Origin of the sequence: Marinobacter sp. SBS5, from assembly GCF_048285575.1 — a bacterium.
Taxonomy (GTDB): Bacteria; Pseudomonadota; Gammaproteobacteria; order Pseudomonadales; family Oleiphilaceae; genus Marinobacter.
Map to the genome: position 1 here is coordinate 115,344 of NZ_JBLWAZ010000003.1, position 57,671 is coordinate 173,014.

At 53.1% G+C, this 57,671-nt stretch carries 46 protein-coding genes and 1 other RNA gene (1 of these 47 only partly in view); 12 read left to right on the plus strand and 35 right to left on the minus strand.

From position 1 onward, the window contains the following. Positions 1–114: 114 nt before the first annotated feature. Both ACNQ6O_RS07640 and ACNQ6O_RS07645 read right to left on the minus strand, forming a co-directional pair. Positions 115–912, minus strand: a complete 798-nt coding sequence (locus tag ACNQ6O_RS07640) for a DUF6160 family protein (protein WP_418052645.1) — start codon at positions 910–912, stop codon at positions 115–117. A 176-nt stretch (positions 913–1,088) separates the two neighbouring features. Beyond that, positions 1,089–1,667: a hypothetical protein gene (locus ACNQ6O_RS07645; RefSeq protein WP_418052646.1), complete on the minus strand. Its 579-nt coding sequence runs from the start codon at positions 1,665–1,667 to the stop codon at positions 1,089–1,091. Positions 1,668–1,997: 330 nt separating this feature from the next. On the opposite strand from ACNQ6O_RS07645, the gene pabB reads away from it, so the two are divergent. Then, the gene (gene pabB, locus ACNQ6O_RS07650; RefSeq protein WP_418052647.1) at positions 1,998–3,227 is read left to right on the plus strand and encodes an aminodeoxychorismate synthase component I; all 1,230 of its coding nucleotides are present in this window, start codon (positions 1,998–2,000) and stop codon (positions 3,225–3,227) included. Between the two features lie 42 nt (positions 3,228–3,269). On the opposite strand, the gene thrH is transcribed toward pabB, so the two are convergent. After that, positions 3,270–3,884: a bifunctional phosphoserine phosphatase/homoserine phosphotransferase ThrH gene (thrH, locus tag ACNQ6O_RS07655; protein ID WP_418052648.1), complete on the minus strand. Its 615-nt coding sequence runs from the start codon at positions 3,882–3,884 to the stop codon at positions 3,270–3,272. Between the two features lie 210 nt (positions 3,885–4,094). On the opposite strand from thrH, the gene ACNQ6O_RS07660 reads away from it, so the two are divergent. Continuing rightward, complete coding sequence (locus ACNQ6O_RS07660; protein ID WP_418052649.1) at positions 4,095–4,820, plus strand: phosphoadenylyl-sulfate reductase; 726 nt, start codon at positions 4,095–4,097, stop codon at positions 4,818–4,820. A 61-nt stretch (positions 4,821–4,881) separates the two neighbouring features. On the opposite strand, the gene cysB is transcribed toward ACNQ6O_RS07660, so the two are convergent. Further along, positions 4,882–5,859 carry an HTH-type transcriptional regulator CysB gene (cysB, locus tag ACNQ6O_RS07665; protein WP_418052650.1) on the minus strand — a complete coding sequence of 326 codons (978 nt, stop codon included), beginning with the start codon at positions 5,857–5,859 and terminating at the stop codon, positions 4,882–4,884. Positions 5,860–6,138: 279 nt separating this feature from the next. Between cysB and ACNQ6O_RS07670 the strand changes: the two genes are divergently transcribed. Beyond that, positions 6,139–8,814, plus strand: coding sequence for a LuxR C-terminal-related transcriptional regulator (locus ACNQ6O_RS07670; RefSeq protein ID WP_418052651.1), 2,676 nt, complete (start codon positions 6,139–6,141; stop codon positions 8,812–8,814). Between the two features lie 253 nt (positions 8,815–9,067). Here the strand turns inward: ACNQ6O_RS07670 and dinG are convergent, their stop codons facing one another. Genes dinG through ACNQ6O_RS07695 form a run of 5 tightly spaced genes read right to left on the minus strand, consistent with a single transcriptional unit; the run spans position 9,068 to position 15,892 of the window. Beyond that, a complete protein-coding gene (gene dinG / locus ACNQ6O_RS07675; RefSeq protein ID WP_418052652.1) occupies positions 9,068–11,245 on the minus strand; it encodes an ATP-dependent DNA helicase DinG in 2,178 nt (725 codons plus the stop codon). Beyond that, complete coding sequence (locus ACNQ6O_RS07680; RefSeq protein WP_418052653.1) at positions 11,245–11,949, minus strand: general secretion pathway protein GspB; 705 nt, start codon at positions 11,947–11,949, stop codon at positions 11,245–11,247. The genes dinG and ACNQ6O_RS07680 overlap by 1 nt, the downstream gene beginning before the upstream one ends. Positions 11,950–11,952: 3 nt before the next feature. Continuing rightward, the gene (locus ACNQ6O_RS07685; RefSeq protein WP_418052654.1) at positions 11,953–13,656 is read right to left on the minus strand and encodes an ExeA family protein; all 1,704 of its coding nucleotides are present in this window, start codon (positions 13,654–13,656) and stop codon (positions 11,953–11,955) included. Positions 13,657–13,661: 5 nt separating this feature from the next. After that, positions 13,662–15,149 (minus strand): DUF3336 domain-containing protein, encoded by a 1,488-nt coding sequence (locus ACNQ6O_RS07690; RefSeq protein WP_418052655.1) that lies wholly within the window; start codon positions 15,147–15,149, stop codon positions 13,662–13,664. 20 nt (positions 15,150–15,169) lie between these two features. After that, on the minus strand, positions 15,170–15,892 hold the full coding sequence (locus tag ACNQ6O_RS07695) for a VacJ family lipoprotein (protein WP_418053362.1): 723 nt from the start codon (positions 15,890–15,892) through the stop codon (positions 15,170–15,172). A 152-nt stretch (positions 15,893–16,044) separates the two neighbouring features. Between ACNQ6O_RS07695 and ACNQ6O_RS07700 the strand changes: the two genes are divergently transcribed. After that, positions 16,045–16,452: an acyl-CoA thioesterase gene (locus ACNQ6O_RS07700; RefSeq protein WP_418052656.1), complete on the plus strand. Its 408-nt coding sequence runs from the start codon at positions 16,045–16,047 to the stop codon at positions 16,450–16,452. 6 nt (positions 16,453–16,458) lie between these two features. On the opposite strand, the gene ACNQ6O_RS07705 is transcribed toward ACNQ6O_RS07700, so the two are convergent. The 3 genes from ACNQ6O_RS07705 to ACNQ6O_RS07715 form a co-directional block, all read right to left on the minus strand. Continuing rightward, entirely contained in the window at positions 16,459–17,580 is a 1,122-nt protein-coding gene (locus ACNQ6O_RS07705) for a beta-ketoacyl-ACP synthase III (protein ID WP_418052657.1), read from the minus strand. A gap of 128 nt (positions 17,581–17,708) precedes the next feature. Further along, on the minus strand, positions 17,709–21,641 hold the full coding sequence (gene hrpA / locus ACNQ6O_RS07710) for an ATP-dependent RNA helicase HrpA (protein WP_418052658.1): 3,933 nt from the start codon (positions 21,639–21,641) through the stop codon (positions 17,709–17,711). Positions 21,642–21,780: 139 nt separating this feature from the next. Beyond that, positions 21,781–23,457, minus strand: coding sequence for an AMP-binding protein (locus ACNQ6O_RS07715; RefSeq protein ID WP_418052659.1), 1,677 nt, complete (start codon positions 23,455–23,457; stop codon positions 21,781–21,783). A gap of 166 nt (positions 23,458–23,623) precedes the next feature. Between ACNQ6O_RS07715 and ACNQ6O_RS07720 the strand changes: the two genes are divergently transcribed. Continuing rightward, a complete protein-coding gene (locus ACNQ6O_RS07720) occupies positions 23,624–24,109 on the plus strand; it encodes a MaoC/PaaZ C-terminal domain-containing protein (RefSeq protein WP_418052660.1) in 486 nt (161 codons plus the stop codon). A 4-nt stretch (positions 24,110–24,113) separates the two neighbouring features. Here ACNQ6O_RS07720 and ACNQ6O_RS07725 read toward each other — a convergent pair whose 3' ends face one another. The 22 genes from ACNQ6O_RS07725 to ACNQ6O_RS07830 all read right to left on the minus strand — a co-directional run bounded on the left by ACNQ6O_RS07725 (position 24,114) and on the right by ACNQ6O_RS07830 (position 44,866). Beyond that, entirely contained in the window at positions 24,114–25,076 is a 963-nt protein-coding gene (locus ACNQ6O_RS07725) for an AgmX/PglI C-terminal domain-containing protein (protein WP_418052661.1), read from the minus strand. After that, entirely contained in the window at positions 25,069–25,557 is a 489-nt protein-coding gene (locus tag ACNQ6O_RS07730; protein ID WP_418052662.1) for an ExbD/TolR family protein, read from the minus strand. The genes ACNQ6O_RS07725 and ACNQ6O_RS07730 overlap by 8 nt, the downstream gene beginning before the upstream one ends. Further along, positions 25,554–26,084: an ExbD/TolR family protein gene (locus ACNQ6O_RS07735; protein WP_418052663.1), complete on the minus strand. Its 531-nt coding sequence runs from the start codon at positions 26,082–26,084 to the stop codon at positions 25,554–25,556. The genes ACNQ6O_RS07730 and ACNQ6O_RS07735 overlap by 4 nt, the downstream gene beginning before the upstream one ends. Positions 26,085–26,126: 42 nt before the next feature. Beyond that, positions 26,127–26,774, minus strand: a complete 648-nt coding sequence (locus ACNQ6O_RS07740; protein ID WP_418052664.1) for a MotA/TolQ/ExbB proton channel family protein — start codon at positions 26,772–26,774, stop codon at positions 26,127–26,129. A gap of 28 nt (positions 26,775–26,802) precedes the next feature. Then, entirely contained in the window at positions 26,803–27,153 is a 351-nt protein-coding gene (locus ACNQ6O_RS07745; protein ID WP_418052665.1) for a hypothetical protein, read from the minus strand. Continuing rightward, the gene (locus ACNQ6O_RS07750) at positions 27,150–27,644 is read right to left on the minus strand and encodes a tetratricopeptide repeat protein (protein ID WP_418052666.1); all 495 of its coding nucleotides are present in this window, start codon (positions 27,642–27,644) and stop codon (positions 27,150–27,152) included. Before ACNQ6O_RS07750 ends, ACNQ6O_RS07745 begins: the two co-directional genes overlap by 4 nt. Next, positions 27,637–30,468: an outer membrane protein assembly factor BamD gene (bamD, locus tag ACNQ6O_RS07755; RefSeq protein ID WP_418052667.1), complete on the minus strand. Its 2,832-nt coding sequence runs from the start codon at positions 30,466–30,468 to the stop codon at positions 27,637–27,639. Before bamD ends, ACNQ6O_RS07750 begins: the two co-directional genes overlap by 8 nt. Next, positions 30,465–32,177, minus strand: a complete 1,713-nt coding sequence (locus ACNQ6O_RS07760) for a hypothetical protein (protein ID WP_418052668.1) — start codon at positions 32,175–32,177, stop codon at positions 30,465–30,467. Before ACNQ6O_RS07760 ends, bamD begins: the two co-directional genes overlap by 4 nt. A gap of 359 nt (positions 32,178–32,536) precedes the next feature. Then, a complete protein-coding gene (locus tag ACNQ6O_RS07765) occupies positions 32,537–33,715 on the minus strand; it encodes a vWA domain-containing protein (protein WP_418052669.1) in 1,179 nt (392 codons plus the stop codon). Positions 33,716–33,737: 22 nt separating this feature from the next. Further along, complete coding sequence (locus ACNQ6O_RS07770; protein ID WP_418052670.1) at positions 33,738–34,580, minus strand: AAA family ATPase; 843 nt, start codon at positions 34,578–34,580, stop codon at positions 33,738–33,740. 30 nt (positions 34,581–34,610) lie between these two features. Further along, positions 34,611–36,440 (minus strand): vWA domain-containing protein, encoded by a 1,830-nt coding sequence (locus ACNQ6O_RS07775; RefSeq protein WP_418052671.1) that lies wholly within the window; start codon positions 36,438–36,440, stop codon positions 34,611–34,613. A gap of 89 nt (positions 36,441–36,529) precedes the next feature. After that, positions 36,530–36,874 (minus strand): hypothetical protein, encoded by a 345-nt coding sequence (locus ACNQ6O_RS07780; protein WP_418052672.1) that lies wholly within the window; start codon positions 36,872–36,874, stop codon positions 36,530–36,532. Beyond that, entirely contained in the window at positions 36,874–37,320 is a 447-nt protein-coding gene (locus ACNQ6O_RS07785) for a YcgN family cysteine cluster protein (RefSeq protein WP_418052673.1), read from the minus strand. The genes ACNQ6O_RS07780 and ACNQ6O_RS07785 overlap by 1 nt, the downstream gene beginning before the upstream one ends. After that, positions 37,317–37,610, minus strand: coding sequence for a YcgL domain-containing protein (locus ACNQ6O_RS07790; RefSeq protein ID WP_418052674.1), 294 nt, complete (start codon positions 37,608–37,610; stop codon positions 37,317–37,319). The genes ACNQ6O_RS07785 and ACNQ6O_RS07790 overlap by 4 nt, the downstream gene beginning before the upstream one ends. After that, complete coding sequence (locus ACNQ6O_RS07795; protein ID WP_418052675.1) at positions 37,607–38,758, minus strand: ribonuclease D; 1,152 nt, start codon at positions 38,756–38,758, stop codon at positions 37,607–37,609. The genes ACNQ6O_RS07790 and ACNQ6O_RS07795 overlap by 4 nt, the downstream gene beginning before the upstream one ends. 14 nt (positions 38,759–38,772) lie before the next feature. Continuing rightward, entirely contained in the window at positions 38,773–39,375 is a 603-nt protein-coding gene (recR, locus tag ACNQ6O_RS07800; RefSeq protein WP_418052676.1) for a recombination mediator RecR, read from the minus strand. A gap of 35 nt (positions 39,376–39,410) precedes the next feature. After that, complete coding sequence (locus ACNQ6O_RS07805; RefSeq protein WP_418052677.1) at positions 39,411–39,734, minus strand: YbaB/EbfC family nucleoid-associated protein; 324 nt, start codon at positions 39,732–39,734, stop codon at positions 39,411–39,413. 4 nt (positions 39,735–39,738) lie between these two features. After that, on the minus strand, positions 39,739–41,637 hold the full coding sequence (gene dnaX, locus ACNQ6O_RS07810; RefSeq protein WP_418052678.1) for a DNA polymerase III subunit gamma/tau: 1,899 nt from the start codon (positions 41,635–41,637) through the stop codon (positions 39,739–39,741). Positions 41,638–41,708: 71 nt separating this feature from the next. Beyond that, positions 41,709–42,755: a lipase secretion chaperone gene (locus tag ACNQ6O_RS07815; RefSeq protein ID WP_418052679.1), complete on the minus strand. Its 1,047-nt coding sequence runs from the start codon at positions 42,753–42,755 to the stop codon at positions 41,709–41,711. A gap of 51 nt (positions 42,756–42,806) precedes the next feature. Beyond that, complete coding sequence (locus ACNQ6O_RS07820) at positions 42,807–43,751, minus strand: esterase/lipase family protein (protein ID WP_418052680.1); 945 nt, start codon at positions 43,749–43,751, stop codon at positions 42,807–42,809. Between the two features lie 176 nt (positions 43,752–43,927). Then, positions 43,928–44,024, minus strand: an RNA gene (gene ffs, locus ACNQ6O_RS07825) — signal recognition particle sRNA small type. A gap of 80 nt (positions 44,025–44,104) precedes the next feature. Beyond that, complete coding sequence (locus tag ACNQ6O_RS07830; protein ID WP_418052681.1) at positions 44,105–44,866, minus strand: 2OG-Fe(II) oxygenase; 762 nt, start codon at positions 44,864–44,866, stop codon at positions 44,105–44,107. Between the two features lie 108 nt (positions 44,867–44,974). Here ACNQ6O_RS07830 and ACNQ6O_RS07835 point away from each other — a divergent pair, with 108 nt between their 5' ends. The 7 genes from ACNQ6O_RS07835 (at position 44,975) to ACNQ6O_RS07865 (ending at position 56,288) form a co-directional block, all read left to right on the plus strand. Further along, positions 44,975–45,895: a D-hexose-6-phosphate mutarotase gene (locus ACNQ6O_RS07835; RefSeq protein WP_418052682.1), complete on the plus strand. Its 921-nt coding sequence runs from the start codon at positions 44,975–44,977 to the stop codon at positions 45,893–45,895. A gap of 53 nt (positions 45,896–45,948) precedes the next feature. Next, positions 45,949–46,764, plus strand: coding sequence for a lysophospholipid acyltransferase family protein (locus tag ACNQ6O_RS07840; RefSeq protein WP_418052683.1), 816 nt, complete (start codon positions 45,949–45,951; stop codon positions 46,762–46,764). Next, positions 46,764–47,702, plus strand: coding sequence for an SDR family oxidoreductase (locus tag ACNQ6O_RS07845; protein ID WP_418052684.1), 939 nt, complete (start codon positions 46,764–46,766; stop codon positions 47,700–47,702). The genes ACNQ6O_RS07840 and ACNQ6O_RS07845 overlap by 1 nt, the downstream gene beginning before the upstream one ends. 106 nt (positions 47,703–47,808) lie before the next feature. After that, on the plus strand, positions 47,809–49,932 hold the full coding sequence (gene prsK / locus ACNQ6O_RS07850; RefSeq protein ID WP_418052685.1) for an XrtA/PEP-CTERM system histidine kinase PrsK: 2,124 nt from the start codon (positions 47,809–47,811) through the stop codon (positions 49,930–49,932). Between the two features lie 122 nt (positions 49,933–50,054). Further along, on the plus strand, positions 50,055–51,440 hold the full coding sequence (gene prsR / locus ACNQ6O_RS07855) for a PEP-CTERM-box response regulator transcription factor (protein WP_418052686.1): 1,386 nt from the start codon (positions 50,055–50,057) through the stop codon (positions 51,438–51,440). A 47-nt stretch (positions 51,441–51,487) separates the two neighbouring features. After that, on the plus strand, positions 51,488–54,175 hold the full coding sequence (locus ACNQ6O_RS07860; RefSeq protein WP_418052687.1) for a tetratricopeptide repeat protein: 2,688 nt from the start codon (positions 51,488–51,490) through the stop codon (positions 54,173–54,175). A gap of 244 nt (positions 54,176–54,419) precedes the next feature. After that, a complete protein-coding gene (locus tag ACNQ6O_RS07865; RefSeq protein ID WP_418052688.1) occupies positions 54,420–56,288 on the plus strand; it encodes a PA14 domain-containing protein in 1,869 nt (622 codons plus the stop codon). Between the two features lie 50 nt (positions 56,289–56,338). Here the strand turns inward: ACNQ6O_RS07865 and xrt are convergent, their stop codons facing one another. Then, positions 56,339–57,671, minus strand: partial view of an exosortase gene (gene xrt / locus ACNQ6O_RS07870; RefSeq protein ID WP_418052689.1) — the 3' portion only. The gene runs 212 nt beyond the window's last position; the window shows 1,333 of its 1,545 coding nt (coding positions 213–1,545); its start codon lies off the right edge, out of view; its stop codon occupies positions 56,339–56,341.

Here is a 57,671-nt window from a genome sequence, read left to right on the forward strand (position 1 = left end):
CAAAAACGGCAATCCTCGGGTTGCCGTTTGTTCGTTATGACAATTCTTCTTTGTGCATAAAAAAACGCCCCGCAGAACGGGGCGTTTCTTCACCAATTAAGCGATCAGGTCAGATTAGTGACCGTATACTGCCAGCTTGGTGTTAGAGATGGTCAGGTTATCAAGGGCAACCGAACCAATAGACGTACCGCCAATCTCGATAGCACCAATGTTCATATCCATGGTGATGTCGTTGATGTCGATACGCAGAACGTCAGTCGCGGTGGAAGCACCCAGACCAGCACCCTTGTAAACATCTACGTCAGCCACAGCGAACAGCCCGGTAAATGTGGTACCACCATCCTCAAAGAACGTGCCACCCATGATCGCCATGTCACGGATACCAACGCCCAAGAACTCAACGTCGAAGTCCATGTCTACAACGTTGAACGCTACGTCTAGTTGCAGCTGATCGGTCGCGGTATCAACACGGATATCCAGCTGTGCCAAGTTACCGTGGCCGGCCAGGTTAGAAACCAGAGTCGTGCTTTGGCTTCCGTCAGCGGCAACCAAAGACATGTTGGCAGCAGTCATACCCCAGTCAATCGGAGCGCCGGAGATTGAGTGCACCGAAATGAACGCATCGCCGTCTGCTTCAACGTCGATATCGATGTACAGATCATCCAACAGGTTGGTGCCAGCGCCGCCCGCCAAACCAGAACCACCAATCTGAATACCGCTAACAGCAAAAGAACCTTCATCCGTATACACAAAGGAACCAATGCTTACCTGGGTTTCCAGTTCGATGGTCACACCGGCCTGACCGGTGATGTCACCCATCATGGTGTCGTCCATAGCTTTCAAATCAGCGTTCGCTGCGAAAGGTGCAGCAGCGATAGCGGTTACCAGAGCAATTTTTTTCAGGCCTTTCATTTTATTCTCCTTATGAAACTCATCTTATTATTATCTGAGTTTTTTTTATTGGCGTAGGGTTCGATGCCCTACAACTCCATTTAAGATTGTTTTACATTCTGAATCTGTGACCGCATTCACAAACCATTACCTTTCGCTTACATTCAGAAACAAATAACGATTAGCTCACATTTTAATCAAGAGGCGTCATCTTTAGCGTCATAAAACCACTGAAACGGCTTCTGCTGAGTGACAGGTTTAGCCCAGGCTATATCACCGCCTTCAACTTCGTAACCAATGACTTTATTCCCGGAGACCCCGAGCCTGTGTTCGTGCTCGATCACCAATACTTCGGTGTCGCTACCTTCATTGAGGCGTCCTGTATAAAGAATCGCAGCAGCGTTAATTTCTCCCTTCCGCGCTACTGATTTGAAAGCAGCCCGATACACCGCAATTTTCGCAGTCGCTGGCATGCCTTCAACCTGACGATCCAAATTGAGCCGTTTTACGGTTTCGCCATCTTTCATGAGCATCCACGCGGCGGGCATGTTTGGCTCAGCATTCAGAATGACCGACTGATAGTCACTGGTTGCTGCATCAGACAAGCGAATTAACTGGTTCTGCGCCGTTACGAGAATACCGGCCAGCTCTTCCTCAGAAATTTTACCATCAGCCAATGGGCCGCTTTCGGGAAGCCCTTGGGCCAACGAAACCGAAGCCCCAAGCGCAAAAAGACTGAAGGTTGCTGCCAGTGCGTGCTTTCTAATTCCGAACATAGTGATCCTTCCATTATTGTTATACAGATTTCGGGTTCGGGGGCGTAAAAACGGGTAAAATACCGAACAGCCCGAACACTAATGTCACCTATTAGATCAGCGCGCAGCCTTAGCGGACAACGCAGATTATGTGCAGCATGTATCATTCTTCCAATTTTTAACGGAGGTAACTTGGCCTTTTCCCTTTGTCAGCCCCTCTCCCGAAAACAGTACGAAACACTTTGCAACCACGCCTCGTGCCAGCACGATTTCGTATTTCTGGGTAGTCGGTCCCTAGCTGGGGAGCGCGGCGCTGCCCAGGGGTTTTCTAGCAATGCGGCTGAACAGGTCGTGTTAAACGCTACAAAGGGCGACGGGATCGATACTCGGGCACTGGCTGAACAAATGGCTGCCTTTGAGGCCCCTTACACGCGGCAATACATCGAAGATTCACCACACACAAGCCCATTTACAGCCGGCTGGGTTGGCCATATAGCCTATGAATTCGGCTACGCGCGTGAACCACGCCTTAACCAACTACTAACAGAGCAAACGTTCCCCCTGCTCTTTGCCGGCCTTTATCTATGGTTTGCCAGTGAGGACTTGGAGTCAGGCAACTGTTACCTCTGGGTTCACCCCAAACTTTGCGAAGAACAGCAAGAAAGATTAGCTAACTGGCTAAGGGACGAGGATACTCCGGCCTTGAATGGCTGGACCATTACCCAGCCATTCAAGGCCACTCAAAGCGCGCAATCATTTCGGAACAGGGTTCAACGGGTTCGGGATTACATTGAGGCCGGAGACTGTTATCAGGCCAACCTGTCCCAGTCATTTGAAGGTAAATTCAAAGGCAACCCATGGTCGGGGTTCAGCGCCTTAAGCCAAGCCAACCCCACACCCTATGCAGCCTTTCTCAAACATCAGAACTGCACAGTGGTTTCCGTGTCTCCTGAACGTTTTTTGGACATTCGAGACGGAGAAGTTAGCACCAGCCCCATCAAAGGCACTCGCCCCCGAGGAACTACACCTGAACAAGATGCTGTATTGGCGGAAGAGCTGCTCGCATCCGAAAAAGATCGCGCTGAGAATCTAATGATTGTCGATTTGCTAAGGAACGATCTCAGCCTCAATGCCCAGCCCGGCTCAGTTAAGGTCGATGAACTGTTTGCGCTGGAAAGCTATGAAAACGTGCACCACTTAGTGAGTCACATTCGTGCTCGCTTAAAGGATAACGTTAGCCCCCTGCAAGCGTTTTTCGACGCCTTCCCCGGTGGCTCAATTACCGGTGCACCCAAAATTCGAGCGATGGAAATCATTCGTGAACTCGAACCCCATTGGCGCGGCCCCTATTGCGGCTCGGTGTTTTATTACGGGTTAGACGGCAAGCTCGACAGTAACATCGCTATTCGCACCCTACTCTGCGAAAACGAACACACAGATGAAGCAGGCCTAGAGCATGGCACCATTCGGTGCTGGGGAGGCGGTGGAATCGTCGCGGATTCGGAACCGGAAGCGGAGTATCAGGAAACGCTGACGAAAGTTCAGCCCCTGATGAAGTTTCTTGAGGATTTGAAACTCTGACCTGCACCACCTTCTGGCGGCACAGGTCAGCCGTTTAAGCGATTAGGCGCTGTGTACGGCGCTTGCCTTCAGGAACTCTTGCTTGAGATCCTCAAAGGTCTGTACCGCCGGGAACTGCGGGAATTCTTCAATGACGTTCTGCGGTGCGTGGAACAGAATGCCTGCTTCAGCCTGCCCCAACATGGTGGTGTCGTTGTAGGAATCACCGGCTGCAATCACGCGATAGTTCAGCAACTGGAAAGCACGAACCGACTGGCGCTTTGGATCACGCTGGCGCAGAAGGTAGTCTGTGATCTGGCCATTCTCGGCCACTTCCAGCTTATGGCAAAGCAACGCCGGGTAGCCCAGCTTCTTCATCAGCGGCATGGCGAATTCGTAGAAGGTATCCGACAGGATCACCACTTGGAAACGCTCGCGCAACCAGTCCAGAAATTCACGGGCACCCGGCAGCGGGTCCAGCGTACCGATGACTTCCTGAATGGCCGGCAAACCGTAGCCGTGCTCGTCCAGAATGCGCAGGCGCTGCTTCATCAGCACATCGTAATCAGGAATATCCCGGGTGGTTGCCTTGAGCTCTTCAATACCGGTTTTTTCTGCAAATGCGATCCAGATTTCCGGGATCAATACGCCCTCAAGGTCAAGACATGCGAGTTCCACGACGGTCTCCTGAACAAATAGTGTTTGAGAGAGCACCACCTGTGCTCATCTTTCGTGCGGGTATAATATGAAAAACGGGCCAGGAATGCATCGTGTATCGGGCCAGCCAACCTATCGACAAAGAATAAACATATAGATTGTCATTCCTTCAGGTTATGAGTTGATTGGTGGTAGCCTTGTTATATTCTGGACTAGCAATGCTGGAGCAACATGACTGATATCGATTCCCTCCGCACGGAACTTGATGGCCAAAGCCCCCGAGCGATTCTGAAGGCAGCCTTGGCACGTTACGACAACATCGCGATTTCCTTCAGCGGCGCTGAAGATGTGGTGCTCATCGAAATGGCCCACAAGCTGACCGACAACCTGAAAGTCTTCACGTTGGATACCGGCCGCCTGCACCCCGAGACTTACGAGTTCATCGAAAAAGTCCGACAGCATTACGGTATCGAGATTGAGGTCTTGTTCCCGGAGGCCGAGGCCGTAACGAACCTCGTCAGTAAAAAAGGCATGTTCAGCTTCTACGAAGACGGGCACTCCGAGTGCTGCGGCATTCGCAAAGTAGCACCGCTGCGAAAGAAACTGGCAACCGTGGATGCTTGGATCACCGGGCAGCGTCGTGACCAAAGCCCGGGTACCCGCAATGATGTGCCAGTGGTACAAATCGATGGAGCCTTCTCCACCGATGACAAGCCTCTGGTGAAGTTCAACCCACTGGCGAATTGGACTTCCAAGGAAGTGTGGGACTACATCCGGATGTCGGAAGCCCCTTACAACAGCCTTCACGCAAAAGGCTTTATCAGTATTGGCTGCCAGCCCTGCACCCGCCCTGTTCTACCAGGGCAGCATGAACGCGAAGGCCGCTGGTGGTGGGAAGAAGCCACCCATAAAGAATGCGGGCTACACGCTGGGAACCTGATCGGTAAATCCGGCTAACCCCCAGTCATAAAAAAGCCCGCCTGTGATCGCACAGGCGGGCTTTTTATAGCTCGCGTAATTAATACGTGGGCAGTTCGATATCTTCAAAGAGCGCAGCAATTTCCGTACGACTGCCCTGATGCGCCACCACGCGATCGACCATTTCTTTAGTCAGGTGCGGTGCGAACCGGCTCATGAAGTCGTACATGTAACCGCGCAAGAAAGTCCCTTTTCGGAAACCAAGACGTGTAATGGAGGGCCGGAACAACTTGCTGGCATCCAGCGCCACAAGATCTGTATCCACTTTCGGATCGTAGGCCATGCTGGCGATGATCCCTACCCCCAAACCAAGCCTTACATAGGTTTTGATCACGTCGGCATCGGCAGCCGTGAACACAACTTTCGGCGACAGCCCTTTAGACTGAAACGCTTCATCGAGCTTTGAGCGACCGGTAAAGCCGAACACATAAGTCACCAACTGGTATTCGGCCAGCTCTTCAAGACTCAGTTCTTGCCCTTTTGCTAACGGATGGTCCTTTGGAACCACTACACACCGGTTCCAGCGATAACAGGGCATCATCAACAGGTCATTGAACAGTTCCATGCCTTCGGTTGCGATGGCGAAATCAACAGCACCGTTGGCGGCCATTTCAGAGATCTGCATCGGCGTGCCTTGATGCATATGCAGAGACACGTCCGGATACTCTTCAATGAACCCTTGGATAACCGGCGGCAGTGCGTAGCGAGCTTGAGTGTGGGTGGTTGCAATACTCAGGTCGCCCTTGCGCTGATTGCTGAATTCTTGAGCAATCTTTTTAATCCCCTCTGCCCGCCGTAGAATCTCGCCGGCTTCGCGGATGATGATTTCGCCGCCCGGGGTGATACGAGTCAGGTGCTTTCCGCTTCGGGCGAAAACCTCCAGCCCAAGTTCGTCTTCCAACAACCGAATCTGCTTGGAAATCCCGGGTTGAGAGGTAAAGAGGCTCTGGGCAGTGGCGGACACATTCAAATCATGGTGTGCAACTTCCCAGATATAACGCAGCTGTTGTAATTTCATTAAATCCGTCGCTCCCAGACAAGACCTTTTTACCAGATAATACGCATAAAAATTAGAATTTTCATTCTTTTTGGATATACATAAGTCTGCATATTCAGTGTAGCCCAATTCCGTGATTTCACCGCTTCGCCAGAGAGTTGCGCCAGCTTTACTCTTGACTTGAACGTTACAAAGCACACAATCGCTTATCTAAGCTATTTATGACTGCGTTGTATCATGCTGCTAAACACCAAGTTTCTAAGACCATCCCCCGATCGACGAGCGGTTCGAAGAGAACGCTTGGACGTTCTGCTTGAGCCCTCGGAAAGCAAACGATTGAACTTGGTTGTTGCGCCCGCAGGCTTCGGTAAGTCCACGCTGGCCAGCCAATGGTGTGCGCAAAACACTGCCCGCACGGCCTGGCTGTCATTGGATATCCATGACGATCAGCCCAGACAGTTCTGGCAATACCTGATTGGAGCCTTTGAACACTGTGGTTTGATGGGGTTAGAGGAAGCAAAAAAGCAGCTTTCGCAAGAGTCTTGTGAGGATCTGACGGCCGCTATTACCTGCCTGATTAACACGCTATCAAGCGAAGAAACGCCCTGGTCTCTGGTATTGGACGACTACCAAGTCATTTCTAATGACCATATCCATCGCCAGCTTGCATGGTTTATAGACTACCTGCCGCCCAGCATGCTGGTAACCATTGCATCTCGTACCGAGCCGCCACTACCCTTGGCCCGCTGGCGTGTCCGCCGACAAGTCCAAGATATCTACCCTAGCTTGCTCGCATTCTCAGAAGACGAGTGCCTGTCGTTTTTCCGTGGAACCATGGCGATGGATCTTACGGAACAGGAAATCCGGGATATTTGCCACCGCACCGAAGGTTGGGTAGCCGCCATGCAACTGTCGGCCCTGTCCGGAAAAGCGTGCCAAGCCCCTCAAGGTCAGAGCACGCTGGCCGCACCCATTGCTTTAGAAGACAAGCTGATCAGTGATTATGTCTTGTCGGAAGTACTCGAACAGCTTCCGGAGGAACTCACAAACTTCCTGCTGGACACATCCTGCTGCCCCAGACTATGCGCCCCTCTTTGCAACTCGATTCGCGAGCGCAAAGACAGTGCGAACATGCTCGAGTCGTTACTCGCGCAGAACCTCTTTGTCATTCCCCTCGATAACCGCAACGAGTGGTTCCGTTACCACGATTTGTTCCGGGAAGCCCTGTTGCAACGAGCCCGAATCCTTGATTCAAGGAAGACAGACATCCTCCAACGGAGCACCGTAGACTGGCTGCTCAGTCATGGGCACGTACAAGAAGCGATTGCCCAAATTGTCAGCAGCCAGGACACAAATCGTTTGGCGCAGGCGTTGGCTGAGCATGGTAACAATCTGATTCATGGCGGCTTTCATTTGCCTGTGCTGGAATGGCTGAAATTCTTGCCCGAAGAACGGGTTCAGGAAAGCCCGCAGCTGATGATGCTCAAAGTCTGGGGTCTCTACTTTGCTAACCGTGTCGAAGGGCTAGCGCCCATCCTGACTCAAGTGGAAGACCTGTTGGACCGGCTGGCCGCCGAATCTCACCCGGATGCCGAGGGCGCTCTTTCGATCCAATCCGAGTTATCGCTGATACGCTCTTACCTCGCCCGCAGCCGGAACGATGGGCAAAATGCCTCGGATCTCACGCGTCAGGTATTGAAAGACATAGACCACAACCAGATTCCACTGAAATCGGTGACCTATTACGGTTTGGGACTGGACTACTTCGGCCAAGGTGAGCTTAACGATGCTCACGAAGCTTTAGAAGCTTCTGTGCGTTATGGGCAGGTGGAACGTAAGCCCAGCACCGTGCTGTCCTCTGGCGGTCTGTTGTCCTGGATTCAATATCATCGCGGGGATACCGACCTTGCTCTGGATACCACCACACGAATTCGCAACTGGGTGGATGAGCACTACTCGGATCCCTCCCAGCCACGTTTGATATCATGCTGGCAAAACTCAGCTCTGACGGAAATCTACCGGGAGCGAAACGAACTCGAGCTGGCCAACAGCTACCTATCGCCCCTACTCGAGCACGTCGAGAACGGCACTGAGCCGGGTCAACACGTGGTTATCCAATATGTGCGTGGCCATTTGGCTTTTAGTGAAGGCAAGTTGGAAGCTGCCATCGAAGCACTGGAAGATGCTTTACTCGTGGGTAACAAACGGCGGGAACATATTGTCTTTGAACCACCGGCTGTTTCAGCCTTGCTAGCACGCTGCTATTTGGCCACTGGTGATCAGCCGAAGGCCATGAGTTGTATTGAGCCAACCATCCAGCAACCTGCAAACAATCCGCTGAACCGCGAGCAGAACCAGATCGCGTTGGCCCGAACCTTCATTTCCGGCGGCCAATACCGAGAAGCTCAAGATACGCTTTCTTCGCTGATCCCGATTGCCGAGCGCAACGCCCATAACCGGCATTTAGTCGAAATACTCTTGGTGTACGCAGAAGCACTGCACCACGAGGGTCGGCCAGGCGAGGCCTCAGCCATGCTTGAGCGCGCGCTGGACAAGGCTGAAGACGCCGGTTTTATGCGGTTGTTCGCTGAAGAAAACGATACCCTTAAAAGCTTACTGCTCGATTTACCGCGCCTGCGAACACCCGGTCGTTGGAATCGCGAGCTGCTGGCCATGCTTAGGCACCAACAAGCCAACAACTCAGAGCAGCCTCAGGCAACACCGGCACCGGATGCCCGGGTCAACGCCAGAGCTTCAACGACGACCTCCTCGCTGGTCGAACCCCTTAGCCTGCGGGAGCAGGAAGTTCTTCAGCTGATCAACCAAGGCTTGGCCAATAAAGACATAGCTATGAAGATGGCCGTGGCGCCAGCGACGGTGAAAGCTCACATTCGTAACCTGTACAGTAAGCTGGGCGTGGGCCGGAGAACGGAAGCCCTGGCTAGAGCTCGAGAACTCGATCTACTGGGCGAGTAATCCTAAAGTGTGACACGCGTCACACTTTTCAAGAATTAAGCCTACCGACTACGCCTTTAGGACGATCCGTATACGCCCCCTTCCGCCTTATGATGAATCCATCGTGAGGTTAACGCCTCACACGAGATCTGAAACTCAGGCCTTCAGTCTCCTTGTTACGCGTTGTTTGGACGCTCGGGTTCACTTAGAACCCTTTCTACAAGAGCCACCCCTTTCGGGCTGGCTCTTTTTTTAGTGAGGAGTAAAGGCGGGATTAGTGTTCGATCAATCTTCGGAACGGGGGCAGCGCATCCAGGAGCAGCTGGCCGTAGCGTCTGGCGACGATTCGGCGATCAAGAATGGTCACACGACCCGTATCTTGCTCGGTTCGCAGAAGGCGCCCTACCGCTTGAACCAGCTTCACCGACGCATCCGGTACGGTGATCTCCATAAAGGGATTACCACCCCGTTGAGTAACCCACTCGGCCAAACTGGCTTCAATGGGATCATCCGGCACTGAAAACGGTAGCCGGGTAATCACTACGTGATGCAGATACTTTCCGGGCAGATCGATACCTTCAGCAAAACTGGCCACGCCAAAGAGCACGCTCGCTTTGCCTTCATCAATGCGGCTGCAGTGCGTGCGCAGGACTTCGTTCTTGGCCATATCGTCCTGCGTAAGAATCAGCTCCGGGTATTCCGGGGCCAACGCATCCCTAACCTGCTGCATTTGCCGGCGGGACGTGAACAACACCAACGTCGCCTTCTCCCCCGCCCATAAGTCAGGAAGGCGTTTAATTAATGCATCACCAAAGCCGTCATCGGTGGGCAGGGCTTCAATAGCTGGCACCTCAACCGTTGCCATCTCGCTGTATCGAAACGAGCTGGGTACAACCATATACCGACTCGCTTCCGGCAATCCGGCCCGCGAGCGCAAACGATCGAAACGCCCTAACGCTGTTAAGGTTGCACTGGTCAGCACTGCGCCGTAAACGCGAGACCATAAGCGGGAATAGAGCAGATTGTCAGCCAACACCGGAGAACTGAACAACGTAATATCTTCGGCGTGTTCCCATCGCTGACGAACCGACCAGCGCGCCGCCGGCGGACCTTTGCGGGGAACCGGCTGAGCACTTTCATCCTGATCTGGCTTTGCCGCGATGGCACCATCAGACCAAGCTTCCCACAACCGAAGCTGCTCTTCTGCCCGGCTATGGAATGCACCGATCACCGGATACCAGGAATCCGCCGTATCACGATCGAGTTCAGGATCTTTGCGTTCATCGAAGGCAATTTGCAGCTCATCGACCAACGTGCCGAGATTTCGGCATAAGCCCGCCGTGACAATTCGGGTTTCACCGGCCAACTCAGCCAAACTTTCCGGCAATTCACCTTCTGGATATCGCCATTGGGCGCTCCGGCGTTCTTCGTTGAAATCCCAACCGGTATTTTGCTCAACCTCTTCGTATACCTTGGCCAAGGCAAGATCGAGATCGCGCCCCGCCAAACTGATTTTCTCGACGGCCTTGGTTGCCTGAGAGCCACCCGGGAGCCACGGCTGCATTTTCACCAGCGCCTGTGACAGCTGTTTCAGCCACTGGCGCGTCGCGTTCAAAGGCACTGAAGCGGCGAAATGGTTCAACGCTTTATCTGGAAGGTGATGCGCCTCGTCGAAGATGAATAAGGCATTCTCCGGTTCTGGAAGAATCGCACCGCCGCCCAAAGCGAGGTCTGCCAGAACCAGGTCGTGGTTAGCCACCACAATATCGGCATCATCCAAGTCTTTCCGGGCTTCAAAAAACGCGCAGCTATCGAAGTAGGCACAATGACGATTGGTGCATTGGCGGTGGTCGGTGGTGACCTGTCGCCAAATTTCATCCGGAATTTGTTCTGGCCAATGGTCGCGATCGCCATCCCATTCGCGAGAACCGTAGGTGCCAAGCATCTTCTCAAAAGTAGCCCGACTACTGGCTTCATCATCAACCGGCTTATCCAAAAGGAACAAAGGCATAGTGTCGCTGTCGCCGTGCCCTTCATCGTGCAACCGCGCTTCCAGCCTCGACATACACAAGTAGCGGCCCCGGCCTTTGGCGAGCGTCCAGTTGAACTTCAACTTGCTGTGTTTACGCAGGTCGGGCAGATCTTTCAGAACAATCTGATCTTGCAGGGCCACGGTTGCCGTGGAAATCACCAGAGTCTTACCCAAGGCCTTAGCGACTGGAATCGCTGAGATCAGGTAAGCCAGCGTCTTACCCGTACCGGTTCCGGCTTCCACCACACACGCCGAGGCGGGCGATGTGCGTTGGCCATCGTTCTCGGTGATTTCACCCATATAACGGGCAATCTCGGCGATCATCAAGCGCTGACCATAGCGGGCCCGAACGCCCTTGCCCGCCAAAACATCTCGATACGCTTGCTGGATATCCTGTTTAACGTCGTCGGTGAGCGCCATTATCGCGGGCTCACCCAGTCTCGAACGATGCCTACCCGAAACCGTTGGCCATTTTTACTCAGCACCACGCCGTCTTCCGTGATGTTTTCAACCAGCAACTGGCCCAGGCTTTGGCCTGTTCGCAAATACCGATTGTTGATCATCACCCGGCTGGCAGTAGGATCTGAGGAATAGATATGGCTGTTAAAGGTCAAATCAGGAACGCTCTTTTGGAATGAAAGTGGCAATTCTACCAGATGCGGCACACGACCTTGGGGCCGTGATTGTACTGGGGCTGGAACCACTTGGTGCTCGAGCTGGCTAGGCACGATAATTGTTGGCGGTTCAAATTGAGGCTCATTCAATCCGGATTCCGCAACAGCCAATGGGGCTTCAACAGGCTCACCTAAAGGTTTGGCGATGGGCACTGGCTCAGAGGTCAACTCAAGTTTCGGGGAGGACTCCGATGCAACTGGCGAAGATGCCTTCTGAGCTTCTGACACAGGCGCAGGAGCTTTCACCGGCTGCAGTGGTTGCCTCGAAGGCCAAAACACATACGCCAAAACCGCTGCATTGATGATTAATGCCAACACCACCCACACAACCGCCGATACCGGTTTTTTCTTGGGGCGATAAATCATCTGCACCTGCTGGCCGAGATCAGGTGCTTTGCCCTGGCGGCGTTCCGCTTCAGATTTTCTTAATGCTTCGAGTATGTACGACATAACTTAGCTGGTTCCCGCCCCAGGTTCTGCCACTAAGCGAGGCACATCAACGCTCAGATCGTTGTGGATCTGGATAATGGTCATCGCACCGGGAATGCCATCCACTGTTAACCCACGCAGCTCCTGATACCAACGAACCTGATCGGCGATGCCCAATCGTTTGATGCGGTCACGCTCTGGCGCAGTTGCTGCATAACGATCCGCAAGCTCCATCATTTTGGAGCTGATCCAGAGCTGTTTCCCGGTTTTGTCACCGTATGGACCAGTACTGGATTGATATTCCGGAGCGCGCCAAAGCAGTCGAAATTTCCCGAACCAGAACGGCTCAATGTCCCGAAATGCGACTTTGATTACCCCTTGTTGGGTTCGGATCTCCGCAACCTCACCTTGCAGCGATTGGAGAACCACCTGGCTTTCTCGAGCAGCCTCCCCCTGCAGATCCAAAATCACTGGCCGATCAAGAAACTCCATGCTTCTTCTGGTGCCCTGACGCTGCAGGCAGTCCATACCGACAGTAACTGCATATGCACAGGGATATGGCGCAGCCGTCGGGCTGTAATCCTCTCCCCAGATCTGAAACAGCTCGATGTAGGCTTTCGGCAAGGAAACGCCGTGCTGCTCTAATGAAAACTCGATCAAATCCGGGGTTGGCGATGCTTCCTCCCTAGGCTTCGAGCCCTCAGCAATCGCTGCGTTGTCTTCTGAGGTAGTGGCCGCAATAACACGCTCAATAACACCAGAAACGGACGTTTCGGAATCATCACTCTTCGCGTAATACCCTTTTGGCGGCATTTCCAACACCCAAAGCGTACCAATAATCGCGATTAGCACCGACGCTACCACCAACCACAAATGGCTTACGTTTTCGCCAAACCGCGCGCGTTTACGCGCACCCGGCTTCAAGCCGCCACTGACTTCCTTTGCCGCTCGCTTTATGTGTAACGCGGTAATTTGGTGATCACCTTCCGCGTAGGCGCCCAGCAAGGCGCGATCACTAATCAGGTTGATGAGGCGAGGCACACCCTGACTGGCACTGTAAAGTTTGCGAATAGCAGCGGGGGTGAACAAGTCGCCCCTAAGCCCGGCCACACTGACCCGGTATTGCAAGTAGGCGGGCAATTCCGACTTATCGATTGCATCAAGATGATAGCGGGCGGTAACCCGCTGGTTGAGCTGGCGAAGCTCCGGTAGCGCAAGAATGTCCTGCAACTCGGGCTGCCCTAGCAGAACGATCTGAAGCAATTTCTTTTCAGCGGTTTCAAGGTTGGTGAGCAGGCGCAGCTGTTCCAACACATCCGCGGAAAGGTTCTGCGCCTCATCGATGATGAGAACCTTATGTCGGCCCGCAGCGTGGGCCTTGAGCAAGTCCGCATTAATGGCATCCACTAAAACTTTGATGGAAGCATCCGGTGCATGAGCGATCTCCAGCTCATCACAGACTGCAGACAACAACTCCCGGGCTGAAAGACGGGGATTGAGTATCAGGGCGATATCAACGTGTTCAGGGGCGTTATCAAGAAAGCAGCGGCATACCGTGGTTTTACCCGTACCCACTTCGCCCGTAATCACGATGAAACCACCCTGCCCCTGCACCCCATACATGAGGTGGGCCAGCGCTTCTTTGTGGCGATCACTCAGGTATAAGTATCGCGGATCAGGAGCGATAGAAAATGGCGGTTCCCGAAAGCCAAAAAAATCGTAGTACATGGTTTCTAGGGCCTTGCTGAATCAGCGCCGCTGACCAATTTCAGCTCTGCAGCACGGCGACTTTGATGTTTCAGGCGCTGCACGCAGCGCTCCAGAGTTTTTGATATCCGTGCATGAGACCGAATCATCGATATTTTCGGCCAAGTTGCCCTTTCACCCTGAAGAATCATTTCCCGGACGTATTCCGGAGTCGGGCTGGACAGGATGTGCCGGTAATGTCGGAGGGAATAGTTGGGCGCAATGGTCACATCGCCCGAATAACGCTGCGCCATAATCGTATACATCTGGCCAGACACCTGCCTCAGAAGCTCAGGCTTAAGTCGTTTGCGTAAGAAATCGAATACCCCCTGCCCGTGAAACGCCACTTCGGCCTTCAACAGATGCGAGGGCAAATTCAGCAACGACAGCTTCTCGTCCTGCCCTCTGTCAGTTAAAAATGGAATGACATGAGGGTTGGTCTGGCTCACGATGGTGAAGTTCACATCGTACAGGTGCATCAACCGGTCGACGGGAAGATCACTGACCACGGAACCGTCCACGAACTTCAATCGCGGCATGTACGGCAACGTGTTTCCGTTCAAATCCTTTTTCATCAAGGTGACTGGCGGGAAGACGCCAGGCACTGCAGCACTCGCCAGCGCTGCGCTCCACATCATCAAATACGGCGATGTATAACCACTCAACAGCCGCGCCTTCTGATGCGCTTGTACCGGCGAAACGCTGATGTTCACGCTGCGCCCGGTGCGTTGGTACGCCTCTTCAAAGGTATATTCGCCGATATTGTCACGAAGGCACTTCTTTAACGTGTTCTGATCCATTAACCCGTCACCACGAATCGCGCTGAATAAACCGCGCCACTTCCAAGCATTGAGATTGTGGTTTTCGGGCACAAGCATTTCCGGTATTTCAGCGTCCGTATGCACGCCAAGAATACCCGCAATGATGGCACCAACACTTGAACCGGCGATAACCTGCGGCAGCAGACCTTTCTCCCACAACGCTTTAATCACACCAAAATGGAACATGCCTAGCCCGGCACCGCCACTGAGCAGAAGTGCCGGCCGGCCGAAGCTCGTCAGGGTATCTCGAAAAAACTGCAGTTTATCGTGCACCGAAAAGTTCGGCACGGGATGGTCGCAGAGGTAATCCAACGACTCACAAACTTGGGTTATATACTCTTCAACCAGATGCTTGGTGCCTACCCGGGAACAAGTATAAAGCGCCGGGTTACCCATGTTGCCTAAATCGTGATGAAGCCCTTCACGTAAGGCTCGCTTCAAACGCTCGAAATCGTTTTGCAGACGGTATTGTTTAAGGTTGCAGAGCCTGTCGTAGATCAGCTCGTAGTGATACAGATCTGAGGCAAAGTCCTCCTTCCACTCAACGTTGCCTTCGAGAAAATCCAACTCCAACGCAGCCGCTTTCCATTGCTCATAATTCTGAGCACCCGCCAGCAGTGTGCGGAATCGATTTATTCTCGGATCTTTAATCAACCTTGATCTCCCAGCAGTGCTCAGAAATCTTCGAGCATCAGGTCGTCTTCGTCATCATTGGCGAAGGGGTCAGCAGTGATCTTACCATCGTTAATCAGGAATTCACGACGCTGCAGAAAAGCATTTCTCACGAACGTGTACCGATCCCCAGAAATAATCCCTTCTGCCGGGATCAAGTCTGCTCGCTTATCAACAATCTGCAGTGCTCGCAGGAAATAGACTTCAGGCTCTTCAACCGCGTCCCAAGCCGAAGGCAATATGAAACTGTCGGATGCCAACCCCGTGAAATGCCGAGGCGAAGATGGGCCTAAAAACGGCAACATTAAGTACGGGCCCGAGCCCACACCCCAGTATCCCAGAGTTTGGCCGAAATCTTCCGGCCGTTCCGGTAGATCGAAGGCCGTGGCCACATCAAAAATACCGCCCAGACCAAACACGGTATTGAAGGTGAACCGTCCAAACGCCACAACGGCCGACTCACCTTTCAGTTGAAACAGGCTATTACTGAAGTTGCGAATTTCAGTCAGATTATTAAAGAAGTTTGTAACACCCCGATCCACAAATCCTGGAGTAACGGTACGATAGGTCTTTGCCACAGGGCGAAGTACCCACTCGTCTACGGTTTCATTGAACGAAAAGACGCTACGGTTCCAATTCTCATAGGGGTCTGCCGGGTTCACGGATGCTGCGCTCTGGCCAATAGGCTCCTGCGTAGTTTGGGCGACGGCGGGCGGTGCAGCCATGATGACGAAGGGCACCAGCATCAAGGCTGCAAATATCCAATACCGAGTAGTCGTTTGAGTCATTTCAATCTCTTGGGTTGTTTAATCTGATTCCATTAGTCGACAATACCGGCGCTATGTTCTTTTTATCTTAGTCATCCGGAGGAAACGAAATGTCAGCTCAGGGAAACCTCGTCAGCTCTCATGCCATGTCCCTACGCTGGGGCGACATGGATGCATACGGGCACGCGAATAACACAGTTTACTTTCGCTTCTTTGAAGAGGCTCGAATCATCTGGCTGGCAAAGCTTGGACTTGGAGGCACAGGTGAACCAACAGGCCCCGTTATTATAAAGACCAGCGCGACGTTTCTGAAGGAATTAACGCACCCCGCCACCGTAGTGGTGGAAACATACGCGGGCAAAGCTGGAAATACCAGTCTGGATACCTACCACTTACTCAAAGATTCTGACACAGGAGAGGTGTATGCGGAGGGATATGCGAAGATCGTATGGATGGACAATGCCACCCGAAAGTCTACCCCACTGCCAGACACTCTAAGGGCTCTGGCAGCAGAGTAAGGGGGATCAGCGGTGGCGTACGATCACGCTGCCGATGGAATAGCCGGCACCGAAGGAGCAAATGACGCCCAAGTCGCCGGCTTTCAGATCCTCTTTATGCTTATGGAAAGCAATGATTGAACCGGCCGAGCTGGTATTGGCGTATTCGTCCAAAATCACCGGCGCTTCTTCAACGGTGGCATCGCGGCCCAGCACTCGACGGGCAATCAACTGGTTCATGTTCAAGTTGGCCTGATGCAACCACATACGAGCCAGATTGTCCGGAGCCAAACCCAAAGACTCCAGATGGCCCTGGATCGTTGATGCTACCAGCGGCGACACCTCTTTAAATACCTTCCGGCCCTGCTGGATGAACAGCTTGTCTGGCTTGCCCACGCCGGATTCGTCCGCGCGGTTCAAGAATCCAAAGTTATTCCGAATGTTGTTGGAGAACTTGGTCACCAGACGGGTACCGACAATCTCGAAGCCCTGCCCTGGTTTCACGTCTTCCTCGCGCTCCACAAGCATCGCAGTGCACGCATCACCAAAAATAAAGTGGCTGTCCCGATCCCGGAAGTTCAAATGACCGGAGCAAATCTCGGGGCTGACGACCAGAACTGCACGGGCCGTTCCATTTTCAACCGCGTTAGCCGCGGCTTGCAGACCGAAAGTGGCAGAACTGCAAGCTACGTTCATATCGTATGCGAAGCCCTGAATACCTAAGGCTTGTTGCACTTCGATCGAAACCGCTGGGTAAGCACGCTGCAGATTAGAGCAGGCTACGATAACGGCATCGACATCATCGACTGTCTTTCCCGCTTGTTCGAGCGCTTCTTTGCAAGCCACCACAGCCATATCACACTGCACGGAGGGCTCGTCGTCACTCCGCTCGGGAATATGTGGCGTCATACGTTTTGGATTGAGAATACCCTCACGGTCAATAACGTGCCGGCGTTTAATACCGGAGGCTTTCTCGATAAATGCAGAAGCGGAAGGTTGCAGTGCCGTCAGCTCTCCGCGGGCGATTTCTTCCGCGTGCTCACTGTTGTACAGCTCTACATACTGGTTGAAGGCCTCAACCAGCTCGTCGTTCTCGATGATGGCGGGCGGCGTATACAGGCCGGTTCCGCTGATGACGGCTTTAATCACAATAACCCCACGTCATGGTTATAAAACAGTTTTTGTCACGATTCTGCCAGAAATACTAACACAGTCCTGAAGAATTGCCCGTTGGACTATTGGTCAGTAGCGTGTCATACAACCTGCTATCAGTTTGGTTAAACCCGGGTTAGCGTCCATTGCTTATCCAGACGCTTGACCGACACCGTCATAGCGGTGCCCAATTGCTGGGCAAAAAACGACACTCGGTACTCCTCCAGCATCCAGCGATATAGTTCCAGTTCGGGATCACACACACTCTGGCGCTTCTGTTGTTCCTGTTTCTTGGCATAGCGAGCCCACAGCGCATCAATGCTATGGAGGAATTCACGCTCCTTCCCCATCTCCCTTGGCATCTTTTCAAGGCGGATGAGCGCCGCTTCGAAATAGACACCGAAACGGGCTAACCAAGGAGAAGGTGTATCGACAAGAAACCCAGGATAGACAAGATGTTGAAGCTGAAACTTAATGTCAGCCATACTATTCGCTAGGGCGAGATTGATCTTGCCCTTCAACTGTTTTGCTACTTTTTGATAGCCGGTCATGGCCGTGTGAAGACGCTCGTCCGCCAGCTCCAGCGCTGGAATAAAATCCCCCCGATGCTGATCAAACACCTTATCAAAGCTTTCGGGATTTCGAGGAACTTCGCCCGACAAAAAGTGCTCCATCACAGCGGCAACCAGCAAATCATCCAACAACGCTTTGGCTTGCCCCACCGGTGCAAACATCAGCGCTGACTGCTTGAACTTGGGCAACCGGCGCTCAAGATCCGTCAAGGTACTACCAAATCGATTGATAATCAGCCGTGCCACACCCCGTCGCATGGTGGTTTCTGCCGTCAGAAAATCAAGGCATCGAATTGCCCTAACCTGCTTGCCCAGATCTTCCAACGCCGGGTAAACGGTCACTTGCATACCGCCTTTTTCGGTCTGAACCCGTTCAGGCAACTTTCCAAACTGCCAATCCACGTGCTCAACCACCTTGGCATCATCCGTGTCATCTGATGCAGCCGTCGTCAGTGCCTTCTCTGCCTGCTCACCAAGCTTTGCCTGAAGATCATCCGCGCTGCGGCTTTCAGCCATGACCTTGCCCTTGTTACCGGTCACCTTCAGATTCATTCGCAGATGCCGGGGCAGCTCTTCCTCTGGCCAGGCTTCAGGGTCTATCTGCACGCCGGTCATTCGCCGTAGCTGATCCGCCAGCTTGACCGTCAACGGTTCGTTGCTGGGCTGCATATTCTCTAGCGCGGCATCCACAAAATCCGGCACCGGTACAAAGTTACGGCGGACAGATTTAGGCAGGCCCTTAATCAGCGCAATGCATTTTTCCCGCAACAAGCCCGGCACCAGCCATTCCAAACGACGGGCCGGAATTTGTTTCAGGGCCATCAACGGCACATTCAGCGTTACACCATCTCGCTCACTGGTCGGCTCAAATTCATAGCTAAGAGGGTACTTGGCGCCCTCCCATTCCAGATAATCGGGATACAGGGCCTCCGCAGACTGGTCAACCGGGCGCTGCAAAACGTCCGCTTCCGTCAGCTCCATGTCGCGCAGAGCTTCAGCAGACAGGTTTTTCCACCAGCTTTCGAAATGCCGACCGCTAACAATGTTGTCAGGCAAACGCTCGTCGTAAAACGCCACCAACACTTCATCATCGACCAGCAGATCACGACGCCGTGTCTTCTTTTCCAGATCTTCAACGGTATCCAGCATGGCGCGGTTGCGGGCAATAAATGGAGCCTTCGACCGTAACTCCCCTTCCACCAACGCCCGCCGGATGAAAAGATTTCGGCATTCGGCAGGGTCCACCTTGGTGTAGGGAATCCGGCGCTTGGGCACTACGTCCAGACCGTACAGTGTGACCTTTTCATAGCCCATTACCTGAGCGCGCTTTTGCTCCCAGTGGGGCTCGAAATAATGGCGCTTGACGATGTGTCCGGCTAAAGGTTCCACCCATTCAGGTTGAATACCCGCCACCATGCGGGCGAACACTTTGCTGGTTTCGACGATTTCAGCGGCAACAATCCACTTAGGTCCAGATTTAGCCACTTTCGAACCCGGGAAGATAATGACTTTGCGATTGCGAGTCGCCAGATATTCCCGTTTTTCCACTTTAACGGCGATCTGGCCCAACAACCCCGCCAAGATGGGTTTATGAATGGCATCGTAGTTAGCCGGTTGCCGGTTCATCGCGAGCTTCTGGTCTCGGCAAATCAACGTGAGCTGCCGGTGAATATCTCGCCATTCGCGCATGCGCATCCAACTCAGGAAGCTCTTCTGGCACAGCTTTTTAAGTTGGTTCTGAGACAACTCCTGACGCTGCTCTTCATACCAGTTCCATATATTCAGCAGTGTCGCGAAATCCGATTCTTTATCATTAAACGGTGCATGGGCCTGATCGGCGGCCTGCTGCTTTTCCTGTGGCCGTTCGCGAGGGTCCTGCACGCTAAGCCCGGCAATCACGATCAAAACTTCCGCCAAACTGCCATGATCCGCCGAGGTGACCAACATTCTGGCCAGGCGCGGATCGAGCGGAAGCCGAGACATGGTGCGCCCGAGCTTGGTCACTCGCCGCTTTTCATCCACTGCGCCGAGTTCTTCCAGCAACTTATAACCATCATTGACCTGGCGGCTATCCGGAGCCTCCAAAAACGGGAACTGACGGATTTCGCCCAAGCCGGAGGTGGCCATCTGCAGAATGACCGAGGCCAAATTGGTACGGAGAATTTCCGGATCGGTGTATTCAGGCCGGTTGATGAAGTCGACTTCATCGTATAATCGGAAGCAAATACCGGGTGCAACCCGGCCGCAACGTCCTGCTCGCTGGTTAGCGCTGGCTTGGGAAACGGGCTCTATGGGTAAGCGCTGAATTTTCGAGCGCACGCTGTAGCGACTGATCCGAGCCACGCCGGTATCGATAACGTAACGAATGCCCGGCACCGTGAGTGAAGTTTCCGCCACGTTGGTGGACAGCACAATGCGCCGCCCACGATGAGACTGGAACACCCGATTCTGTTCTTGGTTGCTCAAGCGGGAATAAAGCGGCAGCACTTCAGTATGGCGCAACTCCGCATGCCTGAGCACCTTACTCACCGCTCGAATTTCACGCTCGCCCGGTAGGAACACCAACACATCACCCGGTGGCTGCTTTTCCGAGCGCTCGTGTTGCTCGATTTCTTCGATGGCAGAGAGAATGCCATCGGTCCAGCCTTGATCTTTATCGTCTTCATCACCGACCAGAGGGCGGTACCGAACATCTACGGGGTAGGTTCGCCCACTCACCTCGATAACCGGAGCTTTATCGAAGAACTCACTGAAACGCTCCACCTCAATGGTTGCTGAGGTGATTATTACTTTCAGATCGGGGCGTTTGGGCAGTAGTTGCTTGAGATAACCCAACAGGAAATCGATGTTCAAGCTGCGTTCGTGGGCTTCGTCGATAATCAGTGTGTCATAGCGATCCAGAAACCGATCATGCTGGACTTCCGCCAGCAAGATACCATCGGTCATCACTTTGATTTGCGAATGCTCTGAGGTGTTGTCGGTAAACCGAACTTGGTACCCCACTCGCTGCCCTACTTGCTCACCCAATTCTTCGGCAATGCGACTGGATACACTGCGCGCCGCAATTCGCCTGGGCTGGGTATGCCCGACTAAACCGCGGACACCCCGGCCAAGATTTAGACAAATCTTTGGAATCTGCGTGGTTTTACCCGATCCGGTTTCACCGGCGACAATAACCACCTGGTGCTCTTCAATGGCTTTGCTGATGTCATCAACCCGTGTACTCACGGGCAACCCGTCTGGAAAAGTTGCGGGCTTATGCAGCGCCTGTCGCTGTCGAACCTTCTCTTTGCCCTGCGCCAACCAATCATTCATCACAGCGATGTCTTTTTGCCCGGGCAGGCCTTTACTGCGCCCCAAGCGCCGGACAATGCGCGCTGCTTCCTGCTGGTTACATTCAGCGAGTTGACGTTTGAGTGCTGCCACCTCCGCTTTGGGATCAGTCACACTGGATGCGGAAGCTTTATTCGGGGTTGAATCAGACATTGCTCGCCATTGGCTCTCAAAGTTTCAATCAGGGTGATCAGGCGCCACAGTCTAGCCGGAAAGGCACACCGTATAAACACAAAAACCCTGCCGAGGCAGGGTCTTTAAGTGCGGGGAGAGTCCTCGCAGAGGAGCCAACTTAAGCGTTAGCTTCTTCGTCTCGCAGTTCACGGCGAAGAATTTTGCCCACGTTACTCTTAGGCAATTCATCACGGAACTCAAAGTGCTTGGGTACTTTGTACGCGGTCAGACGCTCACGGCAGAATTCTTTCAGCTCGTTCGCAGAAACGCCTTCTTTGGTAGCGACAACGTATACCTTGACCGCTTCACCACTCTTGGCATCTTCAACACCGACCGCCGCGCACTCAACCACTTTCGGGTGGCTCGTTACCACGTCTTCGATTTCATTCGGGAACACGTTAAAGCCAGACACAATGATCATGTCTTTCTTACGGTCAACAATGCGGATATAGCCGTCTTCCTGAATCAGCGCAATGTCGCCAGTCTGGATAAAACCATCTTCAGTAAAGGACTGACGGGTATCTTCGGGACGCTGCCAGTAGCCACGCATAACCTGTGGGCCTTTCACGCACAGCTCGCCTGGCTCACCCACGGCCGTTTCGTTTCCTTCATCATCAATGGTCTTGACGATGGTAGACGGAATCGGAAGACCAATCGTGCCCAGCTTGATGGCACTGCGGGGGTTAAAGGTCACCACGGGAGAAGTTTCGGTCATGCCGTAGCCTTCACTGATTTCACAACCGGTGACACGTTCCCACATTTTGGCTGCATCGCTGGTCAGAGCCATACCGCCAGAGGCCGTCAGCTTCACACCCGAGAAGTCCAGCTTCTGGAAGTCTTCGTTGTTGCACAAAGCCACAAACAAGGTGTTCAAACCAATGAAAGCCGTGAACTTATGCTTTTGCAGCTCTTTCACAAAACCAGGAATATCACGCGGGTTTGGAATCAGGATGTTATGAGCACCGGCTTCCAGCATGATGCCGCAGTTCAGCGTGAAGGAGTAGATGTGGTACAGAGGCAGAGGCGCGATAACCACTTCCTTGCCTTCAGCGACCTGGTCTTCCAGCATGGGGCGAACCTGAGTCAGGTTGGCAACCAAGTTAGCGTGAGTCAGCATGGCGCCTTTCGCCACACCGGTGGTACCGCCGGTGTATTGCAGTACGGCCAAATCGTCCAGCTTGATTTCAACCGGGGTAAACTTCTCCCGCGCACCCGCGCTAAGAACCGCTGGCAGCTTATGGGCCCCCGGAATGTTGAACGGAGGCACCATCTTTTTAACGTGCTTCACCACCGCGTTCATTAGCTTGCGCTTGATCGGGGAGTGCATGTCAGCGACTTCGGTGACGATAACGTGCTCAATACCTGTATGCGGCAGCACTTTCTCGGCGTTCTCCGCCATGTTGGCAAGAACCACCAGCGCTTTCGCACCGGAGTCGTTAAACTGGTGTTCCATTTCCCGTGTGGTGTACAGCGGGTTGGTATTCACCACAATCAGGCCTGCACGCATAGCACCGAAAACAACAACCGGGTATTGGGTGATGTTCGGCATCTGAACGGCAATGCGGTCACCAGGTTTCAGGTCGGTTTTGTTTTGCAGCCAAGCCGCGAAATTGCGACTCTGAGTATCAAGATCTCTGTACGTCAGAGTGACGCCGACCGCGCTGAACGCAGGCTTTTCTGCGTATTTCTTAACGGCCTGTTCAAAAACATCTACCATGTTTTTGTACTTGCTGAGATCTACCTCACGGGGGATGCCCGCAGGGTATTTATCTTGATAGAACTGCTCAAAATCCATCACCATCTCCTGTTTGATTGGTGGCAATCGGGCCAAAAGAGCAACCCGACTAAAGTCTCAATCCTTAAAAGTGGAGAGAGAATAGCAGTTTTGGAATCGATGAGGTAGCTTTCAAAAATCTACCCCCCAAGAACCACCAACAAGCTCTTAATTACCAGAGGTCACTATGAGCGACACCTTAGACATTCTTGAAAATATCACCTACAACGAATTGAACGAAGGTGATTCCGCGACCTTCACCCGCACACTCACAGAAGACGAATTGGTTTTGTTTGCTGCGGTATCGGGGGACGTGAATCCAGTGCACCTTGATTCTGAGTTTGCCTCTGACACCATGTTCAAAGAACGTATCGCTCACGGTATGTGGAGTGGCTCTTTGATTTCAGCAGCTCTGGCAACCGTCATGCCCGGTCCGGGCACGATTTATCTGGACCAGACTCTGTCCTTTAAGCGCCCCGTCAAACTGGACGACACCCTGACCGTGAAACTAACCGTCTCTGAGAAGGGCGCCAAAAACCGGGTTACATTGGCTTGCGATGTTCGCAACCAGAACGGTGACCAAGTGGTCGTTGGCGAAGCGAAGGTCATTGCACCTACCGAAAAGGTGTCTCTGCAAAAACCCCGCTTGCCGAAAATTACCATCGAAAGCTGAGGGCTTAGCCCGGAAGGAAATCGATAGGGAACTGAACCTTCCGGGCCGTAACCTGGGCCGCCCCGAAATCAAACATTTGTACCCTCATCGCAATGCGCTGCTCCAACGGCGGATTGCTCAACTCGGACGCCACCACCCTGCAGGCCGATACGGATCCGTTCGGCTCGATGACCAGTTCCAATGTGACCTTTCCCTCGAGAGTGGGATCTTTCCTGAGTTCTCGTTTGTAGAGCGAATACAGAACGCTCTTCTGAGCATCAAAGACCTGTCGAATATTGCTCATTGCTCGTTGTTTAGCGGGTTTACGAGCGGGCTTTTCGGCCTTCGCCACAATCACTTCCTCAGGCGCATCAACCTCAGCAACCTGATGCCCCGCTACAGCGACCTCGCGCGCTGGGCCTTCGCGCGCTTCTACGCCGCCACTGCCTGCCAGCACTTCGGCATTCGAAGGATGCGCTAATAACCCAATGGCTTCTGAGCCCGTTACGTTGGCACTCAGATTCCGGCTATGTTTTGGCTCGGTTTTGGTCAAAGCCTGTAGCTGGCTTTTCATCGCAAACAAGCCAGATTGAGACGCGGTTTCACGGGCCTGTTCTGTAGTTTGAACAGGCTGCTCATCGGCCTTCGGAGACGGCTGCGGTTGCTCAGGCTTAGGAGCCGGCTTCGCTTTAACCACCTCTTGCACTTTCTCGGGCTCAGGTTCGGGATCAGGCTGCGGTTCTTGCACCGGCTCGGGCTGCTTTGGCGGTTCCGGAGGTGGTGGAGCAACAAGCTTGGCAAGTCGCGGAGGTATCCGCTCAGCTTCAGCACGATCAATTTCCGGTACTTCAAGATAGGGAATCAGCGCGGCCGGCACTATAAACAGGCCCAACACCAAGACCACAATAGCAACGAAACGCCAGCTTTCAGCGCGGTCACGACTCCACGGCAAGCGGGTATCACCGCGACCTGCGAAGCGATCAACCATTGCTCACCTCCGCCTCAACCGCGAGCCGAACCTGACGAAACTGCTCATCAACACAGGTTTGCATAATCCGGCGCAACAACCGGTAATCGGTATCTCGGGCTGCCATGATGGTAATTTCCAAACCCTGCTCAGGCACTTCCTGCCAACGGCTGCGACGGTAAGCCAACTCCTCGGACAAACCTGCTATCCGTGTATCGGTCGCGTCGATGCCTTCGAGCGTTGCAACTTCGCGCCCCTGCACGAGTATGGACTGGCCACTGACTTGTACCGTTAGCTTATCGACCGCCTCCTGTTTCGCCGTAGACGTCGGCAAAGGAACATCAGCGTTGTTTTGCATCACTTTCACATCAGAGGAATTCACCATCAGGAAGAACACCAGAATGGTGAAGATATCCATTAACGACACCAGGTTCAGGCCGCCCGCTTTGTGCATCCGGCTGTAGTGCCGTTTCCGCATCCGAGCTCTTCGGGAAGTTTTCATACACCCTCCCCTTCTGGCGCTTTAAGGCTTTGCGCCAACACACGGTTTTCGGCCGCATCCATCAGTGAAATATCAGGGAATAACTCGGCCTCAACGACGCTGGTCGCCACGACCGCGGGGTAGGAGCGCACAGTGTCCATCACCGACACCAGCGTTTGATAATCAACGTCTGGCCCGACTTCCAGAATCACATCGGTTTTATCCGGAACGTGGCGTTTAATCTGCTGAAGTACAGAACGCAGCCCCTCGTAATCTTGTGCCTCACCCTTTGCAGGCAACACCTCAATAAGGCCCCTGTCGCTGTCGGCAATTTCCAAACCAGTGGGGATGACAGTGACAACCAAACGCAAGTCTTCCGCTACAGGCGCTTCACCGGCTTTCATCCCCGGAAAGTTAAGCTCGATCATACGAATTTGACTGAAGACCATGCCCAGCAGCAAGACTGGCACAAGCACAATCATCAAATTCATAAAAGCCGTGATGTCCAGTTCCGCTTCTGTGGGTAGCCGGCGGTGTCGACGTCTCATATCGCCCTACTCCTGTTTTATCTGGCTTGAGGGTCTACAGTGTCACGCTGTGACGCTGCGAGCTTCAGGCTCTGAGACAATGTTCAGGAGTTTGACGCCTGCCATTTCAAAGCTATCAACGATCTCATTAGTGCGGGTTTGCAGTAGTGCGTGGAACAGCAACAAAGGAATGGCTGAAATCAGACCGAATGCGGTGGTGTTCATTGCGACGGAAATACTTTCAGACAGCAAGCTCGCCTTTTGTGCCGGATCTGCAGCGGCCACCGCAGTAAATGCTGCGATCAAACCAATGATGGTGCCAAGAAGGCCGAGCAAGGTTGCCACGTTCGCCAGTGTCGCCAGATACTGAGTGCGTTTTTCGAGCCTCGGAAGCACTTCCATCAAACCTTCTTCCATCGCGTACTCAATATCTTCACGGCGACTGTTATTTAGCAAACGGGCAATACCTGCACCGAGAACAGAAGCAATTGCACTGTCCGAACTGCTTGCGGCTTTCATCGCTCGGGAATAATCCCTTTTTTGCAGAGCCGGCAATATGCCCCGTTCAAAGGCCATACGGTTTCGGCGGCGCACCGAGCCCAGGTATATAAATCTCTCCAGCGTAATAGCCAATCCAATCGCCAGCACAACGGCAATCGGATACATGAAAGGACCGCCTTCCTGGAAGAACCGGATAATGGTGTCGAGCATAATATTTTTCTCCGTTTTTACTGCTGAATCACGGTTTAGCCTGGACGGGAGACACGTTTGTAGGCTCCAGTACCAGTGGGTTCAGGGTTTCACGGAACAGCCGATGATTTTCAACGGCAGTCGCAGAAACCGGTTGTGTTAATTCAGGGATTTTCTGGCTCAGCTCGGCGCTCGGCCTTCGCGGTAAACTAGGGCCTTGCCACGGCAAGATATAAAGGATTCGCGGGTCATCCTCGGCCGAATTCGCTGATATTCCAGTCACTTGCAGAGCAGGATTCTTAGCATCCACGACAGTTTTTTTTGAGTTTGCGCTCGCGGGCAGTCCAATGAATAAACCAATAGCAAACAAGAGTCCTGCCCTAGCAACGGAACGCATCATTGAAGCCTCCGTTCCAAGTCAGCTATCCAGCCGGCAACGGTTTTGTCTTCCGTGCCCGATAGCTGCTGATAGCGTTTGTAGTGGACCAATGCTTTCTTTAGCTGAAGCAAATAGAGCTCCGAAATCACCGCAAGGTTGTAATGCAGCTCGGCGGTTTCAGGCGAGGCTCCTACACCTTTTTCCAAAAGGTTCGCAGCCTCTGAAAATCTGTTTTCGTCTTTCAGAACAAGCGCTAGGTTATTGACCGTCACCGCGTCGGCAGGGTTAAGCTCCACCGCGCTTTGCCAAGTCTGGATGGCGGTTTCTACCTCACCCCGGTCGTAGGCCTGTTTACCCTCACGAGCCAACACCCTCGCCTGCTCGGGTGAATACACGGGGTTTTGTTGAGCCTTTTCCGAACCGGATCCGTTACTGGTAGCGGCACATCCCGAGATGACAGCAACCGCCGACAGCAGTAGGCAAAGCCCTGTTTTGCGTATGCAGTCAAACACCGTCATTTTCCTTATCTGCCCAGGTCATCCAGCGTAGATTCCGGCTGTAGCGACCCGGATGCATGGTGGCCAACGCTTCCAGACTGCGACCAATCCATTCGTCATAGCCATTCGCCCTGATCTTTTGATGATTCTGGGTGTGCAGTTCCATGGCCTTTTCTTCGAGCGGGTAAGCCTCTTCTTCAAGCAGCATCTGGTACTGCATGGTTTCCAGCTCGTTGAGCTCAGCCGGCACCTCTGACGCCATCAAGTCGGCTGCCAGCACACGGTAAAGCTCTGCTCGCCTGAACAGCACCTCTGTCACCACAGCCTTACCGCCAAATGCTTCGGCTTCTAGCAGGTAATTCTGTGCTCGCTCCAACGCGCCCTGCTTGCTCACTAAGGCTTCTTCCAAGGGGTGGACTAACCCAATGGCGGCAAACTCATCGGCGGCACGCGCCCCGAGTGTTAAGGCGGCATCGGCGGCCCACGCCAACGTTTCATTGGAATGCCACTGACTTTCAGACTCGATGGCGACCAAAGCCTGCAAGGTTCCAGAGTCACTTGCGCCGGACTCAATCAATCGCTGCCGCATCGTTTGTTGCTGTAGATGCTCACCTGCAGTAGTTGGACGAGGCGCAACGGAAAGCCACTCTCGATACAACTCATTGCGGCGTTCGATTTGATCAGATTCGTGGTAAATAGCCGCTGCCCGCAAACGTTGAGGCCAAGGGGCAGGTAAACCGGATGCGGTGGATAGAAGTTCGTTGGCGGCTTTTAACGGCTGGTCGGATTGCTGATAGGAAAGCACCAATTTCTCGCTGACTTGCTCCGTCAACGGATGGTCCGGGTAATCGGCTCTGAACCGGTTTAGTTCATTAATTGCGGCGAACCATTCCGAAGCCTTCAGTAAGGTGTTAGCCGCATCAAACCGGGATTTGGTCGCCAGTTCTGAGCCGGGCACTACATTCTCCACCCGTTGGAAGTGCGCCACCGCCAAGGTGGAGTTACCCGCCGATGCCGCTTGCTCACCCTGTTTGTAAATCGCTACGGACAACTGATCCCGAATGTCACTTCGCTCATGGGCAGGAACGGCCAATTGGCTTTCAGTTTCTGCAAGAGTGAGCGCTTGTCGCCACGCTCGCTCAGCCAATCCGAACTCGCTCTTCTGCTGCTGAACTCGGGCAATCACCAGCCACGCGACATAACGTTCTTCGATGCTAGCCGATTCCCAGCCCAGTGTTTTCTTCGCGTAGATCAGTGATTTCTGATAATCAGACAGAGCATACCAACGGTTCGCCAAATCGGCACGTAAGGCCGACAAACGCTCATCAACCCCGAAGGCCTTCGAATAACGCTGCTCTTCTGAGCTCAAGGTTGTTAACGCGGCTTGATCGCCAGAAATTTGGGGACTTTGGCTATGTGTTGGCAATGCATCTCTAAGCAAGGTAATCGCGGCCCAACCGGCTTCACTTGCGCGCTTATACTCCTGACCGTATGCCGCTTGCCTGAAATTATCCAACGCCTTGGTATGCTGCCCTGCAAGTAACCTGGCATCACCGGCAAGATGCATCAACTCACCTGCCGCAACCGAGCGTGCGGCTAGTACTTCGTAATAGTCTGCCGCTTCGGTCCATGAGTCCCCAGCTTCAATACCCTTACCCTCAGACTGATACTTTGAGCCAGAGGCGTAATAAAAATCTCCTAATGAACGACCATACTCTTGCCAGCGTCGCTGATGGTGAACAGGCAGTTGCTGGTAGCTGTTGACTGGAAGGTACTGCTCAACGAAATCGGCTTTGGCTCCCCTGACCCGGCCGGGCTGACCGGCCATCGTCCAGAACTCGACATTCTGTACGATGAAGTCTGGCTTTGATTCATGTTCCGGATACGCCCGAACAAAACCGTTATTCACGGCTACCGCTTGGGCATAACGGCCTTCGACAGCATGCAAATCTGCCAACCGATCGTACAGCAGATAGAACCACGGCGAACTGGAACGGCCCGCCAGCCACTGCTCCAGAGTTTGATCATCGTTCCGCCGGGAAGCCATCAAACCCAGCACCCGAAAGCTGTCCTCTACCATATCCAGGCTGGAAGTGAGCGGCTGTCGAATTTGGTCTATATCCGGCAACTGCTCGTCCAACAGATTCATAAAGGTTTTGGCTGCGCGATCCCACGCCTGCTCACCCTGTTTGAATTGGCTCCACCCCTTCATGTAAAGGGCTTTCGTGGCAAGCTCTGCACTGGGCCGCGCCGAGAGCAATGCCTGATAACCGATTTCAGCCTCAAGGTATCGGCCGGCCGAAAATTCGGCCTCCGCGATACGGAATCGAGCTTCTGGCACCAACTCCGATTTTGGATACAACCCTACCAGTTGCCGCAAACGCTGGATGGATTCTTCGTGTTGGCCTGTGAGGGAGTGAGCCTTCGCCATTTGATACAGCAATTCATCCAAGCGCCCCGAGAACGAACCTCGCGACAGAATGTTTTCATAACTACCCAATACGTCTTCGTATATTTCGGCTTCTTTCTCCTCTGAGAAGCCAAAATCCTGACCTGAACGATCGCGTATGTTATTCAGGCGGTTTAACGCATCGATTCGCACCTCCGGTTCGTCTGAATCTTCAAACAACTTCTGATACCGCCGTGCTACTTCAGCGGGAGAAATTGCTGGCAAGGGACGGGGTTCAAACTTCAAGAATACCGGCCGCATTTCGCGCAGGGTTTCACCGTCTTTCCCCAGCTCGACCCGGAAGGATTCCTGTGCTGACAAATCGCCATGCCCTATGGATGCCACGACCAACAGGGGTAGCAATCGTCTAAAAACCAAGCACGACTTCATTGTGCGTCCTCCCCTAGCGTCTCAAGGGCGAGGTATTCATATAAATGAGCAATTTGCTGTTCGGTTTTATCGAGGGCCTGACCCATCAACTGATATTGATGATCGACAAACTCTAAAGCCAAGCTATCCAAAGCATCCGCCGCGCGAGCTCTTGCCTGGTCAACTTGAGCTTGCAACTGACGTATCTGGTCTTTCAAATTTCGAGAGTGAGAGAGAGTATTCTTTATGGCCGGGGTGGAGTTTCCGCCTTCGAACAAATCCGTTAGCGCGATAACAAACACCGAAAGATCGTGATCATTACGGCGTAGCTGGGCTGTCATCTCATCCAGAGCGGCCACTCTCCGAACGGCCTCCTGAGCATTAGCCTGTTCGAGGAACTGCAACAGATACGCCATCCGAGGCTGCGTCAACGTTCGACTATCGGCCAAGAACCACTCCGTTCCCGTGTTTCGGGCGTCTTCAACTAATGCTTTATACGCTCCGTGTTTTTTAATCCTTTGAGCCAGCTCATTCAGAGTCACTCGTTCGCCCTGATAGGCCGCATTTGCAGCCAACCAAGACTCGCCAGCCTGCCCCGGGTACCCCGCCATATCGTAGCCACGCCCCATCCCAATCCAGGCATCTATCACACCTGGGAATGCCAATGGAAACTTCTTGGCACGATGCCAGCTTTGCATAGCTGCCCGGTGATTGCCTTTGTTTGCTAGCGCCAGACCGTGAAGGTACAGAGCTTGAGGTGCGTAGTAGCTATCAAGCGTGACTTTCTCTAGGAAATTAATCGCCTTGTCGTGCTCGTCGCTTTTAAGGGCGAGGTAGCCGGCACGAAGATGCAATTGATTGAGAAGGTTTGTCCGGCGCGCTTCGTTGGCATCTTTGGCTGCCATTGCCATCGCGACCCGCAGTGAGACAAGCGCTCTCGTAAAGTTCAAATCGTCCCGGGCGAAGTCATTGGCAAGATTGAGATAACCCAATGCCGCCCAGTAGCCCTCATTCATTTTGGCGAGATAGCGCCCGGCAGCGTCCGTTCTGCCCTTGACCCGCTCCTGCTCGGCCAATTCGAACATCTCTTGATCGCGCCGGTCACGATGAAGACGCTTTGCGTTGTCCTGCTGATCATAGTTATCCGCGCCGTCCGAAATAGGGGCATTAACGGCAGTTGAATCACCTCGTTCAGAAAAGAGCGCTTCGGGTTCAAATTCCGGTGCTTGAGCCCGCAAAGTCATATGTAAATGCTTCATGACGGGCTGCTTAACGAACCGGTAGACCAACTCCCGGCGGACAAATCGATTGTTGTCGGCGCGAGCATTGACCACGGTTTTCAGGCGATGAGTTCCGCTGGAGAGATTCCCCTGGTAGAGCGGCAACACCCGCCCCTGTTCCAAGGCGGTTCGCTCACTCTCGGTGTAACGGTGCGATGTGACACGATGATCGTCGAGATAAAGCTCCAGAGAATCGACAACCAGAGTTTTTGGGGTGGCTACAGTGAAAACCACCGCCACACGGGTATCCGTATACGGGAGCAGTTGTTGCTCAATGGCTCGCACGCCATCGGTATGAACAGCAACCTTATCGTTGAGCTGCTCAACCTGAGTATCGATAGATATAGCATGGGCACTGGCCACCATGAATACAGCCAGCAATCCGGATATCCAATGCCCCAACATCCCTGAAGCAATCCGGCACTGTTGTGATTTTTGTTCGCCGAACATAGCTGTCCTGTGGTGTCTGGCCGCAATGACGCAAGCAGCCGTGTAACAATTCGAAATAAAGAGTAACACCGGCTAACAGCCAAGAACGGTATCCATTTCACCAAATGAACATTTGAGACGACAGGATTATAGAAGTGTCGAGTTTTTTAACAGGTTGGTCAGTTGAGGAATATTCAAAGAGCGCTGCTGAGCGCAGGAAATTTCGGCAAGTTTTTGATTTTAATAGATGGGATTAGCAGTTGGCCTAAAGCCTGCTTATAGAAAACTAGCGGGCGTGCCATAAGGCTGCACCCGCTTGTATATGCCGAGCTTTGCCGATGCCATTACACGCATCGGCTTTTTTCTGGGCAAACGAAAAGCTATTTGGTCAGCTGTTTCATAGCCGACTCAAGGCCTTCGATGGTCAACGGGAACATATGGTCGTTCACCAATTGCCGGGTAATGCCCAATGACCCACCGTTACCCCAGTAACTCTCAGGCAACGGATTCAGCCAAACCACTTTGTGGAAATGCTCGGTCACACGCTGCATCCAGGTTGCGCCGGCTTCTTCATTCCAGTGCTCTATAGACCCACCCGGATGTGTCACTTCATAGGGCGCCATGGTGGCATCACCCACGAAGATCACTTTGTAATCTGGCGTGTATTTATGAAGAATATCCCAAGTGCTGGTGGTTTCATTCATGCGCCGAATATTGTTCTTCCACACGCTTTCGTAAATGAAGTTGTGAAAGTAAAAATATTCCATGTGCTTGAACTCAAGCCTAGCGGCTGAGAACAACTCCTCACACACTCGGATATGCGGGTCCATGGAACCGCCCACATCGAAGAAGATCAACACCTTCACGGCGTTATGCCGCTCCGGGACCATTTTAAGATCCAGATAACCGGCATTTCGTGCCGTTGACCGAATGGTGTCATCAAGATCAAGCTGATCTGCAGCCCCCTGACGAGCGAACTTGCGCAAACGGCGGAGGGCAACCTTGATATTACGAAGACCCAAAGTAATGCTGTCATCTAGATCTTTGTAATCCCGCTTCTCCCAGACCTTCACTGCCCTTCCGTGACGGCCATCTTTTTGACCGATGCGAAAACCTTCCGGGTTGTAGCCGTTGGCACCAAAAGGCGATGTACCGCCGGTGCCAACCCACTTGTTTCCACCCGCATGGCGCTCTTTCTGCTCTTCCATGCGTTTTTTGAACGTTTCTATCAGTTCTTCGAGGCCACCGAGTGACTCAATCTTGGCCTTTTCTTCTTCGCTCAGGTGTTTCTCGAACTCGGCTCGCAGCCACTCATCCGGAATCAACGCCTCCAACAAATCATCGAGGTTTTCGATACCGTCAAAGTAGGCTTTAAAAGCCCGGTCAAACTTGTCGAAATGCCGCTCATCCTTGACCAGACAGACACGGGCGAGATAATAAAACTCTTCCATATCGGCGAACGCCAGGCGCTGCTGGATAGCTTCCAGCAGGTCCAGAAATTCCCGCAGGCTGGCCGGGACTTTGGCACGGCGGATTTCGAGAAAAAAATCAATCAACATAAAGCGATGCTCTTGCCAGCGATCAGTTGCGGCGACGCGCCATAAACGCCAGTCTCTGCAGCAAATGCACGTCTTGCTCGTTCTTCACCAGCGCACCGTATAGCGGTGGCAGCGCAGAACTGCTGTCTTTTTCCTGCAGCGCTTTGACAGACAGCTCATCGGCCATCAGCAGTTTTAACCAGTCAATGAGCTCAGAGGTAGACGGCTTTTTCTTCAGGCCCGGCACCTTCCGTACATCAAAAAACACTTCCAAGGCATCCCGCACAACTTGCTGCTGCAAACCCGGGAAATGAACATCCACGATGTCTTTCATAGTGTCGTGATCCGGGAAGCTGATGTAGTGGAAGAAGCAGCGGCGCAAGAAGGCATCTGGCAGCTCTTTTTCGTTGTTACTGGTGATAACGATAATCGGGCGCTTCTTAGCTTTGACGAACTCCTGGGTTTCGTAAACAAAGAACTCCATGCGATCGAGCTCTAGCAGCAAGTCGTTCGGGAACTCAATGTCGGCCTTGTCGATTTCATCAATCAGCAGGATCACTTGCTCATCAGACTCGAAGGCTTCCCACAGCTTGCCCTTAACGATGTAATTGCGGATGTCTTTAACTTTCTCATCACCCAGCTGAGAGTCCCGAAGGCGAGATACCGCATCGTACTCATACAAGCCTTGCTGGGCCTTGGTGGTCGATTTGATGTGCCAAGGAATGAGCTTCATTCCAAGAGAGGCAGCCATTTCTTCCGCCAACAATGTTTTGCCGGTGCCGGGCTCGCCTTTGATCAGCAACGGGCGCTGAAGCGCGATGGCTGCGTTAACCGCCATCTGCAGGTCGTCGGTGGCTACGTATTTTTCGGTACCGGTAAATTTCATGTGTCTAGTTCCTGTTAGTTACTTTAAAACTTAATCTTTTTTAGCGTTGTCTTCGGGCAGATCGTCGAATTCCGACAGATCGAAATCTTCTAAACCAAATTCTTCCAGCTCATCCTCGGATGACGCAAGCTCAGACTCGATGGTTTCAGTTACTTCAGGGATCTCATCTTCCGATACAAGCTCAGGCTCGGGCACCAACTCAGGAATCTCTTCAGGCTCTGGTTCTGGAACCGTTTCTTCAAGAACCGGCAGCGTTTCCTCCGGCTCTTTGCGTTCTCGTTTTAGGCGCAAACCAAACAATACGAAACCAACAATGATAACGATAAGTGCCGCAATTGCACCCAACAGCCAAACCGGGATGCCCCATAAGGTGCCTTTCTCGGGCTCGTTAATGGGCTTATCTAAACTCTCCGACGCTTTCTTCTCAACCGGTTCTCGCAGCGGTTCACTGACGACCACGGCATCATTCTTTGAAGCCGGATCTAGGGCCGATTCCGACTCCTGAATCAGCTCTGGCTTGGAGTTTCTGACATTATTGGGAGCAGGCGTATCGGAGGTCTCGACACTGTCGAGCGGCAGGGCTTCCACTGCCTCACTCAGATCAGGAACCAAAGGTTCCGAGACCACCGCCACCGGCATTTCTTCACCCGGGACCACAAAAATGGTTTCAGCACTGAACTTACGCGCAAAGGTTCCACCATCGGCGATCACTTCAATTCGGTAGACACCCGCTTTCGACAATTGTTTCAGGGTTTCACGGTAGACGCCATCTTCCGGTGGCCGTCCGGCGGACAGCACTTTGGTGCCCTTTCGTCCTTCAGCGGCGCCGAGGGAAAGAGTCACCTCCATCACCTCCAGAAAGTTCGGATCTTTGAGCGGGTCGGTGCCTTCGTAAAAGGCAACCTCAATCTCCAACGACTCTTCAGCACTAAACTGTGACGGGATCGGACTGACTGCCATAGCGAGATTACTCACCACAGTGACACGGCTCCCCTGACCCAGCTCTCCGTCAATTTTCCACTCACCCGCTTGAGGGTCGGTTACTGTAATCAAGTCGTATCCTGGTTCAGCCAACCAGCGAACACCATCCGGTGTTTCTGAAGCGGTGAACAGCGCTCCACCCGGATGAGCCAACTGAAGTTTGCGCTGCTCCGAAGACGGGCCGCCGGTAAAGATCAGCGCAGTAAATTCCTCCACCCCCTTATCAACCAAAAAGCGGTTTCCCTCTATAGGAAGCTGCGCTTGGGGGGCTACTGCGTTCAAGGCCTCAGCAAACGCGAGATTCAAGGCTTCTGCGGAACGGGCCAATCTGAAGGTGCCCCCGGTTTCATCCGCCAAGGTACGGAGAAACGAGACGTCCGCAAATTCCGATAGCCCCACCGTGTGTACCGTTAATCCCTTCGACTTCAAAGCGGGCAACAGGGATTCGAGAATACGGACTTCCTCAGCCCGACTGGCCGCCTCGCCGTCTGGAATATCTACTTTACCGTCACTCAGCAGAATCAGATGCGTGTGTTCTAGCGTGCCACCGGACAACCAGTCATTACTGGCTTTCTCAATCGCCAGCCCCAGATTCGTGTGCAACGCGACGGAATTGATTTGCTCTGAGCGGTCAACGGCTTTATTGCGCCAAGCTTCACTAACAGCGTCGTGTGGTACCAGCATGTTGACGTACTGACCGAAGGTCCAGACACCGGCTTCCGAACCATCAGGAAGCAGGCCCGCTAAAAGTCTGACGGCAGGACGACGAAGGTTGTCCGGATCGGTTTCTTTCATCGATCCGGAAATATCGACGACGACTCGAACATCGATAGGCGGTGAACCTGCGGCTGTTTCAGCTGCGGATACCTGCCATGGCATCGAAACAAGAAAAACTGCTAAAAACAGCCAGGTTATACGGTTGATTATCACGGTCGCCCACCAATTATTATTCGGATAGTTGCTATGGGTTATTTACTTACTAATCGGTACCGGACAAGATCGAGCATCCAGACCAACAACATAACTACAGCCGCCAATCCAAAGTTAAACAAAGCAACGCCCGCAGCATCGATATCACCTAGAATCAGCTCATAACCGGCATAGAGCCAAGCGGGGATCCACCACCCTGCAAGGTCAGGAGATTCAACCGGCGTGAGCACCAGCACCGTCAAGGCCGCAAGCAAGAGTGTGCGGAAACCATAGAAAGGTAAAAAACGAAACAGTGCCTTCATCATGAAAAACAGCACGATGAAAGCGACGGCGTAAGCGCCCCAGAAAATGGCATAAGCCAAAGAAGCATCTGCATCAATCATTAGAGAACCCAGTGAATAATATGTTCTTCCCAATCCTCTTCCGGCACATCGCCTTCTGAGGTTACTCTGCCCTGAATGGATAGCCCCGCCTTGCGCACGGAATCGGGATCGCCAGAACGTAACGGATGCCAATCCGCTAGAGGCCGACCTTCGGCCAGCGTACGATACGCGCAGGTATAGGGTAGCCAAGCATAATTCGAGATGGTGTCAGGCGTTAGCACGGTGCATTCCGGAACCACATCCGACCTCTGAGAATAGACCGTGCACTGGCCGTTTTCGATGTTCATGCATCGACACACCAAGTCAGTATGGTAAACGTCGCCGGTCTCCTCGTCTTCGAGCTTCTGGAGGCAGCATTGGCCACAGCCATCGCACAAAGATTCCCACTCTGACGGGGTCATTTCATCAAGGCGCTTACGCTGCCAGAACGGAATCTGGGCGCTCATTTTTTATGCTGCTCTACCTTGCGTTTGAAATCGACAATATAGGTATCCTGCTCTTCGGGCATCTGCAGGAAGAACCCCTTCTCTTCCAGAGCACCCAGCACTTCCTTCCCCGTTGTTCTGGCCAACTGCTTTTCCGGTGTTAACAGCAGATCCATGGCATGGGCAGGCTGACCAAAAATCGAGCGAAGCGCTTCGGGAAGCTCTTGCCAGTCCTGGCCTCGGCGAACATAAATGTAAGTGTCCGTTTTTTTGGTGCTGCGATACACCGATACAAATTCACGGTTGGTCATTGCTTTACAAATTCCTCAATGTCGCTGACGACGGGCTCTAACAGTGTTGCGCGCCAGCCTTCAAAAAAAACCTGCCCCTGCAAAGACCGGTCTTGAATCACTTTTTCAATACGCTTTCTTGGGGCAAGTATTTCTATCGGAATATCATGTTCTTCTGCGATTTTCCTAAAACACTTTTTAACCTGCTTATAGAGCGCCTGCTGATCTCGTGTGAGCGGTCTTTGAATGGTTTCAAAGGCTGAAGTGTCGGCTTCTTTGCCTGCACGAACCAGTTCCAACAAATGTTCGCCGTAGCGTTTAACGATCCCACCCGGAAGACCCTGTATATCGTTCAGCTCTCCGAGCGAACTTGGACAGCGCTCCGCGATGGCAATCAACAAAGCATCGCTCAAAACGCGGTTTCTGGGGCGATCCACCTTATGGCATTCCTGCTCACGCCACGCGGCCAAGCGTTGAAGCACGGCTTGCTGGGCAAGCGTCAAAGTCCAGCCACCCCGAAGCTTCAGATAATGCCGATCAACATCCTCCGGCGCTGCGGCTTCGTCCGCAAACCGGCCCGACTCTTCGGCCAAGGCGTGCTCTAAATTACGCTCTTTCAACTTGGCGACCACCCAGTTCGCTAGCGGCTCCAAATATCGGATGTCATCCACAGCATAACGTTCTTGCTCAGGCGACAACGGTCGTGACAACCAATCAGAACGGGTTACCGACTTATCCAGCGTTTCGCCGAACAGAGATTCCACCAATCGTGCATAGCCTACCGAAAAACCGGCTCCGGCCAGGGCTGCACCAATTTGCAGATCTTGAAGTCCCGCTGGGGCGATTTGAAGCCAGTGCCGGAACAGTTCGAGATCCTCGCTCATGGCATAGAGCAACTTCGGACGTTCGCTATCCGTCAGCATCTGTCGAAAATACGTTGAGGCGTCCGCTACGTGAGGCTCAACCAGCCAGAAATCACCTGCACCGCCCAACTGAACCAGTCCGGGTATGGGATGAAACGTGGAAACGCGTTCAAATTCGGTATCTAGCGCGACCGGACAGCCGGCAGGAAGACTGGTCAGCCACTGATCAAGCTGCTCCGGTGTTGCCAGCCAGCGAATTGTTTCCGGCGCTGGGGGAACCGGTATGGCCGTATGGCTTAAAGTCATAAAATAACCTGGAACTATTCAGAAAGGGGTTTACGGCCCCGGAAGGCATGCGTGAGGGTAAAGCCATCGACATAACCCAGCTCGCCACCCACCGGTATACCGTGCGCGAGCCGGGTGATCAGAATGTCTTGTCCATCAAGGCGGTCGGCAATGTAATGGGCCGTGGCCTCGCCTTCAACGGTAGGGTTAGTGGCCAAGATCAGCTCCGTTACACCCTCTTCGCGGATCCTGCGTAATAGGCGCTCAATGCCGATTTCCTCGGGGCCAACGCCGTCAATAGGTGACAAATGGCCCATGAGTACAAAATAACTGCTGCGATAATCGCCGGCCTGTTCTATCGCCAGCAAGTCCGACGGACTTTCGACCACACACAGGGTTCCCGTGCGGCGCTCAGGCTTTGCGCAAAGCTGGCAGATCTCAGTGTCCGAAAAATTCTGACAACTGCTGCACCGACGCACATTATCCATTGCCTGATGCAAGGCACCGGCCAAACGAACACCACCAGAGCGGCCTCGCTCCAGCAGATGAAAAGCCATACGCTGCGCAGTTTTCTGGCCTACCCCAGGCAAACAACGAAGGGACTCGACCAATTCATCAACCATGGGGCTGAATGCCATGAATACTCCTCAAACAACAACTAGGCCGCGAACGCTTAGAACGGCATTTTGAATCCGGGTGGCATACCCATTCCAGACATCAGTCCGGACATTTTGTCTTTCTGGTTCGCTTCAACCCGGCGCACGGCGTCATTGACCGCCGCAGCTAATAGATCTTCCAGAATTTCCTTGTCCTCCGACAACAAGGAGGAGTCAATATCTACTTTGCGCACATCGTGACGACCATTCATGGTGACTTTTACCATGCCAGCGCCGGATTCGCCGGTCACTTCCGCTTTGGCGGCTTCTTCCTGGGCCTTTTGCATCTGCTCTTGCATCTGCTGGGCCTTTTTCATCAGATCGCCCATATTATTCATCATGCGATTATCTCCTACCTGTCTCTATCGGGCGGATGCTTTCTTCGACAACTCGCCCTTCAAACCGTTCAACAATATTCTGTACCAGCGGGTCTGTCCGAATCGACTCCACGGCCGCCTTCAGACGTGCTACCCGCTGGCGCTCTTCAAAGGCAGCCGGTGTATGCAACCCTGGCTCGCCCTCTTCTATTTTTAACTGTGTGGCGTCGCCAAAGCGCAATCTCAAGGCTGCAAGAATTTTTTCTTCGTGCCGTTCGTTCAAAAGCCGGGCATGACCTTCTTCCAGCGTTAGCACGACAGTATCGCCATCACGCTTCATGGCACTGTAACTGGCCAGGTTCCCCGGCATACCGGTAATGTCCAGTGTCCGGTAGTCACGCTCCCAGACGAAGCCGTCTTCACTGACCGGAGCCTCCAGCTCAACCACCGGAGCAGGATTCGAAAGCTCAGGCTCTGGCCGCTGCACGGCTTCAACCTGCGCCTCTTCGGGCATGGGCTCAGGCTCGTCGGCCGCTACGATCGGCTCTTCTACAGAAGCGGGCTGGGGTTCCTCAAGCGCCGTTGAGAAAGCCGGTTCATTCGGCTCCGGGTCCCACGGCGGCGCATCATCCATTACCGGAGGTGGGCCCTGATCTACAACTGGCTCAGGTTGCGGAGCTGGCTGCTGTGCAGGTGCAGGCTCCGCTGCCGTAACCGGCTGTAGTTCAGGTTGAGGTGCTTCCGGAACAGCAGGCTGTGCTCGGGCAGGTTCAGGTTCGGGATCTGCGCGCCCTGCACTTTCATTTCCACCCGAGGATACCGCCGGCGGCGCTCGACGATCAGCACCCGGGCGGAACGCCAGCATGCGCAGCAGGGTCATTTCAAAGCCCATCCGCGCATCCGGCGTAATCGCAAGATCTTTTCGACCCATCAACGCGGTTTGATAAAACAGCTGGGCATCTTCAGCGCTGAGCTTGCGCGCCAGCGCCTGAGCTTGTGCGGCATCACCCATGGCGTTATCGGCGCTGCCCGGCACCACCTGCTCCATCGTGACCCGATGGAACAAAGACAACAGATCAGCCAGAATAACATCGTAATCCGGCGCAAAGTCTGAGATACGATTGATTTCCGCCAGCAACCCCGGACCATCTCGCTCCACCAACGCATCGACAATGCGTTCGATATCTTGCTGATCAATGGTTCCCAGCATGGTGCTGACATCACTGGCCGCCAGCTTCTGGTTACCGAACGCTATTGCCTGATCGGTCAGACTCAACGCGTCCCGCATACTGCCATCCGCAGCGCGGGCTAATAGCCACAAAGCCGGATCTTCGAAGGGTATTTGCTCTTCCGCCAACACCTTCTGCAGGTGCCCCACAATGTGCTCGGGAGTCATTCGCTTGAGATTGAACTGCAAGCAGCGAGACAACACGGTGACCGGCAATTTCTGGGGATCGGTCGTCGCCAGCAGGAATTTTACATGTTCAGGGGGTTCTTCCAGCGTTTTCAGAAAGGCGTTAAACGACTGGTTGGTGAGCATGTGAACCTCGTCGATGAGGTACACTTTATAGCGGCCACGAGTTGGCGAGTACTGAACGTTATCGGTCAGCTCGCGCATATCATCAACCCCGGTGCGGGACGCTGCGTCAATCTCGATGAGATCAACAAACCGACCATCCAGAATTTCTTTGCAACTGCCGCATTCGCCGCAAGGATTGGCCGTAATACCCGTCTCACAATTCAAGCAACGGGCCAGCAAACGACCAATGGTGGTTTTACCAACACCACGGGTGCCAGTAAACAGATAGGCATGATGAAGCCGCTGGTGCTCCAATGCGTGTACAAGTGCCTGTAGCACATGCTCTTGCCCCACCATGTCCTCGAAAGTACGGGGGCGCCATTTTCGGGCTAAAACCTGGTAGCTCATGATCCGCCAACTGCTCTGAAATCAGGGCTTAACAATACCATGGACCCGTTGCCAGAAGAAGGACGATTGGTCTAGCCAGCACTTTCAGCCATCTTGTCCAGAGCACGAATACGACGCAACTCATGCCCTTCAAACATGGACTCCCTCAATAACCGAAGGGCCTCACTTCGATCCTGTGGCGCCAAGCCCTCACTCTGCATCACCGCTTGCTTACGCCGCCGGTAGTCCGAAAGCCGCTTTTGCCATTGCCGCCGCTCTCTATCCACCTCTTCAAGCCTGGCGGTTGCTTCAGCGCCATACTGCTCCAACCTCAAAGCACGTACCTCGGTTTCACTTGCACCTGATTCTCGCAATTCCTGTACACGCTGAACGGTGCTGACAACCGCCATTGAAGTTTCTTTTGTCTTCCGAACGTGCTCAGGGAGATTCTGATCAATCTGCGCCAGCGCCCTACTTTTTTCGGCCTCGCTCAAACTGTCATCCGCCATCACACGCTGACGATCGAGCGCCAAACGTAAGCGACGTTCCTCCACGCCGTAGAAGCCCTCAGCCACATCAGACCCCAGATACTCCCGGCGCATACGATAAACGACACCAAACGCCTCAAAAATATCGACCGAAGGCGTGCCAGCATGAAGTTCCATCTGCTCGGAAGCTTCCCGATAGGCAAGATACCGGTCGAGAATATCAATCACCTCTTGCTGCACCGATTCTGGAACTCCTTCTGCGCTCATGACCGCTTGCATCCGCCGCTTCATTGCAAGCTCATATTGCCGATCAGGAGCAAGTCCGATGAAAAAATCGAGAAAGCGCCGGAGCTGCCGATCAATCACCAAGTTTCCGTTCATGTCGACACGAACTGCGCCATCAATTTCAATATCGGCGACATGCTCGTCTCTGGGTAAGGCGGGGAGTTCTTGCTTGAGATTAGAAGGCGCTATAACGGATGCAGCACCTTCACTGTGCTGGGCATAACTGGTTGTAAACGAATTCTGGTTAACCGATGTCGTACGTGCTACCCCACTGGATTCGCCATCAGCATATCCATAAAAGAGTCCAGTACACGCAACAATAACGAGCAATACACCAAAGCAAACTACGATGTAACGCCTACTCATGAATCACCTCTACCGCGGGCCAGAGCGGCCCGCGTATTTATGAACACTCAATCAGAGACCGAGATTCTTAAGGCGATTCGCCTGCTGCCGATACAACTGAACCGGGTCGGCAGCGTTGCGCCCTACCAGACCGAACAACTGGTTCACTTGATCAAGATGGTTATGGGCGTAATCAACCCCCAACACCTTACCAAGCTTCATGCTGCAGGCAGGCACCAAACCATCCGTCGGCTCATCAAACGCCGGCTTCAGCGTCAACAACAGTGCGTCACTGGCGTCCAAGACGTTAGTCCAGACTTTGTTTCCACCCCAAGAGTAATAGCGTACGCCGTTAACAACCTCTTCACCGTCGTTTCCGCAGTACGTTGAAGGCAGGCCGGCCGGGAACTGCGCGTTAAACGCAAGCGAACCGTCGGTACTGAGGGAGGCAATCGCCGCACCCGTATCCTGAGGGAGACCACCGCCACCGGAGAAGGTATCAATCAAGCCAAAGAAAAAGTTACCAAGACCGTCCAGCGCACCATTATTCGCTAAATCTGCCACCGGCGTGCCCCAGTTAACGCCGCCGACACTGGAAACAGAAGCCACAAGGTCAGGCCGAACACCGGCAACGTAGCGGATTGTAGGGCCACCATGACTGTGACCAATCAGGTGCACCTTTTCTGCGCCCGTCACCGCCATATACTCTTCAATCTGCGTCAGCAACTGCTCCCCTCGAACCTCGGTGGAATTCGCTGCAGAGACTTGCGGTACAAACACCTCGGCCCCACTTTCGGTCAGCGCCTCAGGGATGCCATTAAAGTATTCAACAAAACCCAACAGCTTGTTGAAACCGGACAGCCCGTGCACCAACACAATCGGATGCTCGGTTTGTGTATAGGTATCTGCGCTTTTCCCGAATAACCAATCGAACCAGCCAGCAGAAGCAGATTGAGAAGACAAACCAATAGCGAGAGCACCAGCCACAACAGCCAGCTTTTTACTTGAGCGTTTCATATCGTTACCTATTTTTGTTTTAGTTCAGCATGCAACATATCGAGCAAAGCCAACATAACGCACAAACGCGCTTAAATTAGCGAACATCGTCACAACAATTGAACAGAAAGGCAGGTAACGGAAGGCTATAGGGGCTAGCCGCGAAAAGAAGAAAACAAGGAAGGAAATGGGGGTGACCCCATCAGCAATTCTCCGGCACACAATTCCACCGCTTCGGCTGCTCCCTTCCGGGCCTGACCGGGTTCACGGTTTCATGTTGCGGAGGCACCAATGGGGCCACCATAACGGCGTTCCAGGACATTTCCCTGAAAGCGGCGCGAATAGTATCAGAGAGTTACGGGGACTACAACGCCCTAAAGCGGCAAAGGCACTTCGTCTTGGCGAAACCAACATGCAATGCTGTATCGGGTACGTCTTGCAGGCAGTACTTCATGAGGCACAGTTTCACTCAAGAAGAAGGCAGCTCGCCCGGTTTCCGGCCTCAGCAGACCTACTGGCGACTCTTGATCAACAGGGTCGAATATCCGCAATTCCCCCCCATCTTCAAGCCCCCAGTCGTCGTTCAGATAGAGCACCAGACTGATCATCCGAGAGGCCCTACCCTGAAAACTGTCCACGTGACGCTTATAAAAATCACCCGGCTGATACGTGGCATAGTGAGCCTCGTAACGCTTCAACCCCAAAAACAAACGGCGATTCAAACCCTCGCGAATTCGATCAAAAAAACGAAACAACTCTGACTGCGGCGCACTTACGCCATCCATCCAGACAATCTTGTCGCGCCTTACACTTCGATCTTTCAGCAAATCAGCGCCACGACCTATCCCCGCTCGCGTCATCGCTTCCGTTTTATCGAGTATTTCAACCTCACGCTTTAATGCACCCAGCAAACCCTCGGGCAAACGCGAAGAAAGATCAAACTCTACCCATGTTGCACCCGCCAACCCATCGGCCAACTCGTCAAGCCAAGCCTCATCCACCAAGCTCTCGACACACGGGGCCTCGCCAACGCTAGTCGGATTATCGCCGGCCAACCGATCCATAACCTCACCACCTCGCTCCAGACGGGGTTCGATCAGCGGCACCACAACACCAGCAGTCTTCTCTGAGTCCATTAACAGCGCTCCAACAATTTGAGATATTGTATGGCTAAAGTCGCCGAATTGGCGCATTTATTTTAACCTGCTAGTACGCAAATGCACCTAACGAAGCGGTCGCCCAAAATGTCAGAACGCATTGACAAACCTTCTACCACTTTGCCCCCAGGGCAATGGTCGTTTACTCGCTGGAAGACCATCGGCCAACTGGAAGCGTTGGAAGTGCAGCACCCCCTCTTCGAAGCGGCCCTCACCCTTCAAGGTGCGCACCTCGTGCATTTCTCTCAAACCAACGAATCAAACTGGCTATGGCTGAGCGATCTCGCACGCTTTCAACCCGGGCGCGCCATCAGAGGCGGTATTCCGGTATGCTGGCCCTGGTTTGGCGACCCGTCTCGCAATCCACCTGCCATCCGCGCCAACATTAAAACGCCGTCAGCGCACGGGTTCGCTCGCACAGCGCTGTGGCAACTGGAAGACGTTAACGAAAGCGCCCATGAGGTGGAAATTAGCCTGTCCTTAAACACCAGCGATGATTTTTCCGAGCTTTGGCAAGGCCACGCCTTAGCGCTCATCACGTTCAACTTTTCGCTTCGCGGCTGCCAGATCGCACTCACCACAACCAATCTTTCAAAAACTCCGATGGCCTTAAGTCAGGCTTTACATACTTACCTCCCCACGCCTGACATTGCAGGCACGCGACTTCTGGGGCTTGGTAACAGCCAGTACATCGACACTCTGAAAGACTGGAGCTACGCCACTCAGGACGGCCCAGTCTATTTCGAGGGAGAAACTGACCGCATCTATGAGTCCGGCGACAGGCTGGTGGCAACCACCCCCGAGCGAAGAACCAAATTGACCGGCTTCGGCAGCGACTCAACTGTCGTGTGGAACCCAGGCCCGGAGAAATCCAAACGACTCTCTGACTTCCCTGACACTGGCTGGCAAAACATGCTCTGTGTCGAAACGGCCAATGCAGCAGGCGACTATCGCGTATTAAATACCGGCCAGAGCCACACACTGGGCGTATTGATTGAGCGGGGATAATTCATCACATTAACAACCGCTAGCATGCACCGGGAACAACACAGGGAGCAGGTATGGGCCTGGCGTCATTTATCAGATCAAAACTGATTTCAACCGAATCAGACAACCAAATTGATCGCATCGAAAAGCCAATCGGAACCTTGGGCTATGACCCTTGGGGCTTCAACAGCGACGTGGTTAAATTAGGGATGGGCATCACCCGCCACGTTTATGAGAAATATTTCCGGGTTGAATCCAGCGGCATAGACAATATCCCGGCTGAAGGCCCCGTCCTCATCATTGCTAACCACTCGGGCCAACTTCCCCTTGATGGCATTCTCATCGGTTATGCGCTGGCCAACCGCAAAGTCAAACCGCGACTGCCTCGCGCCATGATTGAGCGCTTTTTCCCGACAGTTCCATGGCTCGGCAATATGCTGAATGAAGTGGGCGCTGTTCTGGGCGACCCGGTGAATTGCGCCAAGATGCTTGAAAACGATGAAGCCATCATTGTTTTCCCTGAAGGGGTTCGCGGCTCCGGCAAGCTCTATAAAGACCGCTATCAGCTACAGCGTTTCGGTAATGGCTTCATGCATCTGGCGATGAAGTACAACGCCCCCATCGTTCCAGTTGGCGTGGTTGGCTGTGAAGAAACCATTCCCGCGATTGCCAACATCAAACCTCTGGCTAAGGCGCTAGGCGTGCCCTACGCACCGGTTGCCCTGCCATTCATCTTGCCGGCAAAAGTGCACCTTAACTTTGGGGAGCCCATGTACTTCGACAGTACAGAAATCCCCGAAGAACAGGTCTCCGAACGCGTAGAAGCGGTTAAATCCGAGATAAACCGACTCATTGATAAAGGCCTGACCGAGAGAAAAAGGTTGTTCTGATGCCAAAGAAATCCAGACCACAAATTCTTGTAACAGGCGCCGCCGGTGCACTAGCCCAGCAAGTCATTAAACGGTTGAGCGACACCTGCGACTTGGTCGCCGTCGATTTCCGCGAACAAGTCGACTTGGGCGATAAGATTCCCAGTTACTGCATCGACTTCAACAAGCGCGTATTTGAAGATCTGTTCCGCCGGTATCAGTTCGACGGTGTTATTCACTTGGGCCGTGTGCAATCTAGCGAGCTCACCCGCATGCGCCGATACAACGCAAATGTACTGGGTACCCAAAAGCTGCTTGATCTGTCCCAAAAATACGGTATTAAGCGGGTGATCGTGCTGTCCACCTATCACGTATACGGCGCGGTTGCCTACAACCCGGCACTGATCGACGAATCTGCCCCGCTGAAGAGTGCCGGTCTAAGTGCAGACCTGGTCGATTCAGTCGAGCTGGAGAACCTCGCCAATCTGTATTTGTGGCGCTACCCCGAGCTCAACATCACCATCTTACGCGCCTGCAACATCGTCGGGCCCGAAGTCCGCAACACCATGAGCCGGCTACTGAGCAGCAAAATGGCACCGGTTCTGGCCGGTTTCTCACCTATGATGCAGTTCATACATATCGACGATATGGCCGACGCCATCACTCTAACTTGGCAAAAATCCACCAAAGGCGTATTCAACGTAGCGCCCCACGATTGGGTTGCCTACCAACAGGCATTGAAACTCTGTGGCTGCACCCGCATTCCCATCGTGTCGATTCCCCCAGTTCTACCGAAAACCATTGCCAAGATTCTGCGGCTTCGCAGCTTCCCGCATTATCTTCTGGCCTTCTTTAAGTACCCCGTTGTGATTGATGGTCGGAATTTTTCCAAGGAGTTCAATTTCACGCCCAAGCGATCGCTAACGGAAATATTCGATTATTACCGGGATCACAAATAACAGTGTGACGGAAGCGGCTAAATCGACTATTAAAACAGGCGCAAAAGGAGGTTCGCAGCTACTCTGTAGAGGTTAGTGACAGTTCCGCGGTTTAAGGAAAGGCCGAATGTTCAGTGACCTCAGCGTAATCAGCTACGGTGCATCTGCGATTGTGTTTGCTGTGCTGTCGACTCTGGTAGCAACGCGCTACCTGCGGCGTGAGCTTGATCGCGCGCTGTTTTTTGCGGCCTTCGTCACAACCCTTTGGGCCTCGGCCTTGGTGTCTCAGAGCCTGTGGGGGGAGCCCGGATTCTTCATCCGTTACCTTCTTGAATTGCTCCGAGATACCGCTTGGCTGCTACTGCTTTTCGCCCTACTCCGCGACACCTTTCGGCAAGCTAAATTTACCGGCCAACTCCGTAAAACGCTCGGCGTCGCAACCACTGTACTGATCGTCACCCTACTCTCGCTCGGCACTTTAGAGTTTGCGTTCGACGCCGATTTAGTCAGCGGAAAAACCAAACTGATCGGACAAATTGCACTTTCCTTGCTTGGCTTGTCACTGATCGAACAGATCTGGAGAAACTCTCCTGCCTTAGGCCGCTCCAGCGTGAAATATCTCTGTATCGGTACAGCCACCATTTTCGCGTACGACTTCATCATGTACGCGGATGCCCTTCTTTTCGGACAGATTGCCGATTCGTTTTGGAATGCGCGCGGGTTTATTAATGCGGCCCTCGTACCCTTATTTGCGGTCAACATCATCAATTCCCGCAAACAACCCGTGGACTTTCAGCTTTCACGTGCTGCGGTGTTTCATGCCGGCGCGCTTCTGATGGGCGGCGGGTACCTGTTATTGCTAGCCGTTGGCGGCTATTACGTTCGCAGCCTTGGCGGTGAATGGGGCGATGCCCTCCAGGTATTATTCATCACCATTGCTCTCTCCTTCCTCGTTACGCTGGTGATGTCCCGACGGATACGCGCTCGCATTATGGTGTTCATCAGCCAGAACTTTTTCGACTACAAATACGACTATCGAGAAGAATGGCTAAGGATGACCCAAGAACTGGCAGACTTGAGTGATGACCCACCTCTCCCTGAACGTGTGATCCGAATACTGGCAGATTTGGTTGAAAGTAATGCTGGCGCAATTTGGCTAAGGTCCGACCAAAACAACTATGAGCTTAAAGCCAGCGTGAATATTTCAACCCCCAAACACACCTCCATCGATGGCGACTCAGATCTTGTTCGGCTATTCCAATCCAAAGAATGGGTGATCGACTTAATGGAATATCGTGAAGACCCTTTGAGTTACGATTTGATCGAGTTACCTGAGCCCATCTCCAACACACCGGATGCCTGGCTAGTAGTCCCATTGTTTCTCGACAATGAACTGTATGGCATTGCCATGGTTGGCAGACCCTACGCCAAATTGGTTTTAAACTGGGAAAACTTTGATCTGATCAAGGTGGTGGCGCGCCAAACCTGCAACTTGCTAGCACAAGCCGACGCCCAAAATCGTCTGTCTCGGGCCATGCAATTTGAGGCTGTTAGCAAAGCCTCAGCTTTTATGGTGCACGACCTCAAAACCCTCATTGCACAGCTTTCATTGCTGGTTAAGAACGCACCTAAGCATCGCGGTAACCCGGCCTTTATTGACGATATGATTTCGACCACAGACCACGCGGTTCGAAAAATGTCGAATCTGGTAGATCACATACGGAAACCCACGGCACCGAACAATGAACACCGGCGGGACGTCGACCTGACCGAAGTGGTACGTGAGCTTATCGACACCAACAGCAGCCGCACGCCCGCCCCCAGATTACTAGGTAACCCGCCAGACATTTTGGTTTGTGCAGAACAAGAGCAGCTCAGAAGCGTACTTGGTCACCTGATACGGAATGCTCAGGATGCCACGCCCCCCGACGGTGAGATCAGCCTGAACCTGAAAACCGCCAAAGGCAGCGTAGTACTGTTTATCCAAGACACCGGAACAGGCATGACTGACGAATTCATTCGCACGAAGCTGTTCAAGCCTTTTGAGAGCACCAAGGGCCTGACAGGCATGGGCATAGGCGTATACCAAGCCCGGGAATACATTCAGGAACTCGGTGGAAATATTGCCGTAACCAGCGAGCCTGGCGTGGGCTCCTGCTTTACCGTGCGCATCCCGCTCTCTAGCTTATCCAATAAAAATTCGAATAACCCTGAAATAACGTCAGCACTCACCGCCAAAACCGTCAATTAATCGACACCTTGAGGAAATTTTATTCATACGGCATTGCAAACCGTCAATGTTAAGTTAAGACTCTAATACATGGAGCCGGCAAAGGCAGATAGCTGCAGCCTAACGGAACACAGACCAAAGGAATGATTGCTGTTGTGAAGCAACTATTGATTGTAGAAGACGACCCAGGCCTTCAAAGCCAGATGCGCTGGTGTTTTAACGATGACGTTGAAGTGACCGTGGCCTCTGACCGTGAAACTGCGCTGGCCGCACTTCGCCGCCTTGAGCCCCAGGTAGTTACTTTGGATCTAGGCCTTCCTCCAGACCCCGGCGGCGCTACCGAGGGTTTTGCGCTGCTTGAGGACATCCTGAGACTGGCACCGCAAACAAAAATCGTGGTGGTAACTGGCCGGGAAGATAAAGAAAACGCGGTCAAAGCTATCGGAATGGGTGCGTGTGACTTCTATCAAAAACCGCTCGACGCCGACATTCTCACCTTTGTCGTCAACCGCGCCTTCCGTCTGGCTGAACTTGAGCAAGAAAACCGTGAGCTGGCCAGCCAGAACAACGGCACCCACATCAAGGGCATCGTAGCCTCAAGCCCGGAAATGCTGTCGATATGCCGAACCATCGAGAAAGTCGCTCCGACCGATGTTACAACCCTGATTACGGGCGAAACGGGTACCGGTAAAGAACTGCTCGCTCAGGCCTTGCACGATCACAGCCACCGCGCTGATAAACCATTCGCTGCCATCAACTGTGCCGCCATTCCGGAAAATCTACTTGAAAGCGAGCTCTTCGGGTTTGAAAAAGGCTCGTTTACCGGCGCCACACAAAGCAAAAAAGGCAAGATCGAAAGCGCGAACGGCGGCACCCTGTTTCTTGATGAAATCGGTGATATGCCCCTCCCCCTGCAAGCCAAACTGCTTCGATTCCTACAAGAAAGAGTGGTCGACCGCGTAGGTTCGGTGAAACCCATTCCGGTAGATGTTCGAGTGGTCTGCGCGACCCACCGCAACGTCCAAGAACTCATCACCGAAGGCACCTTCCGTGAAGATCTCTATTATCGCATCAGCGAAATTACCCTGGATATCCCGGCACTGCGCGACCGGGAGGGCGACGCAATCGTTATCGCGCAATCGCTTTTGAAGAGTTTAGGTAAGCAGATGGACCGCCCCAACCTCTCCTTTTCCGAAGACGCAGCACAGGCTATCAGTTCGTACGCGTGGCCGGGCAACGTTCGTGAAATGATCAACAAGGTCAAACGGGCCATCATCATGGCGGACGATAAGCGCATCACTGCAGAAGACCTGGTGCTCCCCCATGAACAGAACTGCGATTCGGATTACCAATTGAACCTGCGACAAGTACGAGAAAATGCCGAACGAAAAGCCATACTGCAGGCACTGACAAGTTGCGGTCACAATATGGCCCAGGCCTCGCGCTTACTCGGCATCACCCGGCCTACGCTTTACAACCTGACAGACAAGTACCGGATTGAAACCACAACGGCTACCAACGGCAGCTGATACAGGGCAAACGGAATAATAAAGACCCGAAAAACAAGGAACAGGGCATGACCATGAACAGCATTGTGCGCGCGTCACTACTTTCAGTGGCCATTGCAGCAGCAGGCCTGACAGGCTGCAGCGACGAATCTGACATGTCTCAAGAAGACATTCAGTACATCAGCCATGTTGACCAAGCGCGCTTCTTTCAAAGACAAGGTGAGCTCAAAGCGAGCACCATAGAAGCCAGAAGCGCCATACAACTCCAGCCAACACGACCTGCGCCCTACTTCGTTATTATCGACAACTTGTTGACCGCTGGTGATGGCGCGAATGCAGAGCGTCAAGTTAATAAGCTCGTAGAGGAAATCGGAGCCGATCAGCTTACTCAAGCCGATATAAATAAAGCTGCCCTGATACGAGCCAAAGCACGTGTGCTGAGCGGTAAAACGGAAGGCGCTCTGGAAGCGCTTAAACAGCTTAAGTCTCCGTCACCTGACCAATCGCTAGAAGCAGACAACCTGAGGGGCAAGGCTTGGCTAGCTAGTGGCCATCTAGAGAAAGCTGAACAGGCCTACCAAGAAGCCCTTACCAACCACACTAACAACGCGATAGCGCACATCGGGTTGTCCCGGGTGGCAGCAGCTCGCGAAAATTTCGAGTTAGCGAAAACACACTTGGCCCACGCTGAAGGCATAGACGTAGAGCACGAAGATGTCTGGCTCTGGAAGGCCCAGCTATCTCATATACAAGGTGACTGGGCACAAGCCGAACAAGCGTATATCCAAGCGCTTGAGACGATCGGCCAGTACGATGTCATGACCTTCCAAAAGTACCAAACCATCTCCGCACTCGTGACTGTCTTGCGTCAGCAAGGCAAATCGGCTGAAGCCTTTGTTTACGAAGAAATCTTGGCGAAGTCTGCTCCGGGAACCATCAAAAGTAACCTTGAAGCTGCAGCTGCAGCCTATACAGAAGGCGATCTCGATACAGCAAGCCGCTACCTACAAGAAGTACTGAATCAGGCGCCAGGTCATCAACAAAGCACACTCATGTTGGGTGTTGTTCGATTCCGACAAGGGCGGGCTGAAGAAGCTGAAAAGCTACTCGAGCCTCTGGCGAATACGGAAGATGCCGATGGAGTCCGCAAGCTGTTGGCCGCTACACGAATCTCAATGCGCGACCCGCAAGGCGCGCAATCCCTTCTGAAAAATATCGACAACAAAGATTCAGACCCGCAAACGCTGGCTTTAGTGGGCATCGCCGCACTCGCATCGGGCGACGACCAAACGGGCCGCCAGCTGCTCGAGAAATCCCTTGAGCAAGACCCAAAAAATTACAATCTCAGACTTCGCTACTCGGTCTATTTAGCCCAGATGAACGAGCACGAGCTTGCGCTCGAACAAGCGAGTAAAATTCCAAAAGATGCCAACGAAGCCCTGCAAGCACAGCTCCTAACCGCAAGAGTCCAAGCACTTTCAGGCGATGCGGCTAGCGCCCGGAAAACCTTGGACAGCTGGCTCGAGAAAAACCCTGACAGCATCCGTGCCCTGCTCGCGCGAGGCCACCTGGCGAACAGCCTGAAGCAACCTGCCGAGGCTGAAAAATACTACAAAGCAGCTCAAGCCAAAGCTCCCAACGACCCTGCACCGTTGGTGGCGCTGGGCGACTTTGCACGCAGCAAAGACAACACGGAACAAGCTGTAGAGTACTACAAAGACGCCATTACTCTTGACCCTGACCACGCCCCCGCCATTCAGGCGGCCTCTGCCACCATGGGCCGTGAAGAGCTCACAGCCTTCATGCAGAAAGTAAACGATAAGAACCCGCAAGCCACAGGCCCCCGCCTTGTGATGCTTGAGTCTGCTTTGATCAACAATAACGCAACCCGGGCAGATGAACTCACAGCCCAACTCATGGAACGCGAGCAGGAAGACGAACCCAGCCCAAGCGAGGCCATGGTGGCCACTGTCTATGAAGGCATTGCCACCCAGATGGCTCAGCGTGGCAATTCAGAACGAGCGCTAGAGATTCTTAATAGAGGCCGCATTCTGTTCCCGGAATCTGAAAGCATATCGCTGAAGCTGGCTGCCGTTGAGTTCCAACAAGGCAACACCTCAGAAGCGCGAGATGCTCTACAAGACGTTAAGCAGCATCACCCTGACTCCCCTGCTCCCTATCAGGTTGAAGCCAACTTCTACGAAAACTCCGGAGAACACCAGCAGGCTGCCGAACTGTACGAACTAGCGCTCGCGAAACGTCGTACCCCGGAACTTGAAGTGGCCCACGCGCGCGCTCTGGCCCGATCTGGGCAAAGCCAAAAGGCACTGGACTCTCTGCGCGCGGCTTCCCAGCAATTCCCCAACAACCAGCCCATCCTTTTAAGTTTGGCGATGACCCATCAACAGCTTAACCAGCCCGATGAAGCCATCAAGCGCTATCAAGCCCTGATGGAAATCAACCCTGACAATCCTCTGGTGCTGAACAACTTGGCGTGGCTATATTATGAGCAAGGCGATAAACAGGCTACGAAGCTTGCTAGAAGGGCGTTTGAACTAGCACCTGAAAATGCCGCCATCGCAGACACTTATGGATGGATATTGTTTGAAGCGGGCGACCTGAAGAAAAGCCTGGAAGCACTCGAGAAAGCACATAGCCTAGACCCCGACTCCCAAGATATAGCGATGCACCTAGCCGAAGCTTACAAGGCCGCAGGTATGCACGAAAAAGCAAAAGCACTGATGAACGACAGCTAACAAAAGAGGAATACGGTCTAATAAGGTCGCCACAATACCAAAACGTTCCAATCGGCAAGTGGCGGCTTATATGCTGATCAACAATACTCATTAGACTATTTTCAATCAGCGAACTGGGTGATCTATGTCTGTTTACAGGGTTCTGAGTCTTGGAAGCGCCATAATCATCATCAGCGGCTGTCAGAGCTGGCAACTCGGGAGGCTGCCCCCCACAGCCGCTATCCCCGATAAGATAACACCCGGCATGGTCGAGATCCGGTATTACGATGGAATTTCCGGGACCTCACTCTCAAACCTTGTAAGCAGCGCTAAATTCCCTGACAACCCTGACGTCACCCAAGAATTAACTGAATTGAGTATCGCCGACGGCCGAGGGGATAACTACGGCAGCTTTGTAAGGGGCTTTATCGTACCGCCAGCCAGTGGCGACTACCAATTTTTCATGACCGCCGACGACAACGCCGAGTTTGCCCTCAGTACCAGTGACCGACCGGAAGAAGTTCGCACCGTCGCGTCAATACCTGGTTGGACCCGAGCTAATGAATACGGCAAGTATTCTTCTCAAACCTCGGGAATCATCTCCCTCGATGCAGACAAACTCTATTACTTTGAGATAAGACACAAAGAAGGCGGAGGTGGTGATCATTTTTCTGTGGCTTGGGAGGGCCCCGGGTTCGCTCAATCTGTGATTAGCAGTGCCTATATCGCAAGTTGGGCACAAACCACAGAAGACACCTCTCAAAGCAGCGGCGAAGCCTACAACCTCGGCTATCGCGTCGGTTTTGTTGATGGGCAGAACGGCCTGGCGTTCAATCCTCAGTTCCCACCAGCAGATCAAGACAAAGACGGCTTATACGACAATTGGGAAATATTGAATGGCCTAGACCCTCAAAACCCGAATGACGGTACTAGCGACCCGGACGGAGACTTCTTAGTCAGTGCCGATGAGTTTTTGATAGGTACTAGCGAAAACAATCCCGATACAGACGGAGATGGCATTCCCGATGGTGCTGAGTATGCATACGGCCTAAATCCATTGGACAAAACCGATGCATCCGACGACATGGACGGCGATGGTTTCACCAATCTTGAAGAGCACATCGCCGGCACTTCGGTAAACGATGCCAACGATACGCCAGCTCCGGCAGAGCCGACCGCAGTCGCCGGTTTCACGGCCCAGTATTTTGAAGGATCGGATTTCCAACGCTTGGTTGCTGTAGAAGTACAAGACTCCGTGAACTTTAATTGGAGCCGAGGCCAACCACGCCCTGACATGCCCGACGACCGCTTCAGCGTACGCTGGAACGGCACCTTTACCGCGCCCCATACGAGTGGCACCAATCAATACCGCTTCACAGTCCGCACCAACGATGGTGTGCGCCTGTATGCCGATGGAAAGTTGGTTATCGACGATTGGACCGAACGGCCAACTACCCAGTACTCCTATGATCAATCACTCGAGGCAGGCCAACGCCTTAACCTGACCATCGAGTACTTCGAAGGAGTAGGAAGTGCCGTAGCTGAATACTCAGCTACCAACCTGAACACAGGGCAGACGCTGTCTACGGCAGAAACGGTATCCACCCTCGACAACTCCGGGTCAAGCACGCAAGACACTGACGGCGACCAGATTCCAGATACTTGGGAGCTTCAGCATGGCCTGAGCCCTTGGATTCCAGACGCGAGCAACGTCAATAATTCAGAGGGGCTGACGAATATACAAGCGTATGAAAGCGCACTGGATCCATTCACTCTCGAGACCGTAGAAACTCCGGGCTCATCCACCGGCGGCAGCACTGATACAGGCGGCTCCACTACACCACCTCCTGCTGTACCCGATGACCCTGCAATCAACTCGCTAACTCTAAGCTGGACCGCGCCTTTAACGCGCCTGGATGGTAGCTCTATCTCGCTGAGTGAAATAGACTCTTACACCATTAACTACGGCCAGAGTTCGTCAAACCTTGACCGGACCCAGCAAGTCAGCGGAGATCAAACCTCTTACACGTTTGAGAACCTCGAGCTCGGCAATTGGTACTTTTCAATACAAGTAGTCGATACCGCAGGACTCAGCAGCCCACCCTCAGACGTTGTCTCTGGAGAGATTAAATAACATATGAGCTTCACCGAGATTGGCCGTTCGTTTCCGAGCGGCCAATCGACCTATTTTGCTAAGCCATCGAGTTGATGTTCGGCCCGCTTTCGCATCATGGGCATGACTTTGTTCAGCACTTCCCGACCATCACACTGCCCACAAGACACACCCAGCGCCAGCAACGAAGCATCTGTCCGCCCATTGAATATGCCGGGGATTTGCGCCAACTTTGCGCGCAGCTCATCGCTTTCCCAGCGGCCCTCAACGTAGTAACCAAAGGCCACATAGATGTAAGCGTTAGACTGTCTGAGCTTCAACCGCATGCCTCGCAACGTAACCCCCTCGCCTGCATTAACCTCGAACGTTTCTTCCGGTATAAACAACGCACTGTCAAACAAGCGATTACTATAGCTGACCAGTTCACTGCCTGGTCTTTGAAAGGCATACACATAGAGGCTACTGAGTACCTCCAAGCGTGAATCTTCAGCTTCTGATGCACTAGCACGCTCCAGGTATACATCCACACGCGACGAGTCAGGATTACGAATGACAGGCTCCCAGCCGTTTAAGGTAGATCGGAACAATGGTAGCCAGTGATCACGATCAAGCAACGGCTCTAAAGAAGGCAACGCCTCGGCATGCTGCTCCTGGTGATCCCGAGAATCCAAACTAAGAGCCATCACCGAAAACACGGTCAGTGGCGCGAACACCAAAACGGCAACCGGCATCAGGCCTCTCGTTGCTCTGGCTGAGCCTTCAATCACACCATGAGAGCTGACAGGTGCTTGTTCGGTTCCCTCAAGCCATCGGGCAAAAAGAAAAAGAGGCAACAAAGTTCCGGCGAACACCCACCAACCAAAAAAATCATGCTCATTGATCAGAGAGGAGGTCATGTTCGATTCGTAACCCATATAAATGATCACGAAAACTCGAATCCAATTAGCCACCAGCGCCAAAAGAACACCGGCAGCCACCAAGACAGCTCGAGTTCGGACTCTCGAATAATTCAACTCACCATAAAGAACGGTGAGAGTCAGGCCAACCAATAAATACCTCAGCCCAGAGCAGCCATGCGCAATCTCAAAGGCTCCAACATTTGGAAAGTAGACGAAAATGCCCTCGACATAAAATTCAATATCGAAGAAAGACAGCAGGAAATCGTTTACCCATACCGTGATCACTTGCAGTGTCCAGGACAGGTAGTCCCAGATGGGTATCGTAAAGGCTACAAGCCCGAGCGGTAGGAAGAATGGTTTCGATTGCTCCCACCCCCAGATCAGAAGCAGAGAGCCAATTAACAAAGGGAGTATGGCCAGTTGCTCTACGGCCTCAATCAACAAAACCGAACCAGCAAGATAAACCAACGCAGCTGCACTTAACGGCAAGAGCCAAAATGAATAG

Coding starts and splice junctions, on each gene's coding strand:
- ACNQ6O_RS07640 (WP_418052645.1), bottom strand. CDS start 912: ATGAAAGGCCTGAAAAAAATTGCTCTGGTAACCGCTATCGCTGCTGCA.
- ACNQ6O_RS07645 (WP_418052646.1), bottom strand. CDS start 1,667: ATGTTCGGAATTAGAAAGCACGCACTGGCAGCAACCTTCAGTCTTTTT.
- ACNQ6O_RS07660 (WP_418052649.1), top strand. CDS start 4,095: ATGACTGATATCGATTCCCTCCGCACGGAACTTGATGGCCAAAGCCCC.
- cysB (WP_418052650.1), bottom strand. CDS start 5,859: ATGAAATTACAACAGCTGCGTTATATCTGGGAAGTTGCACACCATGAT.
- dinG (WP_418052652.1), bottom strand. CDS start 11,245: ATGGCGCTCACCGACGACGTTAAACAGGATATCCAGCAAGCGTATCGA.
- ACNQ6O_RS07680 (WP_418052653.1), bottom strand. CDS start 11,949: ATGTCGTACATACTCGAAGCATTAAGAAAATCTGAAGCGGAACGCCGC.
- ACNQ6O_RS07685 (WP_418052654.1), bottom strand. CDS start 13,656: ATGTACTACGATTTTTTTGGCTTTCGGGAACCGCCATTTTCTATCGCT.
- ACNQ6O_RS07695 (WP_418053362.1), bottom strand. CDS start 15,892: ATGGCTGCACCGCCCGCCGTCGCCCAAACTACGCAGGAGCCTATTGGC.
- ACNQ6O_RS07700 (WP_418052656.1), top strand. CDS start 16,045: ATGTCAGCTCAGGGAAACCTCGTCAGCTCTCATGCCATGTCCCTACGC.
- hrpA (WP_418052658.1), bottom strand. CDS start 21,641: ATGTCTGATTCAACCCCGAATAAAGCTTCCGCATCCAGTGTGACTGAT.
- ACNQ6O_RS07715 (WP_418052659.1), bottom strand. CDS start 23,457: ATGGATTTTGAGCAGTTCTATCAAGATAAATACCCTGCGGGCATCCCC.
- ACNQ6O_RS07720 (WP_418052660.1), top strand. CDS start 23,624: ATGAGCGACACCTTAGACATTCTTGAAAATATCACCTACAACGAATTG.
- ACNQ6O_RS07725 (WP_418052661.1), bottom strand. CDS start 25,076: ATGGTTGATCGCTTCGCAGGTCGCGGTGATACCCGCTTGCCGTGGAGT.
- ACNQ6O_RS07730 (WP_418052662.1), bottom strand. CDS start 25,557: ATGAAAACTTCCCGAAGAGCTCGGATGCGGAAACGGCACTACAGCCGG.
- ACNQ6O_RS07735 (WP_418052663.1), bottom strand. CDS start 26,084: ATGAGACGTCGACACCGCCGGCTACCCACAGAAGCGGAACTGGACATC.
- ACNQ6O_RS07740 (WP_418052664.1), bottom strand. CDS start 26,774: ATGCTCGACACCATTATCCGGTTCTTCCAGGAAGGCGGTCCTTTCATG.
- ACNQ6O_RS07745 (WP_418052665.1), bottom strand. CDS start 27,153: ATGATGCGTTCCGTTGCTAGGGCAGGACTCTTGTTTGCTATTGGTTTA.
- bamD (WP_418052667.1), bottom strand. CDS start 30,468: ATGAAGTCGTGCTTGGTTTTTAGACGATTGCTACCCCTGTTGGTCGTG.
- ACNQ6O_RS07760 (WP_418052668.1), bottom strand. CDS start 32,177: ATGTTCGGCGAACAAAAATCACAACAGTGCCGGATTGCTTCAGGGATG.
- ACNQ6O_RS07765 (WP_418052669.1), bottom strand. CDS start 33,715: ATGTTGATTGATTTTTTTCTCGAAATCCGCCGTGCCAAAGTCCCGGCC.
- ACNQ6O_RS07770 (WP_418052670.1), bottom strand. CDS start 34,580: ATGAAATTTACCGGTACCGAAAAATACGTAGCCACCGACGACCTGCAG.
- ACNQ6O_RS07775 (WP_418052671.1), bottom strand. CDS start 36,440: ATGCCATGGCAGGTATCCGCAGCTGAAACAGCCGCAGGTTCACCGCCT.
- ACNQ6O_RS07780 (WP_418052672.1), bottom strand. CDS start 36,874: ATGATTGATGCAGATGCTTCTTTGGCTTATGCCATTTTCTGGGGCGCT.
- ACNQ6O_RS07785 (WP_418052673.1), bottom strand. CDS start 37,320: ATGAGCGCCCAGATTCCGTTCTGGCAGCGTAAGCGCCTTGATGAAATG.
- ACNQ6O_RS07790 (WP_418052674.1), bottom strand. CDS start 37,610: ATGACCAACCGTGAATTTGTATCGGTGTATCGCAGCACCAAAAAAACG.
- ACNQ6O_RS07795 (WP_418052675.1), bottom strand. CDS start 38,758: ATGACTTTAAGCCATACGGCCATACCGGTTCCCCCAGCGCCGGAAACA.
- recR (WP_418052676.1), bottom strand. CDS start 39,375: ATGGCATTCAGCCCCATGGTTGATGAATTGGTCGAGTCCCTTCGTTGT.
- ACNQ6O_RS07805 (WP_418052677.1), bottom strand. CDS start 39,734: ATGATGAATAATATGGGCGATCTGATGAAAAAGGCCCAGCAGATGCAA.
- dnaX (WP_418052678.1), bottom strand. CDS start 41,637: ATGAGCTACCAGGTTTTAGCCCGAAAATGGCGCCCCCGTACTTTCGAG.
- ACNQ6O_RS07815 (WP_418052679.1), bottom strand. CDS start 42,755: ATGAGTAGGCGTTACATCGTAGTTTGCTTTGGTGTATTGCTCGTTATT.
- ACNQ6O_RS07820 (WP_418052680.1), bottom strand. CDS start 43,751: ATGAAACGCTCAAGTAAAAAGCTGGCTGTTGTGGCTGGTGCTCTCGCT.
- ACNQ6O_RS07830 (WP_418052681.1), bottom strand. CDS start 44,866: ATGGACTCAGAGAAGACTGCTGGTGTTGTGGTGCCGCTGATCGAACCC.
- ACNQ6O_RS07835 (WP_418052682.1), top strand. CDS start 44,975: ATGTCAGAACGCATTGACAAACCTTCTACCACTTTGCCCCCAGGGCAA.
- ACNQ6O_RS07840 (WP_418052683.1), top strand. CDS start 45,949: ATGGGCCTGGCGTCATTTATCAGATCAAAACTGATTTCAACCGAATCA.
- ACNQ6O_RS07845 (WP_418052684.1), top strand. CDS start 46,764: ATGCCAAAGAAATCCAGACCACAAATTCTTGTAACAGGCGCCGCCGGT.
- prsK (WP_418052685.1), top strand. CDS start 47,809: ATGTTCAGTGACCTCAGCGTAATCAGCTACGGTGCATCTGCGATTGTG.
- prsR (WP_418052686.1), top strand. CDS start 50,055: ATGATTGCTGTTGTGAAGCAACTATTGATTGTAGAAGACGACCCAGGC.
- ACNQ6O_RS07860 (WP_418052687.1), top strand. CDS start 51,488: ATGACCATGAACAGCATTGTGCGCGCGTCACTACTTTCAGTGGCCATT.
- ACNQ6O_RS07865 (WP_418052688.1), top strand. CDS start 54,420: ATGGTCGAGATCCGGTATTACGATGGAATTTCCGGGACCTCACTCTCA.